This is a genomic window from Rhodococcus sp. 14-2470-1b (assembly GCF_002259415.1).
GTDB lineage: Bacteria > Actinomycetota > Actinomycetes > Mycobacteriales > Mycobacteriaceae > Rhodococcoides.
The window spans coordinates 1-48,650 of record NZ_NPFY01000043.1; the positions used below are offsets into that span (position 1 = coordinate 1).

A 48,650-nucleotide genomic window follows, 5' to 3' on the forward strand; every position below is an offset into this window, starting at 1 on the left:
GTGGCGGCTGTATCGGACAAGTCGAGGTGAAGGGCCCCGAACCTGGGCACGTCTGACCGCAGCGGCAACTTCGGGGCTGGCGATGTACGCCACGTTCCCGCCCATCGATCTGTGGTTTCTCGCTCCGGTAGCACTTGCAATGCTGCTGTTGGCTGTGCGCGGGCGAGGGGCGCGTGCGGGGGCCGGCTACGGCTTCGTTGCCGGCTCGGCGTTCTTCGTGCCTCTGTTGCCGTGGGTGGGGGAGTACGTCGGGTCGGTGCCGTGGCTGGCGCTGGCTGTCGTTCAGGCCCTCTTCGTGGCGATGTTCGGCGCGGTAGCGGATCGGATGTCGCGACTGCCGTGGGCGCCGGTCTGGGTGGCGAGCGCCTGGGTGGCGATCGAAGCTGCGCGCTCACGTGTCCCGTTCGGCGGATTCCCCTGGGGCCGCATCGCATTCGGTCAATCCGACGGGCCGCTGCTGCCTCTGGCTGCGTTGATCGGCGCGCCGGGGTTGTCGTTCGTCGTGGTGCTGATCGGGTCCGCTCTGGCCGGTGCCATCGCTTCCGATCGGTTCACCCGCAGAACTGCAGCAGCGTCGTGCATGGGTGCGGCCACTGTTGTAGGGGCGCTCACGGTGGTGGCTCCACTGTTCGCTCCGCCGCCGCAGGACACGGTCACCGTCGCCTTGGTGCAAGGCAACGTCCCGCGGCTCGGTCTCGACTTCAACGCCCAACGACGAGCAGTGCTCGACAACCACGTTCAGCGCACCATCGAGCTCGCCGACGACATCGACTCCGGCCGCGTACGCGTACCCGATCTGGTCATCTGGCCGGAGAACTCCTCCGACATCGATCCCCTGCGCAATCCCGATGCCGCGGCGGGTATCGATGCCGCAGCCCGCGCCGTCGGAGTGCCCATTCTCGTCGGCACGGTGCTACGCCAGGGCGACGGCACCACCACGAACACTTCGATCGTGTGGGATCCGGTCACCGGCCCAGGGCAGAGGCACGACAAACGTCGACTGGTGCCGTTCGGGGAGTACCTGCCGATGCGCACGATCGTCACCGCACTCTCTCCCTATGCCGCCCAAGCAGGACGCTTCGTTCCGGGTCAGGGCAACGGCGTCGTCGACCTCGCCGGAGTGCCCGTCGCGGTGGCCACCTGCTACGAGGTCGCCTTCGACGCATTGCTCACCGACTCCGTTCGCGCCGGTGCCCAGCTGATCGCAGTGCCGACCAACAACGCCACCTTCGGTCGGACGAACATGACCTATCAACAACTCGCCATGTCGCGGGTACGGGCGGTCGAACACGGGCGCAGCGTCGTCGTTTCGGCCACCAGCGGCGTCAGCGCCGTCATCGATGCACGCGGGGAGGTCGTCGAGCGCACGGAGCTGTTCACCCCCGCAGCTGTCGTCACCGAGGTGTCACTGAGCACCACGCTCACCCCGGCGACGATCACCGGCAGCGTTCCGGAATGGATTGCCGCTACCGGCGCTGTTGCGGCACTGGCGTTCTCGCTGCTGCGCCGACCACGCTCCACCACACCGAACCCGCAAACTACTATGTCGCGTAGTATTTAGATGGTGGTCGGTGAAGGGTGTGCGGAGATGACGATCGACGAACACCCCAGTGCGCACTCGCCGGGACTGGTGCGCAGAACGGTGGCGATGCTGCGCAACCGGTGGCGACAACTGACGTCGATGCGGACAGCGCTAGTGCTGCTGTTCCTCCTCGCCGCCGCAGCAATCCCCGGCGCATTGCTGCCGCAGCGCAATCTCAATACCCAGGCCGTCGATGCCTACATCGCCGCCCGCCCGGCTCTCGGGCCGGTGATGGACACACTGGAATTGTTCGACGTGTTCGCAAGTTCCTGGTTCACCGCGATCTACGTCCTGCTGTTCGTGTCTCTGATCGGCTGTCTGACTCCCCGGTTGATCGAGCACGGTAAAGCTCTTCGCGCACAACCTGTTCGAGTACCGCGAAACCTCACTCGACTACCGTTGCATCATTCGGGCACCCTCGCCGGTGACCCCGAGAAGGTGATCGCCGACATCGCGCGGCACTTGAAAGGGTGGCGTACCGCCGTTCGACCCGAGCCCGATGGGGCACTGACTCTCTCGGCGGAGAAGGGCTACACCCGCGAGGCCGGGAACCTGCTGTTTCACTTCTCGCTGATCGGTCTGCTCGCGGCCATCGCGATCGGCAAACTGTTCGGCTACGAAGGCTCGGTCATCGTCATCGCCGACAACGGGCCCGGTTTCTGCAACACCTCGCCCGCGATCTACGACTCCTTTCGCGCCGGCAACAGCACCGACGGCACCGGACTCGAGCCGTTCTGTATCAGGGTCAGAGATTTCACCGCCGACTACCTCGAGAACGGTCAGGCCGAGATGTTCACCTCGAACATCTCCTACCAATCCGCCGACGACATCGCCGCCGACACCTGGCGCGAGTATCAACTCAAAGTCAACGAACCCCTCCGGCTCGGCGACGAACGCATCTACCTCACCGGACACGGCTATGCCCCCGAGTTCACCGTCACCTTCCCCGACGGCCAGACCCGCACCGAAGCGCTGCAGTTCCGCCCCGACGACGCCACCACGTTCCTCAGCAGCGGCGCGCTGCGATTCGACCCGCCCGGGGGGACCTACGCCACCGCCGAGGAGCGGCGCCGAGGGCAGATCGCCATCGAAGGGCTCTTCGCGCCCACCGCGCAATTCAATGGCAACCTGCTCTCCTCCCGCTTCCCGGAATTGGTCGATCCTGCTGTGGCAGTGGACATCTACAAAGGCGATACCGGTCTCGACACAGGCATCCCGCAGTCGATCTTCTCCCTGGACCAGGAGATGATCAACCAGGGCCGGCTGGTGAAACAAGACCGGGTCAACCTGCGGCCCGGAGAATCGACGACCCTCTCCGACGGCACCGTCGTCCGGTTCGACGGGGCCAAGGAATTCGCGAACCTGCAGGTCGGATACGACCCCGCGCAGCGGTGGGTGCTCGTGTTCGCCATCACGATGATGACCGGACTGCTGATCTCCCTGGTGATCACACGCCGCCGTGTCTGGTTCCGGATCCACCCTGGCGAACACGGTCTCTCGCGAGTGGACATGGGTGGCCTGGCTCGCACCGATCACGCGGGTTGGGGACCCGAATTCGAGACCCTCCGGTCACAGATCTGGCCGCAGACAACCCCGAGCGACTCCCAGACCCACGACAGAGAAACGGTGTAGTGCCATGGCGATCGACGACACCTTCGCCCGGTGGAGCGACATCAGCTTCGAGACCGCGTTCGTGGTCTATCTCCTCGCCGCGATCGCGTTCCTCGCGCAGCTCGCGACGACCCGTACTGCGGAACTGCACAATACGGAGCGGCTTCGTGTTCGGATCATTGCTGCCACGTCGGCGACGCCGGGACGTGTTCCCGACGCACCCCGGCGAGTTCCATCCGAACGTTTCGGGCGTAGCGGACTCGGGTTGGTGATGGTGGCACTGACTCTGCACGTGGGGTCGATCGTCCTTCGCGGGGTCGCCACGGGTCGGCCTCCGTGGGGCAACATGTACGAATTCGTCTCGGTCACCTGCGCGGCCGGTGTACTGGCTGCCGTGGTGGTTCTGCGCTCGACGCAGCTGCGCACCCTGTGGTTGTTCGTTCTGGTACCGACGTTGATCCTGCTGTTCGTCGCCGGCACCGTGCTGTACGCCGACGCAGCACCGGTGGTACCGGCACTGCAGTCGTACTGGCTGCCGGTGCACGTCTCGATCGTCTCGCTCGGCAGCGGGGTGTTCTTGATCTCCGGGGTTGCGAGCGCGCTGTTCCTGATCCGCATGAAGCATCCCGAGGACTCGGGGAGCAGAATGAGCCGAATCGTCGCCCGTCTTCCTTCCGCGCAGACACTGGACATCCTGGCCTACAAGACCACGATCTTCGCATTTCCGCTGTTCGGCGTCGGCGTCATCCTCGGTGCGATCTGGGCCGAAGCCGCATGGGGCCGGTTCTGGGGCTGGGATCCGAAAGAAACGGTCTCCTTCATCGCCTGGATCGTGTACGCCTCCTACCTGCATGCCCGCGCCACCAGCGGGTGGCGCAACACCCGCGCAGCGTGGATCAACATCGCGGGATTCGTGGCGATGCTGTTCAACTTGTTCATCATCAACATGGTCGTCTCCGGCCTGCACTCCTACGCAGGATTGAACTGATGCCGCCCGCTACGTGCCTCCCAGCGCGTCCGCACGGTCCCGGGACGCGGGGTATCGGTGTCGTCGACCCACCCCAACCGCGATCCTGGAGCCTGGGCCGCGATCTGGAGCATCTGACCCCGAGAGTCTTGCCGAACATGTTCTGTCATAGCGGCGTTCGATATATCGTCAGAGTGCGAGTATGCAGCCATGGATAGGGCTGCGAGAGAACGTGCGCTCGTTCGAGGGGTGCCGGCGCACCTCGGTTGTCGATGCCCCTGCTGCAGTGGTCATGCCGATCCCGTCGAGCCCGCGTGCAGTCCGGTCCCCTCTCCCAGATCTGATCTCTTTCCATGGTCGAGTTCGCGGTGCCGACACCGGTGTCGGTGATGTTGTGGTGCGAGACCAATAGGTTTCCAGACGCGATAGGTACCGCCCATTCGGGCACATCGATCATTCCGAACGACACATCGATCAGCCGGAACGAACCGAAAAGGTAGTTGTTATGAGCCGAGCGTTGAAGATTTCCTTGTCCCTGGTGGTCGTGTTCGCCGCCGCGTTGGCTGTATTTCTGGTGGTGGACCGATCGGGGTCCCCGGATGCTGTGGCCGCCGAGCAGGCCGCGACCGACCCTGCCTCGATTGCGGTGCGCGAGAACAGTCATCGGTTGAACTCGGTGGCCGATGGCCGGGTCACGTTCGTGGAGTTCCTCGACTTCGAGTGCGAGGCCTGCCGGTCTGCCTACCCGGCGATCGAACAACTGCGTGAAGAGTACGGCGACCGAGTGAGCTTCGTGGCCCGCTACTTTCCCATCGCCTCCCACTTCAATGCCGAACGAGCCGCACGCGCCGTCGAAGCCGCAGCGCAGCAGGGCGGATTCGAGGCCATGTATCAGCGCATGTACGAAACGCAGGCGCAATGGGGCGAACAACAGATTCCGCAGGACGAGTTGTTCCGCAGCTTCGCCGTCGAGCAAGGGCTCGACATGAACGCCTTCGATGCCGCCTACACCGACCCCGTGACGCTCGCGCGCATCGAAGCCGACGTCGCCGACGGAATCGCGCTCGGCGTGCAGGGCACACCGACGTTCTTCCTCAACGGCACCAAGATCGAGCCCACCACCTACGGAGACCTCGCCGATGCCCTCGACGCTGCACTCGGCTGACCCCACCGCTGCCACCGGATTCGGTCAGGGCGGACAGTTCGTCCGGAGCCTGCCCTGGCTGCTGCTGGTAGGGGGCGTGACCGGACTGGCCGCAGCGTTCGTGCTCACAGTAGAGAAGTTCGCTCTGGCGCTCGATCCCGCCTACGCCCCGACCTGCAGCATCAACCCGGTGCTCAACTGCGGATCGGTGATGGACACCCCGCAGGCATCGGTGTTCGGATTTCCCAATTCCCTTCTCGGTATCGCAGGCTTCGCCGTCGTGGCGGCAGTGGGAGCCGCCCTTCTCGCCGGCGCGGTGTTCGCGCAATGGTTCTGGGGTGCACTGCAGGTCGGTGTCACTGCTGCCGCAGTCTTCGTGCACTGGCTGATCGGACAGAGCCTCTACGACATCGGCGCTCTGTGCCCGTACTGCATGGCAGTGTGGGCGGTCACCGTACCGATCTTCTGGTACGTCACGCTGCGCAACCTCGACCGCGCAGCTGCGAGTGCGAGCCGACGGCAGTGGATGGAGGTGTTGATGCGCAATCACTCGATTCCCCTGACCGTGTGGTACCTGACAGTGATTGCTCTTATCGCACAGCGCTTCTGGTCGTATTGGTCCACACTGCTATGACCGACGGCACGTGTTCGCCTCGTGTGCGATCCCCGCGGTGGGGACGGTCGAGGCAATGAGACACAGCGGAACGGTTGTGATGCTCGTACTCGTGGCCGCATCGATCGTGGCTCTGTGGCCACGCTCCGACGACGTCGAGCGCGGCCCGTCCGACGTCATCGCCGACAACTTTGCACCGGTCGGACCCGAACCCGCATCGACCCGGCCGGCCGGTGTCACGGAACAAGGAGCAGCAGCGCTACCGCTGTGTCCGCCACCGATACCACGCGCAGGCGGTCCACTGGCGGGGATGACAGTACGCTGCATCGGCGACACTGTCGACGTCGATCTCGCCGCCGCTCTCGGCAATGACACGACGTTGATCAACGTGTGGGCATCCTGGTGCGGCCCGTGCCGCACCGAGATGCCCGTCGTCGACGCCTACGCCGCAGATCCCGACGCGATCCGAGTCGTCGGAATCAACGTCGAGGACCGACCCGCGGACGCGGCCTCGCTGGTGACGCAACTGGGCCTGCGCTATCCGAACTACATCGACGGCGGCAGCGTCCTGGACGCGCTCGCGGCACCGCCGGTCCTGCCCCTGAGCTTTCTCCTCCGTCCGGACGGAACGATCGAGCGCGTCACCGACCCGACAGTGTTCGAGACGACAGACCAGATCCGCACTGCAGTAAAGGACTTCACCTCATGAAACGCTTCCCGCCAGTGCGGGTCGGTGCGCGCCGTCAGGGCTGCAGGCCCTCCGCGGCAATTGGATCGATCGTTGCCGCCGTACTACTGATCTCCGGATGCTCCGGAGGCACCGACGCCGCGGCTCCCGCGGGGAGCTTCGACTTCGTCGCCCCCGGCGGACAAACCGACATCGTCTACGATCCACCCGAAACCCGAGGAACCGTAGGCGAACTCGCAGGGCCTGACCTGATGGAGGAAGGCAAGAGCGTCGCTCTGGCGGACTACGACGGCAAGGTGGTCGTGATCAATCTGTGGGGCCAATGGTGCGGGCCCTGCCGCGGCGAAGCCGACGACCTCGAAGAAGTCTACGAGGCAACCCGCGAGCGCGGTGTGCAGTTCCTCGGCATCAACGTCAGAGACCCGCAGAAGGACAAAGCGCAGGACTTCGTCGTCGACAACAACGTCTCGTACCCCTCGATCTACGACCCCTCGATGCGGACACTGATCGCCCTCGGTGGGAACTACCCGACGAGCGTGATCCCCTCGACGCTGGTACTCGATCGTCAGCACCGAGTCGCGGCGGTCTTCATGCGCGCCCTGCTCACCGACGATCTCCTTCCCGTCGTCGAACGGATAGCCGCCGAATGACGACTCTTCTCGCCCAAGACATCGGGTCGACGTTCCAGAACGCCGCGTCGAGTGGGCCCCTGGTGCTGGCGATCGCGGCATGCATGCTCGCCGGGCTGGTCTCGTTCGCCTCACCGTGCGTGGTGCCGCTGGTGCCGGGATACCTGTCCTACCTGGCGGGAATCGCCGGTGCCGACGCCCAATCAGCCGAGACCCGAGCGCCCGGCAACTCGACCACCGGCAACTCGACCACCGGCAACTCGACCACCGGCAACTCGTCGACGGAGCTGGCGAATCGCTGGCGTGTGGCCGGTGCCGCGTCGTTGTTCGTCGCCGGGTTCACGGTCGTCTTCGTCCTCGCCACAGCCTCGGTCTTCGGGGTCATCGGCACCTTACGCATCAACGAGCAAGTGCTCCAACGCGTCGGCGGTGTCATCACGATCGTCATGGGTGCGGCCTTCATCGGGTTGATTCCCGTCTTGCAACGCGACGTCCGGTTCGCACCTCAACGCATCTCCTCCCTCGCCGGAGCCCCGCTGCTCGGCGGGGTGTTTGCGCTCGGCTGGACGCCGTGTTTGGGTCCCACCCTCGCCGGCGTGCTGTCCGTGGCGGCGGGCACCGAAGGCGCAACAGCAGCTCGCGGGGTCACCCTCATCGTCGCCTACTGTCTGGGACTCGGTCTGCCGTTCGTCGTTCTTGCGTTCGGCTCGAGTTCGGCGATGCGCGGTGTGGGGTGGCTTCGGAGGAATTCGCAGAGGATCAAGGTCGCGGGCGGCATCATCATGATCGCGGTCGGCGTCGCGCTGCTGACAGGGGTGTGGGGGTTGTTCATCGCCTGGATCCGCAACGAATTCGTCACTGCCGTCGTGTTGCCCATCTGAGGTAAGTACGCCGTCTGCACCACCTCCATTGCATAGTTCGGGTAGCCGAACTATATTTTTCAGGGTCCTGAAATGATGACGGTGCCTGGGGGTGTGGTCATGTCTGTGCTGCAGCGCCGATCGTCTCGGCCGCCCTCGAGGTTCCGCGCGGGATTCGTGTTGCTCGGCCCGGCGTTCGTCGCCGCGATCGCCTACGTCGACCCGGGCAACGTCGCCTCCAACGTCAGTGCGGGCGCGCAGTTCGGATATCTGCTGGTCTGGGTGATCGTCGCGGCCAATGTGATGGCCGGCCTCGTGCAGTTTCTGTCCGCCAAACTTGGGATCGTCACCGGCATGAGCCTCCCTGAGGTCGTCCGTGAGAAATCGAGCAAGTCTGTGCGACTTGCCTATTGGGGGCAGGCCGAAGTCGTCGCCATGGCCACCGATCTCGCGGAGGTGGTCGGCGGTGCCATCGCGCTGTACTTGCTCTTCGACTTGCCACTGCTGGTCGGGGGCCTGATCACCGGGGCCGTGTCGATGGTTTTGTTGATGGTCCAGGACCGGCGGGGCCAGCGTCCCTTCGAGTTCGTGATTCTCGGTCTACTCGGTGTCATCGCCGTCGGATTCCTCGCCAGCGTCGTGGTCGAACCGCCATCGTTCACCGAGGCCGCGGCCGGTCTGATTCCTCGGTTCGACGGCGCGGAAAGCGTGTTGATCGCCGCCGCGATGCTCGGTGCGACGATCATGCCGCACGCGGTCTACCTGCACTCCGGACTCGCACGTGACCGGCACGGACACCCCGATGCAGGTCCGGTCCGTCGGCGGTTGCTGCGTGTCACCCGGATCGATGTCGGGTTGGCGATGCTGTTGGCCGGAGCGGTGAACATGTCGATGTTGCTGTTGCCGGCGTCGACCCTCGGCGGGCGCGAGGGCGTCGATTCCATCGAAGGTGCCCATGCAGCAGTGGGTCAGACACTGGGGCCCGCTATTGCATTGTTGTTCGCCGTGGGACTGCTCGCGTCCGGTTTGGCGTCGACCTCGGTCGGGGCATACGCCGGCGCGATGATCATGGACGGCCTGCTCCGCAAACGCATCCCGATCATGGTGCGGCGGCTGGTGACCCTGATCCCTGCACTGGCGATCCTCGCCGCTGGAGTCGACCCCAGTCGCGCTCTCGTCGTCTCGCAGGTCGTGTTGTCCTTCGGTATTCCGTTCGCGCTGATTCCCTTGGTACGGTTCACCTCCGACCGCATCCTGATGGGCAGCGATGTCAATCACCGGATCACTCGATATGCCGCCTGGTTCATCGCAGGAGTCGTCGCCGCACTCAATGTCGCGTTGATCTATCTGACCGTCGCCTGAGCGGGCGCAGGTGAACAAGTCCTGCATGCCTGTGTTCGCGAATCGATCACCGTTCGAGTGGTGATGGTGGTGGGCGGTGAATCGGAATCAGTGGGTTCTTCCGCAGCTCGGCCGACAGGTCGTCCGTGAAAGAGGAGGGCTCCGCAAGGGTGCAACGGTTCGTACGCAACGCAATCGATGCAAATACGGGTGACGCCGCCGCCGGGCATCTTCGACGTTTGACCAGTTTCTTCGAGGCCGCCAACCCGGCGTGCGGATCGTCGACGTCGGTGGCAGGTCGATGTCGGCCTGTTTCGTGCCCGGGGTCGAGAGGGGGGAATGCATCGGGGCGTTGCCTCGGTCCGGGATGCAAGTCCGCCCACTACCTACGCATTGTTCGCATCGGTCGCATGATCGAGCGGGACGCGCGGGGCAGTCTCACACCGGGTAGCACCCTCACAGGTCGTACGCGACGGCGTCACCGATGACGCGGATGGCGACCCTGTCGCCGGGGGTCAGGGCTGTGGTGCCGAAGCGACGTACGGTGACCCGCTGGGCCATAGTGGTGTTCGCGGCGTCGAGGCGGATCCCGAGCAGCATCTCCGACCCGAAGTATTCCACGTCGACGACGGCCCCTGATGCCCCCATGCCGTCGGGTGCCACCTCGATTTGCTCCGGCCGCAGCATGATTCGGGCTGTGCCTTCGATGGCGTTGGGGGATGGGGCGATGTCGACGTCGCCGAGGGTGCAGCGGGCGCGGCCGTTCTCGATGTGGGCGGGCAAGATCACTGCGTCGCCGATGAATTCCGCGGTGGTGACATCGACAGGGCGGGAATAGATTTCGCGGGGTGTGCCGATCTGTGCGAGCCTGCCCGAGCTCATCACCGCAACTCGGTCGGCGAACGACAGGGCTTCGGGTTGGTCGTGGGTGACGAGGATGGTGGTGATCCCGGCCTTGGCGAGGACGTCGGCGACGATCCGTCGAGTGTTCGCCCGCAAGCCGGCGTCGAGTGCCGAGAACGGTTCGTCGAGCAGCATCAAGTCGGGTTCACGTGCCAGCGCCCGTGCGAGCGCGACTCGTTGCTGCTGGCCGCCGGAGAGCTGGTCGGGTCGACGTGAGGCGTAGGACGAATCCAGTGACACCGTCTCGAGCAGTTCGGTGATCTTCGAGAAGGTGCGGGCACGGCGTGGTAGGCCGAATCCGATGTTCGCGCCGACCGTGGCGTGTGGGAACAGGGCCCCGTCCTGGGCGACGTACCCGATGGACCTTCGGTGCGGAGGCGTCCAGTCGGCTCCCGCGACGATCTTCCCGGTCAGTGCGATAGTGCCTGCGTCGGGATTGTCGAAGCCCGCGATCAGACGTAGCAGCGTCGTCTTACCGCAGCCGGACGGTCCGACGATGGCTGTGGTCGACCCGGCCTCGACAGCGAATTCAACTCGACGTAGCACCGTCACAGGACCGAACGACTTGTCCAGCCCATCCACTTCCAACGCGTATGTCATAGTCCTGCCGCCTTTTTCGACTGGGAGAAGAGAACGTAGGTCATGGGCAGCGACAGCACGATCATGATCAACGCGTACGGAGCGGCACCCGAGTAGTCGATCTCGCTGCTCAGCGACCAGAACTGCATCGAGAGAGTGCGGGTTCCGGTCGGTGCCAGCAGCAATGTCGCGGTCAACTCGTTCACGATCCCCAAGAACACCAAGGCACAGCCCGCTGCGGTGGCCGGCGCAGCCAATCTGAGAGTCACCCGAAAGAAGCTCGACAGCGGTGACAGACCCAGTGACCGAGCCGCCTCGTCCAAACCGACGGGTGCCTGCGCGAGCCCCGCCCGCAGATTGACCAATGCGCGTGGCAGGAAGAGCACTGCGTAGGCCGCGATCACGACGACAACTGTTTGATACAGCGGATGTGCGTACCGAATGGCGGTGGTGACGAACGCCAGCGCAACCACGATGCCGGGCAACGAACTCGAGATGTAGGTGCCGCCCTCGAGGACACGGCTGAACCGTCCGCGGTGGCGAATCGAGATCCACGCGACCGGGAACGCGAGTGCACACGTGATGACCGCACCGGCAATTCCGAACCCGAGCGTCTGCAGCAGCGCGGAAGAGACCTCGTCCCATTCCCACACCGCGCTGCCGCCGATGACAAGCCACCGCGCAACACTGGCGATCGGGACTCCGAGAGACAGTGCGATCAACATCCCCAGGAAGACGAGCGCGATCGGCGAGTACTGCCAACCGAGTTCTGCAGGCACGGCCGGGCGGGCTGCACCCGAGCCGATGCGGGCATACCTGGCACTGCCGCGCACAGCCGCTTCGATCACCAACAGCGTGAGGCACAGCAATACCAGAACCCCGGCGAGCATAGTGGCCGCAGTTCCGTTGAACGTCGATTGATACTGCTCGAAAATCGCTGTCGTGAAGGTGTCGAATCGGATGAAGACGAAGGCACCGTATTCGGCGAGTAGGTGCAACGCGACCAGAAGCGCGCCGCCGGCGATTGCCAGCCGCAGCTGCGGCACCACGACGCGAAAGAACACTGCCCACGGTCCGATTCCGAGTCCTCGCGCCGATTCCTCGACCGCGGGGTCGAGCCTGCGAAGCGTCGCGGCCACGGGAATGTAGACGAGAGGAAAATAGGAGAGCGTCGCAATCAGAACGCCGCCGCGCAGCCCGCCGAGGGAAGGGATCGTCGTCACCCACGAGTAGCTGTTCACGAACGCCGGGACAGCCAGCGGCGCGGCGAGTAATACCGCCCACACCTTCGCTGCGAATACTCGTGTGCGCTCGACCAACCAAGCGGCCGCGACGCCGATTGCGACACAGATGGGCACGGTGATCACTATCAACATCACGGTGTTGACCAATAGTTCGCGGACCCGCGACCGGAACAGCAGCGCCGACGCGGTGGCCCAGCCGGTGTCCGCGCTCTCCACGATCACGTATCCGAGTGGGATGAGCGAGATCCCCACGACAATCACTGCGGTGACAGCCAGTGGCAAGGGCATACGCGACCGGCCTGCGTGGCGACGCAGCCTGTCGGTCGGCCCCCGTTGTTCTCGGCCGTTCGTCGTTGGAATCAGAGCAAACCGGCTTCGGTCATGAGTTCGGTGACTTTCGGGCTGTTGAGCGTGGCCGGGTCCACCTGCGGTGCCTGCAGTTCGGTCAGGGGAACCAGATCCGCGTTGGCCGGCACTCCGCTGCCCACCGAGTACTCGAACGACGTTCCGTCCTCGAGGATTTCCTGGCCTTTCGGTCCGGTGACGAACGCGAGGAATTTCTGTGCTGCATCTTGTTTCGCGCTGGATTGTAGGACGCCACCGCCGGAGACGCTGACGAAGGCACCGGGGTCTTCGTTCTTGAAGTAGTGCAGTGCGACGTTGCTGCTGTTCTCGCCGGTCTTGGCTTGATCGCCGAACCAGTAGTAGTGGTAGATCACGCCGCCGGGGATTTCTCCGGCGTTGACGGCTTTCATCACCGTGCCGTTGCCGTTGTAGGCGCGGACGTTGTTCTTCATCCCCTCCAACCAGGTGCGTGTGGCGTCCTCGCCTTTCAACTCGAGCAGCGCACTGACGATGGCTTGGAAATCGGCTCCCGACGGCGATGCTGCCCAGCGGTCCTTCCAGGCGGGGTCCTGCAGGTCCAGGAGTGAGGCCGGGAGCTGATCGGGGGTCAGCATGTCCGTGTTGTAGGCGAACACGGTCGAGCGGGCGGCGATACCCGTCCACTTGCCGTTCGACGGGCGGTATTGGCTCGGAACCTGGGCCAGCACGGCCTGGTCGACGTCGGTGAACAGGCCCGCGTTCTCGACGAGCGTCATAGCCGGGGAGTTCTCGGTGAGGAACACATCCGCTGGCGATCGGTCACCCTCCGCTACGAGTTGGTTGCCGAGTTCGGTATCGCTCCCTTGGCGCAGGTCGACCTCGATGCCGGTCTCCGCGGTGAACGCGTCGGCCCATTCTTTCGTCAGCGACTCGTGTTGGGCGTTGTAGACGGTGATGCGGTTGTCCCCGCCCGGGTCGGACTCAGCGCTCGAACACCCCGACACCGTCAACAGTGCTGCGGTCGCCAGTGCGAGGCCCGCCATCAGTTCGATCCGCTTGCTCATCGTCCGTCCTTTGCATTTACCGGACCACTTCCGGTCGTCCCCGCCGCCATGGTACTTAGAGGATTGGCAAACCTAATGCCCGGCCCTGTCCCGCTCCACGGTAGGCGCGAGAGCACGAAGGTCGCGGCCTGCCAGTAGACAATCCCCACGACGATCGACAGGGCGAATGCTGTCCAGGGATGGTCGTCGCGCAGCGGTAGATAGACCTGAAACTGGGTCAGGTAGATGTAGAGTGACGCGCTTGCCAGAACCCCCGCAACTCGGCCCACAACTGCGGGGCACGGGACGGATGTGAGCCACACCAGCAGGCAAAGCCCGGCAATCACGATGACTTCTCGCTGGGTGTCGCCGAAGAAGAACCCGGGGATCGATAGCACGATTGCCGCGGTGACCCCCACTCGATGCCACACGGTCTGCGCCCGGGCGGCGGCCCAGCCGAGGGCGAACAACCAGAAGACAACCGCCGCGGTCAGAATGCGATTGCGGCTGTCGTCGATCTCGATCAATCCGTAGCGGGTAACCAGGCCCAATGCCACCAATCCCATCGGGAACCAGAACGGGTGACTGCGTTCGAGACGTGCGACCGCCGGAACATAGAGCACAGCGGCGGCTAGGAGGACGATGTACACAATCGCCTCGACGAACCAGTATCGCCATTCGACAGACCAACCGTCCGGGCCGAAGATTCCGTTGAGCAGCAATGCACTGGTGATGCGGTAGTCCCCGGTCAGAGCGATGATGGCCCCGATCCACACCATGCTGGGGATGGCGATCCGAGCGACGCTGCGCACAGCATTGCGTGCGCGGGCGGTGCGATCGACCGTGCCGAGGTGGAAGCGGGCGAAGTTGTAGCCGGCGATTCCGAGAAGCACGTGCGCCCCGCCGAGCACCGAAAACAGGTGTATGTGCGATCCGGTGATCAGAACGATCGCAAGGGCGCGCAGCACAACGTTGGTCTCCACCTGTCGCCAGCCGCGGCGTAGGCGCGGTGCCTGAACGAAGTCCACGACTCGGGTGTTGTGCCAGTCCGCCGGGAGGTGACCGAGCAGCTCCTCCAGCCGAATAGACATCCGCACATACGACAAAGAGTCACCGCCCAAGCTCACGAACGTGCTGTCGTCGTCGACCCTTGCGTGATGCAGGATCTCGGCATACATCGCTTTGACATCGGTGGTCTCGGGCTTTGTCGTCGTCGAGGTGGGCTGAACAGGGCCGGGCTTGCCTGCGAGTTCCGCGACCGCTCGCGCATCGGGTTTGCCGGTGGAGGTGCGCGGCAGCTCATCGACGACACACACCCGAACTGCTGTTGCGGGAAGGCCGCTGAACTGTGCTGTCAAGCGTCGCACGTCGTCGACGTCGGCGTTCTCCGCGACGACGACGAGTTCGTCCGTGCCGTCGGTGCAGCACACGGTCAATCCCAGGTGTGCGAGCGCGGACTCGACGCGGTGCAGATCGATACGTAAACCGAACACCTTCGCGAAACGGCTGCGTCGGCCGACCACTTCGTACAGTCCATCGGCCGTTCGCCGGGCCAGGTCGCCTGTTCGCAGCTCGCCGGTGAGCGTGTCACCCAGGCGCAAGTCGTCAGGGTCGTGTGCGTAGCCGAGCATGACGTTCGGCCCCGAATAGATGAGCTCGCCCGTCCCGTCCGGGGCATCCGCGACCGGCTCGATCCGGAAGGACCCGCCGGGAATGGGCCGTCCGACGGTATGCGGATGGGTGGCGGCAAGATCCGGTGGCAGATAGGCCATTCGGGCGGTCGCCTCTGTTTGCCCGTACATGACGAACAAGTCCCACCCCTGACGTCGGCCCAGCTCGGCGTACGTCCGGACGCGATCGGGTGACAGCTTTCCGCCGGCCTGCGTGACGTAACGCAGGTCGGGAAGATTCAGCTGGTCGAACCCGATACGGTCGAGCAGATCGAAGCTGTACGGCACACCCGCAAAGGTGGAAGCGCGGTGGGTGCGCGCAAGGTCCCACAGTCGAGTATCTGTGACCGAGGAGTTGGTCAGAATCAAGGCGGCACCGCGCAGGAGATGGCTGTGGACGACCGAAAGCCCATAGCAGTAGTGCATGGGTAGCGTGGTCACGGCACGGTCGGTGGGGCGGATGTCGAGATATTCTGCTATCGACTCGGCGTTGGCCTGCACGTTGTCGTGCGAGAGACGGACGAGTTTGGGTGATCCGGTCGAACCCGAGGTGCACAGCAGCAACGCGAGATCCGGGTGCAGCTCATGTCTGGATTGTCGATCGAGTTCCTCGACGACCGTGTTGCCGTCGAGGGTGCGCACCACCACATCGGGCCGATACGTGTCGATGAGCCCGTCGAGACGGTCAGGGTTGTCCCCCGAGGCCAGCAGTACGGGGTGTCCTGCACGCAGCGCCGCGAGGTAGGTGACGATGACCTCGACATCGTTGGTGCCGGCGATCAGTACCAGACGACGGTCGTGTCCAAGTCTGGCCGCCTGTCGGTCGATGCGCTCGTCCAGGTCGCGGTAGGTGATCGTCTCGTCCACCGATATCAGACCCGGTGCATGACCGAACCTGCCCACATCGTGCACGAAGCGCACACCGGGGCGTTTCGGGCGGCTGAAGTCTCTGGGCACCGAGCGAGTCTATAAGGGCTGCCGAACCTAACCTTCCGGCAACGACTACGACTACGACTCCGCCGCCCGCGGACGAGCGTGGCGTCGTCTGTCCGCACACCGCACGGACCGCACGGACACAGATGATCGGGGTCAGCAACGCCTGCTCGGCGGTCGATCCGAAGATCGCCGACGGATCGACCGAGGATCGATGCGACGCCCTCTTCTCACCCTCACGCACGATCGATGGCATGGAGGGGGCAACACCGGGGCGGTTGCGGGATTCGATCCGAGTCGGGCTGTCGTGGTTCGGCAGGCTGCGCGCGAGCGGGTGTCGGTCATGACGCGGCGGCGATCAGCCGGGCGAGAACTCCGGATTCGAGGAGGATGAACAGACCCAAGCCGATGAACACCGCTGGGACGAGCCAGTGCTCGACCCGTTCGAGAGTGTCGACGACCTTCCTGCGAGTGCCCAGTAGCCTGCCGGCGTAGCACCAGATCCCGACGCAGATCAGGAACACGGCGATGGTGACTGCGGTCTGTGGTGGACCGAGCGTCCGAAAGACTGGGGTGTAGACGGCGATGTTGTCGGCACCGTTGGCGATGGTGATGGCAGCAACGCCTGCCATTCCGGTGGCAGCCACCGGGGGTTCGTCCTCGTGGTCGCTGCGCAGCCAGCGGATCAGCGTCCAGAATCCCAGCGACAGGGGCAGCACACCGAGTAGCCCGACCCATTCTTGCGGCACGATCACCAGTCCCAGGGCGGCGACGACGCTGGTCGCGACGAGGGTGATCAGGCCGAGGTATTGGCCGGCGACGATCTGCCACACCCGCGGCCTACCCTGGCTCGCGGAGGCGACGAACAGCACCGTCAGCACGACGATGTCGTCGATGTTGGTGCCGGCGAACATCGCCACTGCCGCGGCGATGGTGGTGATCACTGCCGCACCGGGCGTCGGCGATGAGGTGACCGGACGTCCCCGGTTCCGCACGCGACCGTCATGGAGTTCGATCGGATTCCAGGTCGGGAAGCAGTCATCCGGATCGTTGCTCCGTGCCCGTGGGATCGACGCTGGTTCGGCCCTCCCGGAGCGAGGCGAGGACGACCAGGACGACCCCGCATGTGAGGTAGGTGTCGGCGAGGTTGAAGGTGGGCCACCATCCGGTGTGGAAGTAGTCCGTCACGCGGCCGTCGGCAGCGCGGTCGATGACGTTGGCGGCCGCTCCGGCGACGACCGCCGACAGCCCCACCGTCCCGGTCAGTGAGCCGGTGGGGACGGTGCGCCACGCGTACACGGCGATGGCGGCGGTGATGGTGGCGGTGACCGCGATGAGCACCCACGGCGGCAGCCCGTTCCCGACGCTGAAGGCGACACCGCTGTTGTAGGCGAGCTCGAGCTGCAGTGGCCCCAGTTCGACGACGCGGCCGGCGGAGAGTGCGCGGCGGGCGACGGGGTCGGCCGCGAGTGCAGCCGCAAGGAGGACAGCGACGACGATCGTCAGGGTCCAGCGGGACCGAGCCGCTGAGCCGACCCTGGCCGGAACGCCCGGCGTCGAGCCTGCCGGGCCCCAGGTGGGGATCGGGCTCATGTTCGGGCCTCGACCGCGGTCGAGGTCTGGGCGGGCACCGCTGCGGCGGTCAGGGGGTGGGTGCGGCCGGCGCGGACTCCGTTGGCGATGACCACGATCTCGGCGAGTTCGTGCACCAGCACCACTGCGGCCAGGCCGAGGATTCCGAACAGGGCGAGCGGCATCAGCACGGTGATGATCGCCAGCGACAGTCCGACGTTCTGCAGCATGATGCGCCGAGATCGGCGGGCGTGGGCCAAGGCGTGCGGTAGGTGCCGCAGGTCCTCACCCATCAGGGCGACGTCGGCGGTCTCGATGGCCACGTCGGTGCCCATGGCGCCCATGGCGATTCCGAGGTCGGCGGTGGCCAGTGCGGGGGCGTCGTTGACGCCGTCGCCGACCATCGCAGTGGACCGTCGGAGCTTGAGGTCGCCGATGATGCGTGCTTTGTCCTCCGGTCGCAGATCCGCGTGCACCTCCGTGATGCCGACGTCGGCGGCCAGAGCCCGTGCGGTGCGTTCGTTGTCCCCGGTCAGCATCGCGACGTGGTAGCCGTCGCGGCGGAGACCGGCGACGACCCCTGCCGCTTCGGGTCGGAGTTCGTCGCGGACCCCGATCGCGCCGAGGGTGCGGCCGTCCCGCTCGATAAGGACGGCGGTGGCTCCGGCGTGCTGCATTCGTTCCACGTCCGCTGCCAGCGGGCCGGGGTCGATCCACCCGGGCCGCCCGAGTCGGATGTCGGTGCCGCGGAAGCGGCCGGTGAGGCCGGCTCCGGTGACTGCGACGACGTCGTCGGCGGGAGTGTGGTCGTCGACGGCGGCGAGGATCGCCGCGGCCAAGGGATGCTCGCTGCGTACTTCCAGCGCTGCGGCCACTACGAGGACCTGTTCGCGGGTCGCACCGTGGGCGGTGGCGACGTCGATGACGACCGGCTTGTTGCGGGTCAAGGTGCCGGTCTTGTCGAGCGCGATCGCGCGGATTCGGCCCAGCGCTTCGAGGGCTGCGCCGCCCTTGACCAGGACGCCGAGTTTGCTGGCGGCGCCGATCGCCGCGACGACGGTGACCGGGACGGCGATGGCCAGTGCGCACGGTGAGGCGGCGACGAGGACGACCAGTGCGCGTTCGATCCATACCCGTGGTTCGCCGAGCAGGCTGCCCACGGCGGCGATGAGGGCGGCGGCGACCATGATTGCCGGCACCAGGGGCTTGGCGATCGTGTCGGCCAACCGCTGCGCCTCGCCCTTGCGGGACTGCTCGGCCTCGACGATCCGGACGATCTTGGCCAGCGAGTTGTCCTCGGCACGTGCGGAGACCTCGACCTCGAGAACGCCGGTTCCGTTGATGGCCCCGGCGTACACGTCGTCGCCGGGCCCGGCCTCGACGGGCATCGATTCGCCGGTGATCGCCGAGGTGTCGAGTGCGGTGGTGCCGCGGCGGATGGTGCCGTCGGTGGCGATGCGTTCGCCGGGCTTGACGATCATCATCTCCCCGAGCATCAACTCGGTCGGTGACACCGCCTGCTCGAGGCCGTCTCGTCGGACTGTGGCGGTGTCGGGAACCAGGGACAACAGTGCCCGTAGACCTCGCCGTGTGCGGGCGACCGCGTACTCCTCGAGGCCCTCGCTGATCGCGAACAAGAACGCGAGCATTGCGGCTTCGCCGACCTCACCCAGGATCACGGCGCCCACCGCCGCGATGGTCATCAGGGTGCCGACGCCGATCTTGCCGCGCGCGAGCCGCTGGAGTGTCGACGGGACGAAGGTGTAACCGGCGACAATCAACGCGAGCGATGCGAGTACCAGGGTGACGCGATCGGGTCCGCCGGTCCAGCCGACGATCAGGCCTGCCGCCAGCAGAACACCGGCCAGCGCGGCGGCGCGGATCTCGGTGATCTGCCACAGTTTGTCGGGTTCGTGCTCGTCGCCGTCCGGGCGAGGTTCGTCATGGCCGCAGCCGCATGCGTCGCTCATGCGATCACCGCCGGCCCGGCGGACTCGGTGCCGTAGTTCGGGCACAACGCCACCGCGTTCCCGGTGGCGGCGAGGAGGGTTTCGGCCGAGGCGAGCAGATCCAGCAGTTCCGGCCGGTCGAGCGAGTAGAAGACCTGCCGGCCTTGAGGGCGACCGATGACCAGACCGCAGTCCCGCAGGCACGCCATGTGCGCCGATACCGTCGATTGAGCGAGACCCAGCTCGCTCACCAGGTCTGCTACACGCACCTCCCCGCCGGCGAGACGGCGGACGATCGCCAACCGGGTGGCATCGGAGAGGCTGTGGAACAACGACACTGCTGCATCGAGAGTCGAGGTGGTATCGCCGAGCAGGCACCCATCCTTATTGATCGTCATTCGGCGATGATAACAGCATTTGAAGGTGTGATCGGTTCTCGGCGATCATTTCGCCGACTGGCCGCGGCGGTGGTGGTCAGCCGGCCACCATGCGTGGTACGTACCGGACGTAAAGCACCATTCCGATCAGCTCGACCAAAGTCTGCGTCACGACCACCACGGCGGCCAGGCTCAGCGCCGGCGGCAGCGCCAGAGCGAGGGGCAGCACGACCAACGAATTACGGGTGGCGCCGGAGAACACCAACGCCCGCGTCGCCGGCATGTCTTGACGAAACAACCTTCCGACACCTACCCCGACGAACGCCATCACGATCAAAAACGCCACGAAGATCGCTGCGGCAGCAGCGAGTTGATCGATACGGCTGCGGACGGCATCGATCTGAGAGGCGACGACGACCGCGAGCGTGAGCATCATCACAGGCACCATCGCCGCTGCCACTGCCTCCATCAACCGCTCACCGCCGGTACGGCGACTCGCCCACCACTGCGTCGCCGCCGCCAGCGCCAACGGGAGCACGATGAGCAGGACGAACGCTTCCACGAACGGGGCAATGTCGATGATCGACACCGTCTCTGCCCCGACGAACAACCACAGCCACAACGGCAACAGGACGATCTGCAACAACATCAACATCGGTGCCCCGGCGAGCAGACGCTCCGATGCGGCCCCGGCCAGTCCGCTGAAGACGATGACGTAGTCGATGCACGGGGCGAGCAACACCAACACCACCCCGACCAGCACCAGCACTGCCTCGTTCCCGGCGACGATGCGGGTCAGGGCGAACACGACGATCGGGACGGCCAGGAAGTTCAGGACGACCACAGCGGTGGTGAACCGCGCGTCACGCAGCGACCGGCCGATCGCGGCGAACGGCACAGCGAGGAACGTCGCGTAGAGCAGCACGATCAGTACCGGGTTGATGGCGTGCTCGAACGCCGACGCCGAGGAAGGGAAGGCCGACCCCACTGCTGCGCCGGTTGCAAGCGCAAGCAGATACAGGCCGATCTGGTGGGTGTCCCACCACTCCACCGCCGAGGCCCGCAGCGACCCGGTCACGACGCGTCCACGGGTGCGGTCACCGTCGACGCCAACCAACTGCACTGCTGGTCGCACGGTCAGCTGTGCGATCGACTCCTCCGCCCGGGCGATGTGCTCGCGCAGCGCCGGCCGCAGCCCGGACTTCACCGCGGCGCACGAGTCGTTCTCCCATGCCCGCAATACCGTCTTGATTTGCGGCAGCGTCAGATTCAAGCTTTTCGCGGCGGTGATGAACGCCAACCGTTGCTGAGCTCGTTCGTCGTAGACCCGGTACCCGTTCGGGGCTCGGTCCGCTGGCAACAGGCCCTCGCTCTCGTAGAAGCGCAGCGTCGTCGCTGGCACCCCCGTCGCCGAGGACAGTTGCGAGATCAACAGAGCAGACATGACCGCAAACTAAAGGTTCCAGTCAGCTCGAAGGCAAGTCGGCAGAGGCATCGACCAGATTCCACTCAGACCCGCGAGCTCCTCGAGACGTACGTTAATCTCGACCTCGGCGCACCCATGAAATGCGATTAGTGCAGTCCACTTCTGACGCCGTGCATTCGTCTTCCGAAACTGACAATCAACCGATGTCAGTTTCAGAAGTGGGCGTCATAAATTCCTGGGGTTTCACCTCTGATTGCAGTCGTCTTCTGACATTCTGAGTGCAGGAGTGGGCTTCACAATCGGTCACCTGGGTTAGGTGTTCGGAGGCTGCGATGGATGCGGACAAGTTCGACGTCGTAGAGGCGGGTGTGCTGACCGCGTCGGCCGAGCAGTGGGAGCAGGCACGGTCGCGGTTTGCGGTGCTCAGCGGGCTGTTGGATCGAGGCTCGGTCGGTGCCGCAGCGGTCGAGGATGCAGCAGAACAGTTGGGGGTCTCGGCCCGGCGTGTGTACGTGCTGTTGTCCCGGCTCCGGAATGGGGAAGGGGTGGTTACCGATCTGCTGGTCTCCGTGCCCGCAGGCGGACGTGGACGCTCCCGTGTGCCGGTCGAGGTGGAAGACGTGATCACCGAGCACATCAACCGTGAATTCCTGGCTCGCCAAAAGCTCAGTGTCGCTGCACTGCATCGGCGTATCGCGCTGGCCTGTCACCGCGCCGGACTCCCGATCCCAGCCCGCAACACAGTCAATGCCCGGATCGCAGCAATGCACCCAGGCCGTGTCGCACGCTCACGTGGCGGACCGGACGCCGCCAGGTCGCGGCAATCCGCGGGCGATGTCCCGCCGCCGGTGGCGGCCGTTCTCCAGCAAGTCCAGATCGATCACACCGTGGTTGATCTGATGATCGTCGACGAATACGACCGGGCACCGATCGGACGTCCTTACCTCACGATTGCCATCGATGTCTTCAGCCGCTGCGTGCCAGGCTTCGTGGTGACACTCGATCCTCCGTCCGCAGTGTCGGTCGGGCTATGTCTGGGCCGGGTGTGCTCGGACAAAAGCGTATGGATCGACTCTCTGGGCCTCGGTGCGGATGTGCGATGGCCGATGGCCGGAAAGCCGCACCGCCTGTACGTCGACAACGCCTCCGAATTCAAAAGCGAAGCGTTACAACGCGGTTGCGAGCAACACGGAATCGACCTCGGCTACCGCCCACCCGGCAGGCCGCATTACGGCGGGATCGTCGAACGCATCATCGGCACCGTCATGACTCAGGTTCACGAACTCCCCGGAACCACATTCTCGAACCCAACCCAGCGGGGCAGCTACGACTCGGATAGTAAGGCGGCGTTGACGTTACGAGAACTGGAACGCTGGCTGATCCTGGCGGTCGCGGCGTATCACGCAGAGGTGCACGCCAGCCTGCGGCAGAGTCCGGCTGCACAGTGGACCAGCAGCACCGGCACCGCTTTGTCGACGTCGACGGTGGTTGACGAGACCACATTCCTGGTGGACTTCCTTCCCGTCATCCGCCGTCGCCTGACCCGGACGGGGTTCGTCATCGACCACATCCAGTACTTCTCGAACGCTCTGAAACCGTGGATCGCCCGACGAGAGACCTTGGGCCAGTTTGCGATCCGGCGGGACCCACGAGATTTGAGCAGGGTGTGGGTCCTGGACCCCGACAGCGGCGGCGGATACATCGAGGTGCCGTACCGGACGATGTCACATCCAGCGGTGACCTTGTGGGAGCATCGCGCAGCAGTGACACGACTGCGCGAACACGGCCGAGCACATATCGACGAACACGCCTTGTTCTCGATGATCGACAAGATGCGAGAGATCGCTACATCGGCGCAGAAGGACACCAGACGGGCTCGACGTAACCGCAGTCGTCGTGCGCACCTGAGCAGCGTCGTGACATCACCGAACGCGATGGGCCCGCCCGAGCTCGGCCCAGGCACCGACGACGTGTCGGTTCCGATCTTCGACGACATCGAAGAATGGTGAAACGGTGAACAACGACCCCCGAATCACTCCCGCAGGAGACGGCGACGACCGCAGCTGCCAGGACATCGACCCCGGTAGTGCGGATCTGACCCACCTGCGAAGTTCGGTCAGATCGATAGCGGGTCTTCCTGCAGCGCAACGCATCAGGCACATTCGTACGGAACGGTGGATCGGGTATCCGCGTGCACGGTCGGTGATCGAGCACCTCGAGACGTTGCTGGTATGGCCGGATCGGCAACGAATGCCGAACCTGCTACTGATCGGACAGACGAACAACGGCAAGTCGATGATCATCGAGAAGTTCCGGCGTGCGCACCCCGCTGTCAGCTTGCCCGACCGTGAGCACATACCGGTGTTGTGTATGCAGATGCCCCCTGACCCGGCACCCACACGGTTCTACCTCGCGATGCTCGCTGCCCTCGGAACGCCGACCCGGCCACGGAGCCGCGTTCACGAACTCGAACAGCAAGCAGTCACGCTGCTGCGAGCAATCGGGGTTCGTATGCTGATCATCGACGAGCTCCACAATGTTCTCGCCGGCCGCGACAACGTGCGCCGAGAATTTCTGAACCTGTTGAGGTTTCTGGGCAACGAACTACGGATCCCTCTCGTCGGAGTCGGTACCCGAGAGGCGTACCTCGCGATCCGCAGTGATGCACAGTTGGAAAACCGTTTTCGCCCCATGACGCTGCCGATCTGGACCAACGACACCGACACCCGCTCCCTGCTGGCGAGCTTCACCGCCAGCTTCCCGTTGCGTGCGCCCTCTCACCTGACATCGACGGAGATGACCGATTACCTCCTCACCCGGTGTGAGGGCACCATCGGCGAACTGGCCACGCTGTTGACCGCGGCCGCAGTGACCGCAATAGAAGCCGGAGAGGAATCGATCACCTCACAGGTGTTGACCCAAACCGCCTACTCCGGGCCCACCGAACGCCGCCGCCACTTCGAACGGCACCTGGCATGACACCAGCCGATGCCCCTGCAGCGCACACGGCGCTCGACCACAGCGCGCATCCGCGGTGGCCACTGCACCCGCAACCACTACTTGGTGAGACTCTGACGTCGTGGCTGGCCCGGACCAGCGAACAGTATTCGTCGATCACCGCCGCGGACCTCCTCGACGGGCTCGGCCTCGAGACTTCGGGCGTGAACCTGGACCGCTACACACCCGAGCCGATATTGAACGCGCTCGCCCAGAGGAGCACCTCTACTGCGGAACGGCTGCGTGAGATGACGTTGGCGGGCTGCACGCCCTGGCTCCTCGACAGCATCGACCTCACCGAATGCGACTTCGACACCTACGTCCACCAGTTCTCTGTCCTACTACCGGCGGGTCTGGCGATGGCAGATCGACGTCGACGCACACCGCCTGCCGGCACATGGCTTCCCTGGGTGAGCACGCTGACTACGCGGGCATGCCCCCTGTGTATCGACGACCTCGACACAGACACCGATATCGCGGTCATGATGGCTCACCAATACCCGATACTGACCAGTTGCACGAAGCACCTCTGCCGGTTGGAATTCTGCGCTGTGGTGCCCGGCAGACTGGTTTTCTGGGACAGGACACCGCCCGGCGCGGACCAACACGCATCACCGATACCGGTCGCGGCGGCCGTCGCAGAAATCGACAGACGCAGCGTCACCGCGTTGACGAGCGGGTCGGTCGAGCTCGGCGGAGGCCGTGTTCATGCAGCAGTGTGGTTCAGGCTGCTGCGCACCGTCGTCGACGAAGTGTCCACACCGCTGGTCCGCACTGGATGGTGGGCGAAGCCACTGAGCGCGATCTGGAAGTCCACCGGCTGTTCTCGACCTCTCCGGACCGCGTGGGTTCCGTTCGAGGACCTGAGGTGGAACGAGCAGTCGACAGTCATGCTCGCTGCCGCAACCGCGATGATCGCGGTCGAGAACGACGAGATATTCGCAGGTGGTGCTGATGCGGCTCTACTGCGCCCACGTTCGCACGAGCCGGTCGATCCGGGGACCGCTCCGACGAGGTCTCGCAGTCCGGTACCGGCCCGCAGCGCTTGGGACGGTGTGATTGCGGCGATCGATGCCGCTGTCGCCGCCGCCCGCGTCGACAGCGACGCCGCCCGATCTCTGTTCGGATTCGCTCGAACGGGGTGCCGCACCGAAGACGACGTCGATGAATTGGCCTCTGCCTTCGTCGAACTCGGCATCCGGCTGGACTGGGACTGAAAGCGCGCGTGATCTCCACACGTTTCTTTACGGTGGCTTTCAGGCGGAAATCGATCGCCCCTGTAGTCACCCACGATTTGTGTGCGGTAACCGACGAGAATTTTCCTTCCCGCACCATCTTCGATGAATCGCCAGGTGAGCGTGTTTTGAATCCGAAAACTGTGTCGGAGTTGCCCGATACAGTTCTGCCCATGACAGAACGCCAGCTCACCGGCGGCTCGGCCGCGATTCCAGCTGTCTTGCCGGGCGGTACTGCGGCGGTGTTTCCGGATTTGCCGCCCGAGGTTGCGGCTCGGATCGAGCGATCGATGGCCGCGTCACGCTCCGCGGGGACCCGCCGCGCCTACACCTCGGCGTGGCGACGCTTCGAGACCTGGTGTGCCGTCGCCGGGCACCACGCGTTGCCGGCGCACCCTGCGACGGTGGCTGCCTATCTCGTTGGAGCGGCCGACACACTCACAGTCGAGGGAACGCGGGCATATGCACCGTCGACGTTCGGTAAATGGGTCGCCGCGATCGCCGATAGTCACCGCGCTACTGGCCACGACAACCCGTGCGGCCACGAGATGGTGCGTGCCACCGTTGCCGGTATCCGACGGGATTACGCGTCGGCGGGGGAGCGACCCCGCAATCCGCGTGCGCCTCTGTTGACTTCCGACATCACCACGATCGTCGACCACGCGCGTCGCAGTTCGATCGGGTGGGCGTCGGAGGTCCTCGAACGGCGTGACACCGCGCTGCTGCTGATGGGCTACACCGGCGCGTTTCGGCGGGGTGAACTCGTCGCTCTCGAATGCCGCGATGTCCGCCGCGACCGTCTCGACGGCGCGCACGTACGTATCCGCAAATCGAAGACAGACCAGGACGGTGCCGGAGCAGTGAAGGCATTACCGTTCACCGGCCGCCACGAATCCTGCCCGGTCTGTGCATGGGTGCGATGGCTGCAGATCGTCGCCGCGTTCGACACCGGCGGCAGAGTCGCCGTCATCCGACTGCTCTCTCGCGCAACAGAATTCGACTCTCACGTCTGCCGGGGAACTCTACCTACGGCCGACAGACGATCGCCAGTGTTTCGATCTGTTCGTAAGAACGGAAACATCTCCGATACGCCGCTGTCCGGAGCTGCGGTACATGCGGCGATCCGTCGACGAGCTACTCGAGCTGGATACGACCCCGACACCGTCGCCCAACTCGGCGGGCACTCGCTGCGTGCAGGATTCGTCACGCAAGCCTTTCGCAACGGTGCCGATGCACACACGATCATGCGCCAGACCGGGCACACCATACCCGCAATGGTCGAAACATATGCCCGCGAGCACGCACCTCTGGTCGGCAACGCCGTCACCGAACTCGGTCTATGACCGGGCGCGTGACTGCATCTGTGAGCGGTGACGGGGCGACCGAGGCAGATGCTGACCACGATGACCGCGCCGGTTCGATACGGCCAGCGGATATCGCGAACGCGGCGGTGCCGAAGCGTGATCGGCACACGTGGTCTCTGTTCGAGGACTGGTGCACCGCCCATGACGAACCACCACTGGCGGCCTCTCCGGAGTCACTTGCTCGGTTCCTCCACGCGCACCCCGCCGCGCCGACGACCCAACGCCGCCGGATCGCGGTGATCGACGCCGCCCATTCCCGGCACCTGTTACCCCCTCCGGGTCGCGCGGAGGCTGTCCGGGCTGCACTGGATGGGGCCCGCACGTCGCGCCTGCACGAGCTGGCGGTCGTGATCGGCGGCATCATCGCGCGTCTCCCCGAATCCGGTTGGCCGTCAGCACTGTTCGCGCGGCGAGATGCCCTTGTCCTGATCTTCGCTTCGACCGGTCTGCCGTACACCCAGATCGCGGCCCTACGGCACTGCGACGTCACCGCCGATCCGAGGATCGACGCCCTTCGTATCGACACAGGCCGCGGCGTTCATATCCTCACCTCCCTCGCACTGACGGGGACGGGTATCTCGCCGCGGATGGTGTACCAACGCTGGTTGGAGGTGCTCGGCCATCACACGCGGTATCCGAGCACCCGAATGCTCGCCGACGCTCTCGATGCCGTTAGCGGCACCGGAATCGGAGGATACGACCGGTACGTCGATTCGACCGATCGACAGCCGCTGTCGACTGCGATCGACCGGTGGGGTCACACCCCGTTGACTGCGACCCCGCTCACGTCGCGTGCGGTCGCCGGCATCGTGCGAGCGCACCTGGACGGACGTGCGCCCACCCGCCTGCAGCCCACTGCGCGGTCACAACAGCCGGAGCGGATCGCGGCATCGGATCCAGTACCGCGGGTCGTGCTCGACCCCGGCTACTACGAACGCGGAACGCTTGCGCGTAGACACGCCCACGGTCTTCTCGATGACGTGGACTCTGTCCTCGCTGATGTCGAAATCCGCGCGGACAGCCTGTTGGAAGCACTCGTCGACTTTCTCGAATCGGAGACCACACGCGTGCCGGCTGACACTGTCGAGTGACAAGTGGTTCGTACTCGAGTTTGCACAAACTCTTCGTTCTCACGGCGGCGACGTCTCCGAACTCTCCGCGATGAAGATCGATCAGTCCGCGGACGAACGGAGGCATCGATCTCGACCCTGCGTTCTGTGGGATCTACGTCGAATCCGCGTCGTCCGAGAGTGGCGGGTTTCGGAAATCTTTCGGAGAGCGTCCGGTCCAGCGTTTGAAGGCGTGAGAGAAGTTGGCGAGGTCGCTGTATCCGAGTTCAGTAGCGATCTCGCTGACCGAAACCGATCGGTCGAGGAGCCGTAGCATCGCGTGCTCGTACAGCAGCGATTGGCGCACCTTGCTGTAGGTGGTTCCTTCTTCGGCAAGCCGCCGTTTCAACGTGCTGCTCGACATCGACAATGCTTGTGCAACACCATGGTTGGTTCGCTGTCCGAGGTCCTTCTCCAACAGTTGCCTCACCTTCTCCGTAGATGACATGGACCCACTTCGCTGGGCGAGTGTTCGCTGCAGATCAGCGATAGCGAGTCGATATGCGAGAGGGTCCGAGAACCGACAAGCCTTGTTGAGGGTGTCCTCGGGTACGTGGACGAAGGAAATCGGAGCGTCGAAGAATCGGCGATTCGACCCCGGACCTTCGTCGTGGCTCACCACCTCGGCCGGCTCCGGCCAGCTCAGATGGAGTGTCACCGGCGATATGTCACCGGCGAGCATGTCCAGCAGTCGTAGTAACGCCGACCCACCGTAGGTGATGACCAAGCAGTCCAGTGCGGAATCGCCTGTATGCGCAGTGAGCCCGACGATCAGACCGTAGTCGCCAGTATGGAACTGCGACTTCAACGCCGTGGAGATCAATGGCAGGTATGTCAGGAGATCGACGATCTCGGCGACCGAACCAGCACTGATCAAAGGTGAACTCAGAGGCCCGAACGATGTCAACTGGGCCTGCTCGGCAAACGCAAATCCGAGTCGAGTGGCCTGGGCGATATCGAGTTCGGGGTAGACCTCCCGAAACCACCGTATCGGTGCCTGAACGTCATGCTGAATGAGCGTCGCTTCACTGGTTCCTTCGCGGTGCATGATCGCACGAAGCCGCGCGGCGGCGTCCGGGTCGAGTGCGCGGCGTTCGAGCAACTGCACGAACGCAAGCGGCGGCACACCCTCATCGCTCAGCTTCACGGTGACCCCTTTGACCCGAATTCACAAGTTTATGACTCCACCGAACATAGCCGTCACCCGCGTTCGCGACGACACTTTCCTCAATCACGCCGGAAACGAGGAGTTGACATGGCAGCTGTAACTTTCGTCGCCCACGATGGTGAGAAGCACGAGGCGGCTCTGGTCGAAGGTCGATCGCTGATGCAGATTGCAACCGACAATGCTGTGCCGGGGATCGATGGAGACTGTGGAGGGGAAACGGCCTGTGGCACCTGCCATGTGATCGTCGACCCGCAGTGGTCAACAGAGGTGGGTCTGTCCGGCGCCGACGAGGAGGAGATGCTGGCGATGAACCCCGAGCGTGAACCCACTTCTCGGTTGTCGTGCCAGATGGTGGCCTCGGAAGCGTGGGATGGCCTGATCGTTCGAACACCCGAATTCCAACTGTGATGTGCGAAAGGCAGGCACGACAGCATGAAAGTTTCTGAGTCGATCACCGACAAGGTCCAGTCGACCATCCCGATAGGCCTGCAGATCCAGGGCGCTCATCTCTACGACAAGACCCGACGATGGGTGACTGGAACGAATGGCAAGAAGATCTTCGTCGAAAGTCCCATCCCACCGGTCGAGGATGTCGAGCTCGCCGACATCGACCTCAGTAACCCCTTTCTCTACAGACAGGGGCGGTGGCAGTCGTACTTCGAGCGCGTGCGTAACGAGGCCCCGGTTCACTACCAACCCAACAGTCCGTTCGGCCCGTTCTGGTCGGTCACGCGCCACGCCGATATCGTGGCCGTCGACAAGAACCACGCTGTGTTCTCGGCCGAACCGTTCATCGTCATCGGCGTCCCGCCCCGGTTTCTCGATATCGAGATGTTCATCGCGATGGACCCACCACGCCACGACAAGCAGCGCGCTGCCGTCCAGGGGGTCGTCGCACCGAAGAACCTCCGGGAGATGGAGGGACTGATCCGATCGCGCGTACGGGAGGTACTGGACGACCTCCCCTTGGACGAGCCGTTCGACTGGGTGCAGAATGTCTCGATCGAGTTGACAGCTCGGATGCTCGCAACTCTTCTGGATTTCCCCTACGAGCAGCGCCGCAAACTCGTGTACTGGTCTGATCTGGCGACCTCGATGGAGCAAGCCAACGGTGGGCCCTCGGACAACGACGAGGTGTTCGAGGGCATGCGTGACATGGCCCGTGGTCTCAGCGCTCTCTGGCATGACAAGGCAGCCAGGAGGTCTGCAGGGGAAGAGTCCGGTTTCGATCTGATCACCATGTTGCAGAGCAACGAGGACACCAAGGATCTGATCGATCGTCCGATGGAATTTCTGGGCAACCTCGTACTGCTGATCGTCGGTGGCAACGACACGACGCGAAACTCGATGAGCGGTGGCGTTCTTGCGTTGAATCAATTCCCCGACCAGTTCGAGAAATTGAAGGCCAATCCCGATTTGATCCCCAACATGAATTCGGAAATCATCCGATGGCAAACACCCTTGGCGTACATGCGCCGAATCGCCAAAGCCGACACCGTTCTGAACGGACAGTTCATCCGCAAGGGCGACAAACTGGTGATGTGGTACGCCTCGGGTAACCGCGACGAACGCGTTTTCGAGAATCCTGATGATTTCATCATCGATCGCGCCAATGCGCGCAATCACATCGCGTTCGGATTCGGTGTACACCGGTGTATGGGCAATCGACTGGCCGAAATGCAGCTGCGGATTCTGTGGGAGGAGTTGCTTCCCCGCTTCGAGAACATCGAGGTTGTCGGCGACCCCGAGTACGTTCAGTCGAATTTCGTCCGGGGCATCAGCAAGATGATGGTGCGCCTGACGCCTACTTCCAGCGCATGACATCGCAACGGGCGATCATCGTCGGCGCAAGCCATGCTGGGGCACAACTGGCAGCAAGTTTGCGCCAAGAAGGTTGGACAGGCGACATCGTCCTCATCGGTAACGAGTCTGCCACTCCCTATCAACGCCCCCCGCTGTCGAAGGCATACCTGGCGGGCAAATGCGTACTCGACGACATCGCCATTCGCAGCACGGACTTCTACTCCAAGCAAGGTATTCAGCTCTTGAACGCGCAGGTGGAGGCCATCGCTCGATCGGACGGCAACGTCGTTCTCGACACCGGGGAGAAGCTGGCCTACGACAAGCTCGCGCTGTGCACGGGAGCCCGCCCTCGTCGGCTCACCGTTCCCGGGGCCGATCTCCACGGGGTGTACTACCTGCGCACCGCAGCGGACGTCGAGAGGATCCGTATGGCCACCGGCCCTGGTCGGCGGGTGGTGATCGTCGGAGGCGGCTATATCGGACTCGAGACAGCGGCATCGCTGCGCGCACTGGGCGTACAGGTCACAGTCCTCGAGGCAACTGCGCGTGTCCTCGAGCGGGTCACTGCTCCCGAGGTATCGACGTTCTTCGAGCGGATACATCGCGAGCAGGGTGTCGACATCAGAACGAACGCCATGGTCGAAGGCCTGTCCGGTGACCGTGAGGTTCGTGAAGTCAGCTTGGCCAGCGGAGAATCGATCCCCGCAGATCTGGTCATCGTCGGTGTCGGCGTCGAGCCGAACACCGACCTCGCCGCCGATGCGGGTCTTGCCATCGACAACGGCATCGTGATCGACGATCACACTCGGACCAGCGACCCCGACATCATGGCGGCGGGGGACTGCGCGAGCCACGACATGGCCCGTTACGGCCGTCGACTACGGTTGGAGTCCGTCTCGAGCGCAGGAGAGCAGGCCAAAGTCGCTGCCTCGACCGTCTGCGGGAAGTCCAGGAAAATCGAAGCGTTGCCGTGGTTCTGGTCAGATCAGTATCACTTCAAGCTGCAGATCGCCGGCCTCAACACCGGATACGACGAAGTGGTTCTCAGCGGTGACCCCACCCGCGACAGTGACTTCAGTTGCTTCTATCTCCAGGCCGGTGAGCTCATTGCCGCCGACTGCATAGGTCGCCCGCGCGAGTTCATGTACAGCAAACGGGTGATCGCCCAGCGACTCCCCGTCCAACGCGAAGACCTGATGCTCGGCGGACTCGCGCGCAACTGACCGATCCTTCGGTCGTTGTGCACACAACAGCAACCGGTTTGCTCACAGAAGGAAACATCAGCGATGACCTTGACAGACCGCCCGCCCGGGGCACATACGAAGCAGCCACCACACGCGTACCTGGGAGCAACTGACTTCCTCGACATCGAGCACGAATCCGTGCGGGAGTTCACCGCCGCGGCAATCGGGGATGCGAGCAGCGACCGTGACAAGGCCAAACGCCTCTTCGCCGCCGTCCGCGACAAGATCTGGTACGACCCGTACACCGTGTCGGACGATCCGGCCCACTACCGAGCGAGCTTCGTCCTCGAGACCGGGCGCGCATACTGCGTCCCGAAAGCGGTGCTCTTGACCGCAGTATGCCGGGCGGCGGGTATCCCGGCACTGCTCGGCTTCGCCGACGTCCGAAATCACCTGCAGACCGAGGCGTTGCGCGCGCTGATGGGCGGCACCGACCTGTTCGTCTACCACGGCTACAGTCGCCTCTACATCGAGGGCCGGTGGTTGAAGGCCACGCCGGCATTCAATGTCGAGTTGTGCGCTCGTTTCGGCGTGCCGCCCGTGGAATTCGACGGCGATCGCGATGCTCTCATGCATGCCTTCACCGCAGACGGAGCTCAGCACATGGAGTATGTCCGCGAGCGAGGAGTCTTCGACGACCTACCCTTGGACGCGATCTTGACGGTGCTCCGGCACGCCTACGGCCCCACGATCTTCACGGGCGCTCACCCACTCGATGATGTGTTCACCGGCCGCACCCGATCACCGCACCCGGCCGTACGAAACTCCGGGGATCGAAACCCGCCGCGGGAGTCTCGATGAACCCAAGCGGGGAGAAAATACACCCTGAACCCCGTATCGCGGCCGACTGCCGATCGATCGGAGCCCTCTCCGCGACAACCGCCGGTCGTGAACACTCGGACTACCTCGGACACCTTCGAATTGGGTGAGCCGATACCTGCTGGCAGAGCTGTGCCACATGACTCTCTCGTCGGCGTGGCCGTGTTCTGGCCGACACCGGAAGTAACCCGAACAGACGAGACCCGCTCTTCCGCTCCGGTTGTGGCTGCGCGCGATCAACGACCGATCCGAACGCCTCCCCAGGGCCGAGACGCCGCGCGATACCCATATCCCTCTTCCGTGTGCGCAGCCGCTACCGCGAGAGCGGGCCGAACGGCGTATCCCGATGTCGCATATCTATGCAAGGAGCGCAGCATGATGAACAACGCACCTCACACCCCCGCCAGGACGGTGGCGATCACCGGTGGAGCTCGCGGCATCGGCTATCAGACAGCGAAGGAGTTGATTCGACGAGGCCACCGGGTCGCCATCGGCGACATCGACGAGGCACGTGCGAAGGAGGCCGCCGCCGAACTCGGAGTGAAGATCGTCACCCGACTCGACGTCACCGAACCTGACTCGTTCACAACGTTTCTGGACCTGGTCGAACGTGAACTCGGACCCCTCGACATCCTGATCAACAACGCGGGCATCATGCCTACCGGCCACGCCCACGAAGAGGACGATGCAGTAACCCGGCGGCAAGTCGAGATCAACGTCCTGGGTGTCATCTTCGGGACCAAACTGGCTCTTCAGCGAATGCTGCCGCGCCGCACCGGACACATCATCAACACTGCGTCATTGGCCGGCGAGCTCGCGGTACCTGGCTTGGCGACCTACTGCGCTACCAAGTTCGCAGTCATCGGATTCACAGAGGCCGCACGACTGGAGTACCGCAAGTCAGGGGTTCGACTGTCCACAGTCCGGCCGACGTTCACCAACACCGAACTCGTCGCCGGAACCGCCGGCGCAAAGGGATTACGCAACGCCGAGCCGGAGGAGATCGCCCGCGCGACAGCAGATCTGATCGAGAATCCACGCCCCTTCGTCCGCGTCACCCGTCTCGCAGGCGCAATGGTCGCGGCGGTGAAATTCGTCCCCCGGCGGTTGGCGACCGGACTGGGTGCGGCCCTGAACACAGACTCGGTGTTCCTCGCGGACGTGGACATGGATGCTCGCCGAACGTATCTCGACAGAATCCAGAACAGCTGAGTGTGCCGACACGCACGCTCGACCACCCACCCGAAAGGCAGTCACAGTGACCCACACGACTCTGATCGAGAACTATCCCCACCGGATGGGAGGGCACTGCGGGTCAGGTGCAATGCGAGACCTTCTCCATTGGCACGGTCTGGGATGGGACGGACCACCCGACGAGGGGTTGGTGTTCGCACTGGGTGGTGATCTCGGTTTGTCCTACCTGCGATCGGACGACCTGGTCCCACCGATGTACTTGGTCGGCCGCGGCGCCGACTTCGAGATCGACTTGCCGCGCAGGCTCGGCGGACAAGTCGAGGTTCTCACGACCGACGATCCCGGTGAGGGATGGTCATGGGTTCGCGACGACATCGATGCGGGACGACCCAGTCTGGTCTGGGCCGATATCGCTGAGCTGCCCTACTTACGGGTGAAACTGCAGATGAGTCGCCACGACATCGTGGTGATCGGCTACGACGAGATCGGGGGGACTGCCTCGGTCGTCGACAACGATCGGGCCGACGTGCAGGAGATCCCGCTCGATGCGCTGGCTCGGGCGCGATCTTCCACCTCGTTCCCACAACCGACACGTCACTGCACGTACCGAATCGCATGGCCGCAGACACTGCCGCCCGTGTCGACTGCCGCGGCTGCGGCCTTTGCCCGATCCGCCGCCAGCATGCGCTCCCCATCGACACCGGGAATAGCCGACCGCGTACCAGCGGCCGGTGCCGAAGGATTGGCCGCGGTCGACCAGCTGGCAACCGACGTGAGGAGCTGGGTCGACCTTCCGCCCGATGACCTCGAGACGCTGCTGTTCAGTCTCGGTGTCTTCATCGAAAAGGCCGGAACCGGCGGCGGGCTCTTTCGTCGGCTTCTCGCCGACGGCTGTACCGAAATTGCACGTCTGACCGGTGATCCCGCTACCGCAGACCTCGCGGCGGCCGCCGATCACTGCGCCCAGGCCTGGACCGAAACTGCCCGCGCCGGAACACAACGCGGTCTCGATGCACGAACACGCGCAGCTGCGGTGGCCGTGTCGGCTGCCAGACTGCCTGCACTCGAGCTGATCCTGGCGGAGTCCCTGGAGTCTGCTTCACGCTCGCTGTCCGCCATCACGAGATGATGCCCACCGTCGTTCGATGGCGCGCGAAGACGCGACAGACTCGGCACAGTTTTTCTCACGACAGAGAGGTCCGACCATGAAGAGAATTCCGGACGAGGTCAGCGGGTCGGCCGGCCCCACTATCGAGAACTGGGTGCGCTCGTTCTGGGGCACGACTTCCGAGTCGCCTGATTTACCGCCCCACCACCCCGACTGTCTTGGTTGTGGGCCGGAGAACCCGCACGGCCACGCCCTGTCGGTCCAGCGTGACGAGAACGGCGTGGTGGCTCACCATGTGTTCGATCAGCGTCACGTCGGGGCACCCGGGATAGCACACGGCGGCGCGGTGGCGACCGTTCTCGACGATCTGTTCGGCTTCCTGCTCTACACAGTGGGTGAGCTCGCAGTGACGCGGCGTCTCGAGCTCGACTATCTAGCGCCGGTTCTGCTCGGCACTCCCTACGTGTTGCGTGCTGCCGTTCGGTCTCGTGATGGGCGCAAACTGGATCTCACGGCCAGGATGGACGATGCGCAGGGCCGCTCGGTCGCCACCGCTACTGCCCTGTTCGTGGTGGTCGAGGTCGAACACTTCATGCAGTCCCAAGCCCGAGCTCAACTCCGGGCCACAGACACGAATCACACCGAAGAATAGACACCCTGGCCGACCTCATCGACGTCCATCACCCGCGGTGGCTGTCGTTCGGCTGCGTCTACCTGGCGCAACGACGGCGAGCACGAGTGCCCCAGCGGCGGTCAGGGCCGCCAACGCCAGTGTCGCCTGACCACTTCCATGTACGAATGCGGCTTTGGCGAACTCGGCCAGCGGCTGGCCAGCTGGTCCTGCGCGGTCGGCGACCTGCAATGCGGCGGCCAGAGAATCGGCCACCGGACCACGGGCTGGCTCGGGTAGCTGGGGCAGAGCCGGCTGGATGTGCTGAACGTAACCGGCCGCGAGCACGCTACCGGCTACCGCAATCCCAATCGCGGCACCGATTTCGCGAGCCGCGTCGTTGACCGCGGCAGCCACCCCGTGCTTGGCCTCTGGAGTGTCCGAGACGATGGCGAAAGTCGCAGGAGCGGTAGACAACCCCAAACCCGCGCTCATGATGAGCAGGGGCCACAGCAGGTCAGGGTAAGTCGCAGCGACGGTCAGTCTGCTCACCATCACCAGTCCCGCCGCGATGGTGAGCAGACCTACAGTGGTCATCACCCGCAGCCCAACAATGTTCGACAGCCAGGGTGCAATCACCGAGATCACGATGAGCGGCACGACCATAGGGGTCAACGCCAACGCGGCGGTGAGCGGTCCATAACCAAGAATCAACTGCAGATACTGCACCAACAGCAAGAACACCCCGAAGGTCACCAGAAATTGGATACAGACAGACAGCGCGCCGGCACCGAAACCACGGCGGGCGAACAACCGGACATCGAGTAGCGGTGCCGAGGAACGTAGTTCTACGACGACGAACACCACAACTGCGAACAAGCCCACCGCAGTGCTGATGGCGACGAGCGAATCCGACCAGCCACGGGCCGGAACCTCGATCACAGCGAAGACGATCGCCCCGACTGCGACAACGACGGTCACAGCGCCCACCCAATCGACCGGTGGATGCTCCTGCTGGCGGGACTCCGCGATACTGCATGCCAACCCGGCCAGAACCGCTCCGGCGACGGTCAACCCGACGAACACCGAGGTCCACGACCACTGCTCGAGCAGCACTCCAGCCCCGAGGATGCCCAGGACCGCCCCGGATCCAGCAACCCCGGCCCACACCCCTACAGCGCGACCGCGATGCGCCGGTGGAAATCCCGCGGTCAGTATCGACAGCGTCGAGGGCATGACCAGCGCCGCACCCGCCCCAGCCAACGCGCGAGCAGCGATCAGCCACGCCGGGTCAGCAAGAAACAAGGGCAATGCCGACGCGAAAGCGAACAACGCCAACCCCGCCACGAGCACCCCCCGGCGACCGTAACGATCACCGATCGCACCGGCAGGCAGAACGAAGCACGCCAATACCAACGTATAACCGTCGACTATCCAGGTCAGTTGAGCTTGCGTCGCCCCTGTCGCGACCGCGATCTGTGGCAACGCTGAATACAATGCCGCCATTGCGGCCACCACCAACGCGACCGCCATGCACGACACAATCAACATCCACCACTGGGCGCCGCTCCATCGAGCGACGCCGGCAGAGTCGGATCCACGTTCGTTCAATGGCCAGCCTCCCAGTTCGAGACTGATCGTCTCGGTGCGAGACTATTAGTATCATAACTCTGTGGGTGTGACAGAATGGTCATGCGAGGAGATATTCTGTCAGTCAAATGGAGCGGAGCCCGTTCATGGTCGACCCTCTCGTTGCAGCCGAGGGCCCGGCCGATCCCCGGCTGGCGCGCTCACGTAACCGGTTACTCGAAGCTGCCGGTCAGCTGCTGTCCACCGGCGGTGTCGAGGCGGTCACCGTGGAGGCGGTCACCCGCATGTCGAAGGTTGCGCGTGCCACGCTGTACCGACACTTCGGAAGTACCACCGACCTGCTCGCGGCAACCTTCGAGCGACTACTACCCCCAGTCGACACCGATATCGATACCGGTCCGCTACGCGAACGTCTGATTTCGTTGCTCACCACCCAAGCCGACCTCATCGACCAAGCTCCGGTGCAGATGACCACGCTGGCGTGGCTGGCGATGGGACCCGTCAACAGCGGCGACGCCAGTCGGCGCGATCTCGATCCTGGCGCGGTGGTCTCACTTCGGGCACGTGTCATAGAGCAATACCGCAAGTCCCTGGATCAGATCCTGACGGCCCCTGACGCCCGCGATGTGCTCGGCGAGCTCGACACCACCTTCGCCCTCATTCAGCTCCTCGGACCGATAGTGTTCGCTCGCCTTACAGGACTGCGTCACATCCACACCGACGACTGCATCCGCATCGTCGACAACTTTCTCGCCGCCCATGCCACAAGTGTCGGATCGAGCACTTCGCGCGACAATAGTCGTACGTGGCCGGCCACGACGCCAGACCCGCAGTTCAACGAAGGCCAGTAAGGCTTGATGGGAAACCACACCATCACTGCGCTAACCAGTCAGGGATCGCGGCGCTCATCGGATGCAACCTAACGTGGGCATAAAGAACTCAGAGTTGCAGGAGACTTCTGAAATCGTGCAGCCGACTTCTGAAACTGACACCGGTGCGGAAGCGACCAGCCCGAATGTCGTGCCAAAAACGTGAGCTAAACCGATCGTGTCAGAACCTGCCGTGTCAGTGAGTTGTGGCAGTCTCTAGCCCTGTGGGGCACAAATACGGATACGCCAGGGTTTCGACCACTGATCAGACACCCGCGCTACAGAGCGACGCTCTGACTGCGTTCGGGTGTGAACGGCTCTTCGTCGACACTGCGAGTGGGTCCACGACCACGAGGCCCGCGCTCGACGAGCTCCTGGCCACCCTGTTGCCCGGAGACACCTTGTGCGTGTGGCGGCTCGACCGGCTCGGCCGTAACCTCCCGCACTTGATCGAACTCGTGACTGAGCTGAAATCCAGGGGAGTGGGGTTCGCATCGGTCACCGAACAGATCGACACTGCCACCGCCGGGGGTGAACTCATCTTTCACATTTTCGGTGCCCTCGCCTCGTTCGAGCGGCAGCTGCTCCGCGAACGCACGAACGCTGGCCTCGCCGCCGCGCGCGAACGCGGCAAGATCGGTGGCCGGCCACCCGCACTGTCGACCGCCAAGAAGCGTGAAGCCACCCGAATGCGTAACCAGGGCAGCACTATCGGCGACATAGCTGAAATCCTCGGAGTGAGTCGGCGAACCCTGTACCGCCATTTTGCGCAATCCTAGAGCTGAGGGGAGAACTACGCGGTTGGCACTCCCGCTCCGACCTCGACGGAATCACTCGCCGGTGACGCCTCACGCTGCGCCTGAGCGCTGGCCAGCTCACGGGCCTCTAACACGTTCAGATCTTCGCCGGCTTCGTTCTTCCAGCTGATGCGTCCATTGTTGCTTCCACCTACGAGCACTGCGCCGGCAGCGGATGGACTGTCGAAGAGCTCGTCGTCGCGAAAAATGAAAGCGTCATCTTCGATCGTCGCGCGGCCGCTGGCGATAAGAGACTCGCGGGTAGTCCTGACGCGCTCGGTAGCTGCGCCACGTAGATCCGGTCGGCCACGGGAACCTCGTTGCACAACAATGCCTTCGGAAGTCAAGTATCCCTGCGCGTCGCATCCGGACTCACGGAAGAACAGAGGCTGGTTTGGCGATTCTTCACCTGCTCTGGATTCACCCTTCGTTGGACGAATCGAATCGAGGATCGGTGCACCAAGGGTGGTCAGCAGGACGGAGATCGTGTCCAGAAACTCGTGGCAATCCGCCTCGAGCGGTGCTGGTGTGAACGGGTTGCTCGCATCGTTGCCATTGGTCAGCGTGTACCGGTCTGCGCGTTGGGCGGTTCGGATCGACAACCACTCCAGATAGGAGACGTGCGTGGACGTCCATTCATTGGTCAACGACACTGCAACCATCGCGCGGGTCCAGTTCTTCTCGCCATGCTCACCTAAGCGTTTACCGACGTTCCCGGTCTGGCCGATGTACGCGGTCCGCTCGTCATCGCTACCTCCGAACAGGTAGTACACCCCGACCTGCGTCGATGCCGGTAGCTTTGCAAATTCGCTCAGCAGCGATCGCGGGATGTCGAAGACCCGGACAGTCCTAGTGGTCAGGCTCGCGACCCGAATACCGGCGGGATCCCCACCGGGTAGATAGATCTGGATTGTCTGAGCCCGGACCATCAGGCAGCCTTCTCGATGTCGAGTTCGCGAACGATGCGCATGGTCTCGACGGCGACGGTGGTGACTTTCTTGATCAGTTCGACTATGTAGGTGGGGTTGTCGTGCTCGTCGCACCATAGGTTCGGATCGTTCACGATGCCCGATGGCTTGTCGGTCTTGACCTGGTAGCGGTCGATGATCCATGCCAGCGCTGACCGCGAACCGAGCATGTACTCCTCGGCTTCGGGTGGAATGCCGGTGAGGCTGACCTTCGAGTTGTAGACGATTGCGGTGTGGTCGGACTTGTTGCGCCACTTCAGTTTCTGTACTCGCCATGTCTCACGATCGTGTTCGTCGACACCGGCCTTTATCTCGACATCGAGTGGGTAGGGATCGACGTCCTCGTACTGCATATGAAGGGTGCCGAGCTGCTCGCCGGCGTTAGCGAGCTGGGTGAAGCGCTCCAAGCTTTCAGGGGTGGGGATGTGGGGGAGCATTTTCTTCAGATCCGCCGCGTACGTCTCCCGGTAGCCGGGGACATGCAGCTGCCCATACACCGACCAGAAAACCTGATCCTTGGTCACCGAAGCGTCAAGCGCGGTCCGGTAGACCTCGAGGATCTCATCGGTGATGTTGTCCACCCGCCGGTAACCCCACTCATCGACCCCAAAAGTATCGGCCGTCGATCCGAAGTCGAACCCGCCGCCCGCAGCACCGTCGATGCGTTCGTAGGTGTAGCGAGGGAAGAACTGACCAGTGTCCAGGAGGTGCAGGTTGGGAATCAGATTGGTCGCAAATGGAGTGAAGTCGAAGTGTGATGCCGGTCCAGTCAGAACGATGCCGTAGTTCCGGTGGTGGGGCGTTGGGAACATCGAAGGGAGCCTGCCAGGGCGGTCATTCAGGGACTTGTCGAAGTAGACATGGCTTCCTTGGAATGGCCGGTAAGCGCTTTCGCGGTATGCAGAAGTCTCTTCGCGAATGACCCTGCGCGCGTCGATAGATGACAACAGCGAGCTGCTCCACGAGATACTTTGGGGATCGCGGTTCACCACGTCCTGAAGGCGTTCGTTCCCCCGTTGAGCCTCTGCGCGATGAAGTTCCGCTTGATAGAAGGTGAGCGTCCTGCCGACCTGTTCGTGGAGCGAGTTCAAGGAGAAGCTGTAAACCCAGCTATCTCGGTTGGTCTTAAGTCCGCCCGAGAAAGTTCGGAAGACGACGGCTCCCGTAGCACCGCGGCTCGCGATCGCCGGCCATGAGCTGAAAGCACTGTCTCGCTGGCTGATCCAGTCGCCATGCGCGTTCGGCTGCACACTCTGCCATTCGAGGTTCTCGATAGTGCTCGTGTCAACGAGACGGAGTTTTTCGGCGCGGTCGAGATAGTCGCCGATATCTCGGTAGTGGATCTGTACGGGTCCTGTGTGCTTTTCGTTCTTAACACCGACGAAAATGACGATGGTGGAACGGCTTCCGGAGCCGAACACCTTGCCGCCTTCTCGTCGGGAAAGTTCGCCGGCTGTGCGTTGGTTACCGCGTAGATTGTAAATCCACAGGTGGGCGAACTCGTCGGCCATGCTCAGCCGCACTCCTTCGGCCGTGTTGCCGTCGATCCATCCTCCGTTGGAGACGAATGCGACTATTCCGTGGTCGCCGACGCGGTCGGTGGCCCATCGGTAGGCGCGGTAGTAGGAGTCGTAGAGGCTGTTCTTGAGCTGCGCCGTCGAGCGGCCGGCGTAGGTCGCGGCGATACGGGCGTCGAGAGTGGGGTAGCTGAGGTTGGCGTTGTTGTCGTTGGCGCTGTCCTGCCCGACCGAGTACGGCGGGTTACCTACGATGACATTGATCGGGGCTTCGACCTGTTTGACGATGCGGTCGTTGTTCTGCGGGAACATGATCGCGTCCATACTGTCGCCGTCTTCGGAGATCTGGAACGTGTCGGTGAGTACGATTCCCTCGAACGACTCGTACTGTCCGTCCTCGCCATTTGGGGTAGCCAGAGCGTGATAGGTGGTCTCGATGTTGACTGCCGCAATGTAGTACGCGAGAAGCATGATCTCGTTGGCGTGCAACTCTTCCCGGTACTTGCGTGCAAGGTCGTCGGGGAGAATGAGCCCGGATTGCAGGAGTCGGGTGAGGAAAGTGCCGGTCCCGGTGAACGGGTCGAGGACATGTACGCCGGTGTCGGTGAGGCCCTTCCCGAAATGCTCCTTCGAGACGTGGTCTGCGGCGCGGAGGATGAAGTCGACGATCTCGACGGGGGTGTAGACGATGCCGAGAGCGTCGGATTGCTTCTTGAACGCAACACGGAAGAATCGCTCGTACAGCTCGGCGATGACCTGCTGTTTGCCTTCAGCGCTGGTCACTTCGGAGGCCCGGATGCGCACCGAGTCGTAGAACGAGTCGAGACCGTTGGTCTCCGATTCGAGGTTGGCGTCGCTGAGAGTGTCGAGCATCTGCTGCATGACGATCGAGACGGGGTTGTGCGCGGCGAAGTCGTGGCCGGCGAACAGGGCATCGAACACCGGCTTGGTGATCAGGTGTTGGCTGAGCATGCTGATTGCGTCGTCGCGGCTGATGGAGTCGTTGAGGTTGTCACGTAGTCCGGTGAGGAACCTCTCGAACTGCTCCGTCACTTGGGAGGATGCACCGCTGAGAAGCGCGTTTATGCGGGCGATCTGGGCGGCGGCGATGTCGGCGACGTCGGCGGCCCATTGTTCCCAGTAGACGCGTGTGCCGACCTTGTCGACGATGCGGGCATAGATAGCTTCCTGCCACTCCGAGAGTGCGAACAACGCCATCTGCGACGCCACCCCACCACCGCCACCTTCGCCGTTGTCCTGCTTCGGATCCGTGTCCGGGGTGGGGTGTCCGTCGCCGATCGTTTCGTCGGAGTCGGTGGTCGGGCCGATGTGTCCGCCGAGGAGGCGATCGTTCCCCTGGCCGGCTTTTGCTTGTTTTGTGGTGGCGTTGAGGGCGATGGAGTTGACCATCGCGTTGAACCGATCATCATGCGCTCGAAGGGCGTTGAGGACCTGCCACACCACCTTGAAGCGGCGGTTGTCAGCGAGGGCCTGCGACGGTGACACTCCGGCGGGCACGGCGACGGGCAGGATGATGTACCCGTAGTCCTTTCCGGGGGAAAGGCGCATGACGCGCCCTACGGACTGGACGACGTCGACGACGGAGTTGCGGGGGTGCAGGAACAACACGGCGTCGAGGGCCGGGACGTCGACGCCCTCGGACAGGCAGCGTGCGTTGGACAGGATGCGGCATTCACCCTCGGGGACTGGCGCTTTGAGCCAGGACAGTTGCTCGTTGCGCTTGAGAGCGTTGAAAGTGCCGTCGACGTGGCGGGCGGAGACGACGAGGTCTCGGTTGGTGGCGTCGACCTGTTCGCCGTCGTTCTCGTTTTCCTCGAGGAGGGCGCGGTAGGCGTCGACTACGTCGGGGAACACTTCGGCGACCTGCTTGGAGGCGGCGATGTCCTTGGCGAACGCCACGGCCCGTTTCATCGGGGGTGCGCCGATCGCGAACCCGTCGCCGTCAGGGGAGCGGCCGGCGCGCTTAGCGAGACCGTTCCAGCAGCCGACGATCTTGGAGGCATCGTCGAGTTGGAGTTCGGCGAAGTTGCCGGCGAGCTGTTTCTGCATAGGGGCTGCGACGAGGTCCTCGTCGACGGTGAGCACGATGACTTTATAGTCGGTGAGCAACCCGCGCTCGACGGCGTCACCGAAGGACAATCGGTGCATCTCGGGGCCGAAGATGTCGATGTCGTCCATCGACGACAACTCGGCGGAGTGGTCGGCGGCTTTTTCCTTGACGGCGTCGTCGAAGATCCGGGGCGTGGCCGTCATGTACAGCCGCCGTGATGCTTTGAGGAACTTGGCGTCGTGGACGCGGACGAAGTTCGATTCGTCCGCGCCGGCGACGGTGACACCGGTGGTGCGATGCGCTTCGTCGCAGATCACCAGATCGAACGCATCCACCCCCAGTCCTTGCGCCGCAGCGACCGTCGGCAGGGACTGGTAGGTGGTGAACACCACGGTCAGTCCTTTGGAGCGTTTGCGGTGCGCCATGTGCGATGCGAGGTTGTCGGGGTCGGTGGTCACCGGGATCGCGACGTCGACGGTGCTGTAGTCCTCGGCGGAGCGGGAGACTTTCGAGTCCGAGCACACGGCGAACGCGCGAATGTCGAGCTGGGTTTGTGCGGTCCACTCTCGGAGTGTCTGCGAGAGCAGGGAGATGGAGGGGACGGCGAACAGGATGCGTGCACTGCCGCCGGCTTCGGCTGCCGTGCGTTCGGCGATCTTGAGTGCGGTGAACGTCTTTCCGGTTCCGCAGGCCATGATCAGTTTCCCGCGGTCGTTGCCGGCGGAGAATCCGGCGAAGACAGCGTCGATCGCCTCGACCTGGTGTGGGCGGGGTTCGTTGCGGATCGCTTCACTCAACTCGACCGTCAGTTCGCCCTGCGGCCATGCGATGTCCCAGTCGATCGGGGCTTCGGCGATCTCGGCCAGACCGATCCGTTGGACGGGGATGGTCTGGTGGTTGATGGCGTCTTCGGCGTTCTTTCCCCACCGGTCGGTGGTGGAGATGATCACGCGGTTGGTGAACGACCGATCCCCATCGGCGGTGGGAAATGTTTGTCCGGAGGCGGTGAAGAACGAGTCGAGATCGCCTTTGCTCAACGTGGTGGTCGGTTCGTAGAACTTGCACTGGATCGCGGTGTAGTCGCCGGTGTCGCGTTCGCGGGCGACCAGGTCGATGCCGGTGTCGGCCTTACCTTGACGGTCGGGCCAGTCGATCCACCGCCACACCTGCTCGTACTGCTGCGCCAGCGTCGGATCGAGCTCGAAGTATCGAACCATCAGCTGCTCGAACTTGGTGCCCCGCTCCGAATTCGACGGCTCACCGCGGAACGCTTCGATAACCTCGTGCACACTCGCCATGACTACCGAAACCACCTCAACGTCGGGGACGATCAGACCGAGTATGCCGCTTACATCGACGACAACCGCCATCCACGGGGACTCTTCGGCGTTTCGGTCACTGAAGAGGTCGTGGCCCAGCGGAGTCTTCCTGGTCGAGCCGCAGACGCAGGACGCTCCGGTGTCGAATCCTCGAGTGCGAAGGGGCGTGCCGCCACGAAGCCTGCTCGGTCGGAGTCAGGATTGTTCGCGCGCGGCGGCCTGGACAGCACTGGCGAGTCCGGAGAACGAACATTCGACGGGATCGTGCGAGAGCAGACTGCTCAACACAATCGACTTCTGCTCCCCGAACGTGGAGTTGAGGCGCTGGGTGGACATCACGTAGAAGTCCCACTGGTCTAGGTCGAGCGGGTCAGCGGTGGCCCGATCAGTCTGTTTGAAGACGCAAAAGACGTAGACGTCGGCCTGCCGCTTCCGTTGCGCGGCAATTGTGTTCGTCGTCGCGTCCCAGCCGTTCGTTGGCTGGATCCCGAAGCTGATCGTCGACAACCTCTCCTGCTTCCAACTTTGCAGGTACGCAGACGATTTCACCTCGACGCGAATTCCCCCTTCGGTCAGTAGATCAGAAGCATCCCACTCCACTCGGACTCCATCGGCTACGCATCCGAGTGCGAGTCCGACGATGTATTCGGCGAGAACACCGCGTTGGGCGTTCCCGATGAGATCCGAGCACGCCCAACGCCAGAACTGGTGAAGATCCGATCCGATCGACTGCCCCTGCTGCGTGAAGGGCTCGTCGCCACTCTTCGGTGCTGTCACGAGTGAGTCGAAGCGGTTCGTGAGCTCGATCGACGAGCATTCGGCCACGTCGGCCGCATACCGGGTCCCGTGGTGGTCGTGCAGCATCGCACTCGATGGGTCGACATGCCGATGAACTCGAAATCGATGGCCATGAAAATTCTCCCTCGATCGGACAGGTGAACGGAACTAGCTCTTCCGAGGTCTACTCATGTGCCGCCAGATCGAGTGGTCGAGTGCCGACACCGGCATGTCCATTCGCCTCGCAGCGTCGGTCACCAGCCGTGAGACTTCTTCGCTCCCGAGTCTGCGACCCAACGCCTCCACCACGAATCGAGTGACGAGAGTGTCGGCTTTGACGCCGTCGTGGCCGACCAGCATGAGGAAGTAGTCCCACGTCACCGGGCCCAAGCCGCGAGTTCCGCAGTACGCGGCTCGCTGCGCTGCCGAGTCCCGATCGATGTCGGATGCGTGGCGCGCGCCCGACGCTGCGAGCCGGCCGGCAGCAGAGACGATCGCCTCAGCCTTCGGCACACCCCCGGTCTTCTGCTTATTGCCGAGCACCGTCTGAAGCCACTGCGGGTCGGCCTCGCCCAGTACACCGAGGTCGTCCCAACTTTGCCTGCCGGACTCGGCCTTGTACCGCTTGATCGCGCCGCGTACGCCCGTGTCGGCAGAGACTCCGTAGACCGCTCTGATCGACAGGACCGCATCGATCAACGCCAATTCCACATGCCCCGGCCATCCGTCCGGGGCAGCGTGCATCTCAGTGATCTCAGCCGTGAGGTAACCGACGAGCACCTCGACATCGCCTGCGTCCGTCGTCGCCATTTACGGTGGATCCCTTCTGGGTCGATGAGAGCGGACGTTACCGGCCAGCGCCGACCTATTTACACAGATCTCGTCATCGACGCCCACAGTCCGTCGTACGGGCGAGGGTAAGGCAGTCGACACACGTTCCGGTGCCGCCTGCGACAGTCAGGCGGACGTTCGGCTATCCGCGGATGACGATCTCGATGGCGTCGACATCGACGTCGTACGTCTTCGCCAGACCGGCCTTCGCCTGCCGGATCGTCAACGCGGCGACCTCCGTCGTCGGTGCTTGCGTACTCGTGGACTGATCGTCGAATTTCTCGAAATTCGCATCCGCCAGGTCGATTCCCAGATCGTCCAACGTGGTGTACCGCACCGGATTGCGGTCACCCGTCCAGACATCAGGGACGCTGATGTGGGCGTACTCGCTGAACTGAATCTTCCACCGGTCGGGCCTATCGTCCGTCGCGGGAACCAGCCGAGAAATCCGCCCCACCAAAAAAGCGCTCCCATGATCCTCGGTGCCGTCCGCATACGCCTCGACGTTGTGTGCATTCTGCGTGCACACCACGTACTGGCACTTCCTGGCTCGCGCTGCATCCAGTTTCCACGACTGCGACCCACCCTCACCCAGAATCGAGTCGAGGCTCTTGCCGGTGAACACTGCCACTGTGTCTTCGTTGGTTGTCATGCCGAGAACGTAGCAAACTATCCAGCTTCGTGGCACGAACTATAGCTAGTTTTATTAATAGTCTGAAGCATCATGCCTGTTGGAGCACGCAGAAGTATGCCTCACCAGCGAGCCTCGCGGCGCTACCGAGCGTGGTCGGTCCCCGTCGCTCCCGCACAGTTACCCGAAGTGCTCCACAGGTGGAAGGTTGCCATCTGACGACATCGACGAGCGGTCGCGCATTCCGCCTGCCGGCGGTGCCGGCCACCTGCGGTGTCCCCTGAGTGGAGCTCCGCTGCGCTCCGCACCGTAGAAGAGCATCGTTCTTTCGGGCATCTGGCTGCCATCGAGTCTGCGTCACCCGTGCCCGCCTTACCCACCCCTGACTCCGCGATGCTCCGGCCCTGCGGGCGCCGAGAACTTTTCACGAACGCCTCCGGCTGAAAACTTCCCGGCCCAGGGGCAGGACGCCGTTCCCTTGCGCCGCCTACTCTCCCCACGCCAGATGACGGCGAAAGAACGCAGGGGAGGACGCAACACCGACCCGGCACGAGTTCCGAAGGGCAGCAACAGTTATGACCGAGACCACGAACACCGACGCCGTCACCTGCATCGCGGACGGCCCCGACTGCACCGGCGACGTCGAATACCGGGACGCACTGTCCGGGACCGGGGTATCGCATCCGAGGTGCGACAAGCACTGGCAAGGCCGTCTCGACCTCGAGGACGACCTCCGCCGCCGTTACCCGGCCCACGCACCCGCCGACTTCGACCCCACCTACGCAGGCGAGCACTGGGACGAGGACTACTGACCCGCCACGCTCACTACCCCCCATCCGATCGACCAGACCGAGGAGCAGAAGCCATGACCACCAACGACATCGACGACTACTGGACCACCTACGACAAGGCCCTCGACGCGGCCGCAGAATGCCGGAGCGTCGAATCGCTGATCGACACCCTGAACCGCTACTACCCGCCCTCGTCCGGAGTCGCCTTCTTCCCCAACGGAGCCGACCGAGACCTACTCGGCACACTCACCGACGCCGGACACTTCGATACCGTCTGGGTCCACGCGGACTACCACTTCGCGCTCCGTGACGGCCGCGGAGACGGATTCACCTACATCGAAGGCGACATCGTCCGCGGAACCTCACGCCGGTAAAACACCCGC

General features: G+C 63.9%; 41 protein-coding genes and 1 pseudogene. 25 read left to right on the forward strand and 17 right to left on the reverse strand.

Annotated elements, in window-relative coordinates; all coding sequences use genetic code 11:
- Positions 1–82 precede the first annotated feature (82 nt).
- The 9 genes from lnt to CH293_RS26960 all read left to right on the forward strand — a co-directional run bounded on the left by lnt (position 83) and on the right by CH293_RS26960 (position 9,456).
- The gene (gene lnt / locus CH293_RS26915) at positions 83–1,561 is read left to right on the forward strand and encodes an apolipoprotein N-acyltransferase (RefSeq protein ID WP_094721993.1); all 1,479 of its coding nucleotides are present in this window, start codon (positions 83–85) and stop codon (positions 1,559–1,561) included.
- 27 nt (positions 1,562–1,588) lie between these two features.
- A complete protein-coding gene (locus CH293_RS26920; protein WP_176460140.1) occupies positions 1,589–3,214 on the forward strand; it encodes a cytochrome c biogenesis protein ResB in 1,626 nt (541 codons plus the stop codon).
- Positions 3,215–3,218: 4 nt separating this feature from the next.
- Positions 3,219–4,181 (forward strand): c-type cytochrome biogenesis protein CcsB, encoded by a 963-nt coding sequence (ccsB, locus tag CH293_RS26925; RefSeq protein ID WP_037106700.1) that lies wholly within the window; start codon positions 3,219–3,221, stop codon positions 4,179–4,181.
- A gap of 484 nt (positions 4,182–4,665) precedes the next feature.
- Positions 4,666–5,325, forward strand: a complete 660-nt coding sequence (locus tag CH293_RS26935; protein WP_032382568.1) for a thioredoxin domain-containing protein — start codon at positions 4,666–4,668, stop codon at positions 5,323–5,325.
- Positions 5,300–5,938, forward strand: coding sequence for a vitamin K epoxide reductase family protein (locus tag CH293_RS26940; protein WP_032382567.1), 639 nt, complete (start codon positions 5,300–5,302; stop codon positions 5,936–5,938). The genes CH293_RS26935 and CH293_RS26940 overlap by 26 nt, the downstream gene beginning before the upstream one ends.
- A gap of 55 nt (positions 5,939–5,993) precedes the next feature.
- The gene (locus CH293_RS26945; RefSeq protein ID WP_032382626.1) at positions 5,994–6,626 is read left to right on the forward strand and encodes a TlpA disulfide reductase family protein; all 633 of its coding nucleotides are present in this window, start codon (positions 5,994–5,996) and stop codon (positions 6,624–6,626) included.
- Positions 6,623–7,255, forward strand: a complete 633-nt coding sequence (locus tag CH293_RS26950) for a TlpA disulfide reductase family protein (protein ID WP_052054827.1) — start codon at positions 6,623–6,625, stop codon at positions 7,253–7,255. The genes CH293_RS26945 and CH293_RS26950 overlap by 4 nt, the downstream gene beginning before the upstream one ends.
- The gene (locus CH293_RS26955; protein WP_037106698.1) at positions 7,252–8,115 is read left to right on the forward strand and encodes a cytochrome c biogenesis CcdA family protein; all 864 of its coding nucleotides are present in this window, start codon (positions 7,252–7,254) and stop codon (positions 8,113–8,115) included. Before CH293_RS26950 ends, CH293_RS26955 begins: the two co-directional genes overlap by 4 nt.
- Before the next feature lie 99 nt (positions 8,116–8,214).
- A complete protein-coding gene (locus CH293_RS26960) occupies positions 8,215–9,456 on the forward strand; it encodes an Nramp family divalent metal transporter (RefSeq protein WP_037106759.1) in 1,242 nt (413 codons plus the stop codon).
- 435 nt (positions 9,457–9,891) lie between these two features.
- Here the strand turns inward: CH293_RS26960 and CH293_RS26965 are convergent, their stop codons facing one another.
- The 10 genes and pseudogenes from CH293_RS26965 to CH293_RS28350 form a co-directional block, all read right to left on the reverse strand.
- Entirely contained in the window at positions 9,892–10,938 is a 1,047-nt protein-coding gene (locus CH293_RS26965) for an ABC transporter ATP-binding protein (RefSeq protein WP_037106697.1), read from the reverse strand.
- On the reverse strand, positions 10,935–12,449 hold the full coding sequence (locus CH293_RS26970) for an iron ABC transporter permease (RefSeq protein ID WP_080732884.1): 1,515 nt from the start codon (positions 12,447–12,449) through the stop codon (positions 10,935–10,937). Before CH293_RS26970 ends, CH293_RS26965 begins: the two co-directional genes overlap by 4 nt.
- A 71-nt stretch (positions 12,450–12,520) precedes the next feature.
- On the reverse strand, positions 12,521–13,549 hold the full coding sequence (locus CH293_RS26975; RefSeq protein WP_037106694.1) for an iron ABC transporter substrate-binding protein: 1,029 nt from the start codon (positions 13,547–13,549) through the stop codon (positions 12,521–12,523).
- Entirely contained in the window at positions 13,546–16,155 is a 2,610-nt protein-coding gene (locus CH293_RS26980) for an AMP-binding protein (RefSeq protein ID WP_241483655.1), read from the reverse strand. The genes CH293_RS26975 and CH293_RS26980 overlap by 4 nt, the downstream gene beginning before the upstream one ends.
- Positions 16,156–16,472: 317 nt before the next feature.
- Positions 16,473–17,075: a cadmium resistance transporter gene (locus tag CH293_RS26990; RefSeq protein WP_032382621.1), complete on the reverse strand. Its 603-nt coding sequence runs from the start codon at positions 17,073–17,075 to the stop codon at positions 16,473–16,475.
- Positions 17,076–17,169: 94 nt separating this feature from the next.
- On the reverse strand, positions 17,170–17,724 hold the full coding sequence (locus CH293_RS26995) for a signal peptidase II (protein WP_032382562.1): 555 nt from the start codon (positions 17,722–17,724) through the stop codon (positions 17,170–17,172).
- Entirely contained in the window at positions 17,721–19,673 is a 1,953-nt protein-coding gene (locus CH293_RS27000; RefSeq protein WP_037106692.1) for a cation-translocating P-type ATPase, read from the reverse strand. The genes CH293_RS26995 and CH293_RS27000 overlap by 4 nt, the downstream gene beginning before the upstream one ends.
- Positions 19,670–20,050: a helix-turn-helix transcriptional regulator gene (locus CH293_RS27005; protein ID WP_037106689.1), complete on the reverse strand. Its 381-nt coding sequence runs from the start codon at positions 20,048–20,050 to the stop codon at positions 19,670–19,672. The genes CH293_RS27000 and CH293_RS27005 overlap by 4 nt, the downstream gene beginning before the upstream one ends.
- Positions 20,051–20,126: 76 nt before the next feature.
- Positions 20,127–21,095: an arsenic resistance protein gene (locus CH293_RS27010; RefSeq protein ID WP_206539355.1), complete on the reverse strand. Its 969-nt coding sequence runs from the start codon at positions 21,093–21,095 to the stop codon at positions 20,127–20,129.
- A 129-nt stretch (positions 21,096–21,224) separates the two neighbouring features.
- Positions 21,225–21,473, reverse strand: a pseudogene (locus CH293_RS28350) (MerR family transcriptional regulator); the annotation flags it as partial.
- A gap of 314 nt (positions 21,474–21,787) precedes the next feature.
- Between CH293_RS28350 and CH293_RS27015 the strand changes: the two are divergent.
- The 5 genes from CH293_RS27015 to CH293_RS27035 all read left to right on the forward strand — a co-directional run bounded on the left by CH293_RS27015 (position 21,788) and on the right by CH293_RS27035 (position 28,142).
- On the forward strand, positions 21,788–23,464 hold the full coding sequence (locus tag CH293_RS27015) for a Mu transposase C-terminal domain-containing protein (RefSeq protein ID WP_037106687.1): 1,677 nt from the start codon (positions 21,788–21,790) through the stop codon (positions 23,462–23,464).
- Between the two features lie 64 nt (positions 23,465–23,528).
- Complete coding sequence (locus tag CH293_RS27020; RefSeq protein ID WP_037106749.1) at positions 23,529–24,434, forward strand: TniB family NTP-binding protein; 906 nt, start codon at positions 23,529–23,531, stop codon at positions 24,432–24,434.
- Positions 24,431–25,669 carry a TniQ family protein gene (locus tag CH293_RS27025; RefSeq protein WP_255123008.1) on the forward strand — a complete coding sequence of 413 codons (1,239 nt, stop codon included), beginning with the start codon at positions 24,431–24,433 and terminating at the stop codon, positions 25,667–25,669. Before CH293_RS27020 ends, CH293_RS27025 begins: the two co-directional genes overlap by 4 nt.
- 191 nt (positions 25,670–25,860) lie before the next feature.
- A complete protein-coding gene (locus tag CH293_RS27030; RefSeq protein ID WP_094721994.1) occupies positions 25,861–27,030 on the forward strand; it encodes a site-specific integrase in 1,170 nt (389 codons plus the stop codon).
- Between the two features lie 8 nt (positions 27,031–27,038).
- Positions 27,039–28,142 carry a recombinase gene (locus CH293_RS27035; RefSeq protein WP_255123009.1) on the forward strand — a complete coding sequence of 368 codons (1,104 nt, stop codon included), beginning with the start codon at positions 27,039–27,041 and terminating at the stop codon, positions 28,140–28,142.
- 133 nt (positions 28,143–28,275) lie between these two features.
- Here the strand turns inward: CH293_RS27035 and CH293_RS27040 are convergent, their stop codons facing one another.
- Positions 28,276–29,307 carry an AraC family transcriptional regulator gene (locus CH293_RS27040; protein WP_054827571.1) on the reverse strand — a complete coding sequence of 344 codons (1,032 nt, stop codon included), beginning with the start codon at positions 29,305–29,307 and terminating at the stop codon, positions 28,276–28,278.
- A gap of 108 nt (positions 29,308–29,415) precedes the next feature.
- Here CH293_RS27040 and CH293_RS27045 point away from each other — a divergent pair, with 108 nt between their 5' ends.
- From CH293_RS27045 to CH293_RS27075, 7 genes are all read left to right on the forward strand, one after another.
- Positions 29,416–29,736 carry a 2Fe-2S iron-sulfur cluster-binding protein gene (locus CH293_RS27045; RefSeq protein ID WP_054827572.1) on the forward strand — a complete coding sequence of 107 codons (321 nt, stop codon included), beginning with the start codon at positions 29,416–29,418 and terminating at the stop codon, positions 29,734–29,736.
- A gap of 24 nt (positions 29,737–29,760) precedes the next feature.
- Positions 29,761–31,149 carry a cytochrome P450 gene (locus CH293_RS27050; RefSeq protein WP_094721995.1) on the forward strand — a complete coding sequence of 463 codons (1,389 nt, stop codon included), beginning with the start codon at positions 29,761–29,763 and terminating at the stop codon, positions 31,147–31,149.
- Positions 31,146–32,354 carry an NAD(P)/FAD-dependent oxidoreductase gene (locus CH293_RS27055; RefSeq protein WP_094721996.1) on the forward strand — a complete coding sequence of 403 codons (1,209 nt, stop codon included), beginning with the start codon at positions 31,146–31,148 and terminating at the stop codon, positions 32,352–32,354. Before CH293_RS27050 ends, CH293_RS27055 begins: the two co-directional genes overlap by 4 nt.
- A 63-nt stretch (positions 32,355–32,417) precedes the next feature.
- Positions 32,418–33,176, forward strand: coding sequence for a transglutaminase family protein (locus CH293_RS27060; RefSeq protein ID WP_255123010.1), 759 nt, complete (start codon positions 32,418–32,420; stop codon positions 33,174–33,176).
- Positions 33,177–33,569: 393 nt separating this feature from the next.
- Positions 33,570–34,406, forward strand: a complete 837-nt coding sequence (locus CH293_RS27065) for an SDR family oxidoreductase (protein ID WP_094721997.1) — start codon at positions 33,570–33,572, stop codon at positions 34,404–34,406.
- Positions 34,407–34,452: 46 nt separating this feature from the next.
- Positions 34,453–35,517, forward strand: a complete 1,065-nt coding sequence (locus CH293_RS27070) for a BtrH N-terminal domain-containing protein (protein ID WP_094721998.1) — start codon at positions 34,453–34,455, stop codon at positions 35,515–35,517.
- A gap of 76 nt (positions 35,518–35,593) precedes the next feature.
- On the forward strand, positions 35,594–36,148 hold the full coding sequence (locus tag CH293_RS27075; RefSeq protein WP_094721999.1) for a PaaI family thioesterase: 555 nt from the start codon (positions 35,594–35,596) through the stop codon (positions 36,146–36,148).
- Between the two features lie 15 nt (positions 36,149–36,163).
- On the opposite strand, the gene CH293_RS27080 is transcribed toward CH293_RS27075, so the two are convergent.
- Positions 36,164–37,657: an MFS transporter gene (locus CH293_RS27080; RefSeq protein WP_094722004.1), complete on the reverse strand. Its 1,494-nt coding sequence runs from the start codon at positions 37,655–37,657 to the stop codon at positions 36,164–36,166.
- Positions 37,658–37,842: 185 nt separating this feature from the next.
- On the opposite strand from CH293_RS27080, the gene CH293_RS27085 reads away from it, so the two are divergent.
- Together CH293_RS27085 and CH293_RS27090 are read left to right on the forward strand one after the other, a co-directional pair.
- Positions 37,843–38,547: a TetR/AcrR family transcriptional regulator gene (locus CH293_RS27085; protein ID WP_054827583.1), complete on the forward strand. Its 705-nt coding sequence runs from the start codon at positions 37,843–37,845 to the stop codon at positions 38,545–38,547.
- A 242-nt stretch (positions 38,548–38,789) separates the two neighbouring features.
- Positions 38,790–39,344, forward strand: a complete 555-nt coding sequence (locus CH293_RS27090) for a recombinase family protein (RefSeq protein WP_037190569.1) — start codon at positions 38,790–38,792, stop codon at positions 39,342–39,344.
- A 14-nt stretch (positions 39,345–39,358) separates the two neighbouring features.
- Here CH293_RS27090 and CH293_RS27095 read toward each other — a convergent pair whose 3' ends face one another.
- The 5 genes from CH293_RS27095 to CH293_RS27115 all read right to left on the reverse strand — a co-directional run bounded on the left by CH293_RS27095 (position 39,359) and on the right by CH293_RS27115 (position 47,497).
- Complete coding sequence (locus tag CH293_RS27095) at positions 39,359–40,135, reverse strand: GIY-YIG nuclease family protein (RefSeq protein WP_242640282.1); 777 nt, start codon at positions 40,133–40,135, stop codon at positions 39,359–39,361.
- A 155-nt stretch (positions 40,136–40,290) separates the two neighbouring features.
- Positions 40,291–45,216, reverse strand: coding sequence for a DEAD/DEAH box helicase (locus tag CH293_RS27100; protein WP_094722005.1), 4,926 nt, complete (start codon positions 45,214–45,216; stop codon positions 40,291–40,293).
- Between the two features lie 216 nt (positions 45,217–45,432).
- A complete protein-coding gene (locus CH293_RS27105; RefSeq protein WP_080734182.1) occupies positions 45,433–46,101 on the reverse strand; it encodes a hypothetical protein in 669 nt (222 codons plus the stop codon).
- 81 nt (positions 46,102–46,182) lie between these two features.
- Entirely contained in the window at positions 46,183–46,824 is a 642-nt protein-coding gene (locus CH293_RS27110) for a hypothetical protein (RefSeq protein ID WP_052057730.1), read from the reverse strand.
- Positions 46,825–46,987: 163 nt separating this feature from the next.
- Complete coding sequence (locus CH293_RS27115; RefSeq protein ID WP_052057729.1) at positions 46,988–47,497, reverse strand: hypothetical protein; 510 nt, start codon at positions 47,495–47,497, stop codon at positions 46,988–46,990.
- 554 nt (positions 47,498–48,051) lie between these two features.
- Between CH293_RS27115 and CH293_RS27120 the strand changes: the two genes are divergently transcribed.
- Both CH293_RS27120 and CH293_RS27125 read left to right on the forward strand, forming a co-directional pair.
- Positions 48,052–48,288 (forward strand): hypothetical protein, encoded by a 237-nt coding sequence (locus CH293_RS27120; protein WP_037146810.1) that lies wholly within the window; start codon positions 48,052–48,054, stop codon positions 48,286–48,288.
- Positions 48,289–48,341: 53 nt separating this feature from the next.
- Positions 48,342–48,641 carry a hypothetical protein gene (locus tag CH293_RS27125; RefSeq protein WP_094722000.1) on the forward strand — a complete coding sequence of 100 codons (300 nt, stop codon included), beginning with the start codon at positions 48,342–48,344 and terminating at the stop codon, positions 48,639–48,641.
- Positions 48,642–48,650: the final 9 nt, after the last annotated feature.

What these genes read in the sequence shown, in the direction of transcription:
- lnt (WP_094721993.1), top strand. Translation starts at nt 83, where the DNA reads ATGTACGCCACGTTCCCGCCCATCGATCTGTGGTTTCTCGCTCCGGTA.
- CH293_RS27050 (WP_094721995.1), top strand. Translation starts at nt 29,761, where the DNA reads ATGAAAGTTTCTGAGTCGATCACCGACAAGGTCCAGTCGACCATCCCG.
- CH293_RS26960 (WP_037106759.1), top strand. Translation starts at nt 8,215, where the DNA reads ATGTCTGTGCTGCAGCGCCGATCGTCTCGGCCGCCCTCGAGGTTCCGC.
- CH293_RS27110 (WP_052057730.1), bottom strand. Translation starts at nt 46,824, where the DNA reads ATGGCGACGACGGACGCAGGCGATGTCGAGGTGCTCGTCGGTTACCTC.
- CH293_RS27080 (WP_094722004.1), bottom strand. Translation starts at nt 37,657, where the DNA reads ATGTTGATTGTGTCGTGCATGGCGGTCGCGTTGGTGGTGGCCGCAATG.
- CH293_RS26935 (WP_032382568.1), top strand. Translation starts at nt 4,666, where the DNA reads ATGAGCCGAGCGTTGAAGATTTCCTTGTCCCTGGTGGTCGTGTTCGCC.
- CH293_RS27000 (WP_037106692.1), bottom strand. Translation starts at nt 19,673, where the DNA reads ATGAGCGACGCATGCGGCTGCGGCCATGACGAACCTCGCCCGGACGGC.
- CH293_RS27025 (WP_255123008.1), top strand. Translation starts at nt 24,431, where the DNA reads ATGACACCAGCCGATGCCCCTGCAGCGCACACGGCGCTCGACCACAGC.
- CH293_RS27125 (WP_094722000.1), top strand. Translation starts at nt 48,342, where the DNA reads ATGACCACCAACGACATCGACGACTACTGGACCACCTACGACAAGGCC.
- CH293_RS27065 (WP_094721997.1), top strand. Translation starts at nt 33,570, where the DNA reads ATGATGAACAACGCACCTCACACCCCCGCCAGGACGGTGGCGATCACC.
- CH293_RS27115 (WP_052057729.1), bottom strand. Translation starts at nt 47,497, where the DNA reads ATGACAACCAACGAAGACACAGTGGCAGTGTTCACCGGCAAGAGCCTC.
- CH293_RS27120 (WP_037146810.1), top strand. Translation starts at nt 48,052, where the DNA reads ATGACCGAGACCACGAACACCGACGCCGTCACCTGCATCGCGGACGGC.
- CH293_RS27100 (WP_094722005.1), bottom strand. Translation starts at nt 45,216, where the DNA reads ATGGCGAGTGTGCACGAGGTTATCGAAGCGTTCCGCGGTGAGCCGTCG.
- CH293_RS26920 (WP_176460140.1), top strand. Translation starts at nt 1,589, where the DNA reads ATGACGATCGACGAACACCCCAGTGCGCACTCGCCGGGACTGGTGCGC.
- CH293_RS27085 (WP_054827583.1), top strand. Translation starts at nt 37,843, where the DNA reads ATGGTCGACCCTCTCGTTGCAGCCGAGGGCCCGGCCGATCCCCGGCTG.
- CH293_RS27045 (WP_054827572.1), top strand. Translation starts at nt 29,416, where the DNA reads ATGGCAGCTGTAACTTTCGTCGCCCACGATGGTGAGAAGCACGAGGCG.
- ccsB (WP_037106700.1), top strand. Translation starts at nt 3,219, where the DNA reads ATGGCGATCGACGACACCTTCGCCCGGTGGAGCGACATCAGCTTCGAG.
- CH293_RS26965 (WP_037106697.1), bottom strand. Translation starts at nt 10,938, where the DNA reads ATGACATACGCGTTGGAAGTGGATGGGCTGGACAAGTCGTTCGGTCCT.
- CH293_RS26970 (WP_080732884.1), bottom strand. Translation starts at nt 12,449, where the DNA reads ATGCCCTTGCCACTGGCTGTCACCGCAGTGATTGTCGTGGGGATCTCG.
- CH293_RS27030 (WP_094721994.1), top strand. Translation starts at nt 25,861, where the DNA reads ATGACAGAACGCCAGCTCACCGGCGGCTCGGCCGCGATTCCAGCTGTC.
- CH293_RS26940 (WP_032382567.1), top strand. Translation starts at nt 5,300, where the DNA reads ATGCCCTCGACGCTGCACTCGGCTGACCCCACCGCTGCCACCGGATTC.
- CH293_RS27055 (WP_094721996.1), top strand. Translation starts at nt 31,146, where the DNA reads ATGACATCGCAACGGGCGATCATCGTCGGCGCAAGCCATGCTGGGGCA.
- CH293_RS26945 (WP_032382626.1), top strand. Translation starts at nt 5,994, where the DNA reads ATGAGACACAGCGGAACGGTTGTGATGCTCGTACTCGTGGCCGCATCG.
- CH293_RS27060 (WP_255123010.1), top strand. Translation starts at nt 32,418, where the DNA reads ATGACCTTGACAGACCGCCCGCCCGGGGCACATACGAAGCAGCCACCA.
- CH293_RS26975 (WP_037106694.1), bottom strand. Translation starts at nt 13,549, where the DNA reads ATGAGCAAGCGGATCGAACTGATGGCGGGCCTCGCACTGGCGACCGCA.
- CH293_RS26995 (WP_032382562.1), bottom strand. Translation starts at nt 17,724, where the DNA reads ATGAGCCCGATCCCCACCTGGGGCCCGGCAGGCTCGACGCCGGGCGTT.
- CH293_RS26955 (WP_037106698.1), top strand. Translation starts at nt 7,252, where the DNA reads ATGACGACTCTTCTCGCCCAAGACATCGGGTCGACGTTCCAGAACGCC.
- CH293_RS27005 (WP_037106689.1), bottom strand. Translation starts at nt 20,050, where the DNA reads ATGACGATCAATAAGGATGGGTGCCTGCTCGGCGATACCACCTCGACT.
- CH293_RS27075 (WP_094721999.1), top strand. Translation starts at nt 35,594, where the DNA reads ATGAAGAGAATTCCGGACGAGGTCAGCGGGTCGGCCGGCCCCACTATC.
- CH293_RS27105 (WP_080734182.1), bottom strand. Translation starts at nt 46,101, where the DNA reads ATGCTGCACGACCACCACGGGACCCGGTATGCGGCCGACGTGGCCGAA.
- CH293_RS26950 (WP_052054827.1), top strand. Translation starts at nt 6,623, where the DNA reads ATGAAACGCTTCCCGCCAGTGCGGGTCGGTGCGCGCCGTCAGGGCTGC.
- CH293_RS27015 (WP_037106687.1), top strand. Translation starts at nt 21,788, where the DNA reads ATGGATGCGGACAAGTTCGACGTCGTAGAGGCGGGTGTGCTGACCGCG.